Source organism: Streptomyces sp. NPDC087263, from assembly GCF_044744645.1.
In the GTDB taxonomy this organism is placed as follows: Bacteria; Actinomycetota; Actinomycetes; order Streptomycetales; family Streptomycetaceae; genus Streptomyces.
In genome coordinates this window covers 56,209-111,883 of record NZ_JBIUYT010000010.1, presented here as the reverse complement: position 1 = coordinate 111,883, position 55,675 = coordinate 56,209, and the positions used below count along the sequence as shown (strand labels likewise).

The 55,675-nt window shown below is 69.8% G+C and carries 53 protein-coding genes, 1 pseudogene and 1 riboswitch (1 of these 55 cut by a window edge); of the genes and pseudogenes, 26 read left to right on the top strand and 28 right to left on the bottom strand.

Annotated elements, in window-relative coordinates; genetic code table 11:
* Positions 1-200 carry the beginning of an FHA domain-containing protein gene (locus ACIPC1_RS30200; RefSeq protein ID WP_402522618.1) on the bottom strand. 559 nt of this gene lie to the left of the window's left edge, so the window shows 200 of its 759 coding nt (coding positions 1-200); it begins with the start codon at positions 198-200; its stop codon lies off the left edge, out of view.
* A gap of 167 nt (positions 201-367) precedes the next feature.
* Positions 368-961 carry an RDD family protein gene (locus ACIPC1_RS30195; protein ID WP_402522616.1) on the bottom strand — a complete coding sequence of 198 codons (594 nt, stop codon included), beginning with the start codon at positions 959-961 and terminating at the stop codon, positions 368-370.
* A 241-nt stretch (positions 962-1,202) separates the two neighbouring features.
* Here ACIPC1_RS30195 and ACIPC1_RS30190 point away from each other — a divergent pair, with 241 nt between their 5' ends.
* The 4 genes from ACIPC1_RS30190 to ACIPC1_RS30175 all read left to right on the top strand — a co-directional run bounded on the left by ACIPC1_RS30190 (position 1,203) and on the right by ACIPC1_RS30175 (position 6,383).
* Positions 1,203-2,057, top strand: coding sequence for a bifunctional methylenetetrahydrofolate dehydrogenase/methenyltetrahydrofolate cyclohydrolase (locus ACIPC1_RS30190; protein ID WP_402522614.1), 855 nt, complete (start codon positions 1,203-1,205; stop codon positions 2,055-2,057).
* A complete protein-coding gene (locus ACIPC1_RS30185) occupies positions 2,047-2,709 on the top strand; it encodes a DUF3017 domain-containing protein (RefSeq protein WP_402522612.1) in 663 nt (220 codons plus the stop codon). The genes ACIPC1_RS30190 and ACIPC1_RS30185 overlap by 11 nt, the downstream gene beginning before the upstream one ends.
* Before the next feature lie 781 nt (positions 2,710-3,490).
* On the top strand, positions 3,491-4,768 hold the full coding sequence (locus tag ACIPC1_RS30180) for an XRE family transcriptional regulator (RefSeq protein ID WP_402522609.1): 1,278 nt from the start codon (positions 3,491-3,493) through the stop codon (positions 4,766-4,768).
* A 625-nt stretch (positions 4,769-5,393) separates the two neighbouring features.
* Entirely contained in the window at positions 5,394-6,383 is a 990-nt protein-coding gene (locus ACIPC1_RS30175) for a malate dehydrogenase (protein WP_402522607.1), read from the top strand.
* A 117-nt stretch (positions 6,384-6,500) separates the two neighbouring features.
* Here the strand turns inward: ACIPC1_RS30175 and ACIPC1_RS30170 are convergent, their stop codons facing one another.
* Both ACIPC1_RS30170 and ACIPC1_RS30165 read right to left on the bottom strand, forming a co-directional pair.
* Positions 6,501-7,190 (bottom strand): siderophore-interacting protein, encoded by a 690-nt coding sequence (locus tag ACIPC1_RS30170; RefSeq protein ID WP_402522604.1) that lies wholly within the window; start codon positions 7,188-7,190, stop codon positions 6,501-6,503.
* Between the two features lie 42 nt (positions 7,191-7,232).
* A complete protein-coding gene (locus ACIPC1_RS30165; protein ID WP_402522976.1) occupies positions 7,233-8,606 on the bottom strand; it encodes an MFS transporter in 1,374 nt (457 codons plus the stop codon).
* Positions 8,607-8,789: 183 nt separating this feature from the next.
* On the opposite strand from ACIPC1_RS30165, the gene ACIPC1_RS30160 reads away from it, so the two are divergent.
* Positions 8,790-9,722, top strand: coding sequence for a LysR family transcriptional regulator (locus ACIPC1_RS30160; protein ID WP_402522601.1), 933 nt, complete (start codon positions 8,790-8,792; stop codon positions 9,720-9,722).
* A gap of 52 nt (positions 9,723-9,774) precedes the next feature.
* On the opposite strand, the gene ACIPC1_RS30155 is transcribed toward ACIPC1_RS30160, so the two are convergent.
* Complete coding sequence (locus ACIPC1_RS30155; protein WP_402522599.1) at positions 9,775-10,713, bottom strand: GNAT family N-acetyltransferase; 939 nt, start codon at positions 10,711-10,713, stop codon at positions 9,775-9,777.
* 236 nt (positions 10,714-10,949) lie between these two features.
* Here ACIPC1_RS30155 and ACIPC1_RS30150 point away from each other — a divergent pair, with 236 nt between their 5' ends.
* From ACIPC1_RS30150 to ACIPC1_RS30140, 3 genes are read left to right on the top strand one after another with little or no spacing between them, the layout of a single operon-like run.
* Positions 10,950-12,767, top strand: coding sequence for a hypothetical protein (locus ACIPC1_RS30150; protein WP_402522597.1), 1,818 nt, complete (start codon positions 10,950-10,952; stop codon positions 12,765-12,767).
* Positions 12,754-13,107, top strand: coding sequence for a hypothetical protein (locus tag ACIPC1_RS30145; protein WP_402522595.1), 354 nt, complete (start codon positions 12,754-12,756; stop codon positions 13,105-13,107). Before ACIPC1_RS30150 ends, ACIPC1_RS30145 begins: the two co-directional genes overlap by 14 nt.
* 22 nt (positions 13,108-13,129) lie before the next feature.
* Entirely contained in the window at positions 13,130-14,230 is a 1,101-nt protein-coding gene (locus tag ACIPC1_RS30140; RefSeq protein ID WP_402522593.1) for a hypothetical protein, read from the top strand.
* Positions 14,231-14,239: 9 nt separating this feature from the next.
* Here ACIPC1_RS30140 and ACIPC1_RS30135 read toward each other — a convergent pair whose 3' ends face one another.
* Complete coding sequence (locus ACIPC1_RS30135) at positions 14,240-14,791, bottom strand: carboxymuconolactone decarboxylase family protein (RefSeq protein ID WP_402522590.1); 552 nt, start codon at positions 14,789-14,791, stop codon at positions 14,240-14,242.
* A 48-nt stretch (positions 14,792-14,839) separates the two neighbouring features.
* Here ACIPC1_RS30135 and ACIPC1_RS30130 point away from each other — a divergent pair, with 48 nt between their 5' ends.
* A complete protein-coding gene (locus ACIPC1_RS30130; RefSeq protein WP_402522588.1) occupies positions 14,840-16,240 on the top strand; it encodes a PLP-dependent aminotransferase family protein in 1,401 nt (466 codons plus the stop codon).
* Between the two features lie 301 nt (positions 16,241-16,541).
* Here ACIPC1_RS30130 and ACIPC1_RS30125 read toward each other — a convergent pair whose 3' ends face one another.
* From ACIPC1_RS30125 to rocD, 3 genes are all read right to left on the bottom strand, one after another.
* Entirely contained in the window at positions 16,542-17,393 is an 852-nt protein-coding gene (locus ACIPC1_RS30125) for a hypothetical protein (RefSeq protein WP_402522974.1), read from the bottom strand.
* A gap of 79 nt (positions 17,394-17,472) precedes the next feature.
* Complete coding sequence (locus tag ACIPC1_RS30120; protein WP_402522586.1) at positions 17,473-17,721, bottom strand: alpha/beta hydrolase; 249 nt, start codon at positions 17,719-17,721, stop codon at positions 17,473-17,475.
* Positions 17,722-18,144: 423 nt separating this feature from the next.
* Positions 18,145-19,365 (bottom strand): ornithine--oxo-acid transaminase, encoded by a 1,221-nt coding sequence (gene rocD / locus ACIPC1_RS30115; protein ID WP_402522583.1) that lies wholly within the window; start codon positions 19,363-19,365, stop codon positions 18,145-18,147.
* 128 nt (positions 19,366-19,493) lie between these two features.
* Positions 19,494-19,580: riboswitch (ZMP/ZTP riboswitch) on the top strand.
* Positions 19,581-19,621: 41 nt separating this feature from the next.
* Between rocD and ACIPC1_RS30110 the strand changes: the two genes are divergently transcribed.
* Positions 19,622-21,070 (top strand): glycine hydroxymethyltransferase, encoded by a 1,449-nt coding sequence (locus tag ACIPC1_RS30110; protein WP_402522580.1) that lies wholly within the window; start codon positions 19,622-19,624, stop codon positions 21,068-21,070.
* 147 nt (positions 21,071-21,217) lie between these two features.
* Here the strand turns inward: ACIPC1_RS30110 and ACIPC1_RS30105 are convergent, their stop codons facing one another.
* Positions 21,218-21,931 carry a hypothetical protein gene (locus ACIPC1_RS30105; RefSeq protein ID WP_402522578.1) on the bottom strand — a complete coding sequence of 238 codons (714 nt, stop codon included), beginning with the start codon at positions 21,929-21,931 and terminating at the stop codon, positions 21,218-21,220.
* 129 nt (positions 21,932-22,060) lie between these two features.
* Here ACIPC1_RS30105 and ACIPC1_RS30100 point away from each other — a divergent pair, with 129 nt between their 5' ends.
* Positions 22,061-22,207, top strand: coding sequence for a hypothetical protein (locus ACIPC1_RS30100; RefSeq protein ID WP_402522576.1), 147 nt, complete (start codon positions 22,061-22,063; stop codon positions 22,205-22,207).
* On the opposite strand, the gene ACIPC1_RS30095 is transcribed toward ACIPC1_RS30100, so the two are convergent.
* Both ACIPC1_RS30095 and ACIPC1_RS30090 read right to left on the bottom strand, forming a co-directional pair.
* A complete protein-coding gene (locus ACIPC1_RS30095) occupies positions 22,204-23,310 on the bottom strand; it encodes a hypothetical protein (RefSeq protein ID WP_402522574.1) in 1,107 nt (368 codons plus the stop codon). The genes ACIPC1_RS30100 and ACIPC1_RS30095 overlap by 4 nt on opposite strands.
* Positions 23,303-23,926: an RNA polymerase sigma factor gene (locus ACIPC1_RS30090; protein ID WP_402522571.1), complete on the bottom strand. Its 624-nt coding sequence runs from the start codon at positions 23,924-23,926 to the stop codon at positions 23,303-23,305. The genes ACIPC1_RS30095 and ACIPC1_RS30090 overlap by 8 nt, the downstream gene beginning before the upstream one ends.
* Before the next feature lie 78 nt (positions 23,927-24,004).
* On the opposite strand from ACIPC1_RS30090, the gene trpS reads away from it, so the two are divergent.
* From trpS to ACIPC1_RS30075, 3 genes are all read left to right on the top strand, one after another.
* Positions 24,005-25,018, top strand: coding sequence for a tryptophan--tRNA ligase (gene trpS, locus ACIPC1_RS30085; RefSeq protein ID WP_402522569.1), 1,014 nt, complete (start codon positions 24,005-24,007; stop codon positions 25,016-25,018).
* A gap of 268 nt (positions 25,019-25,286) precedes the next feature.
* Positions 25,287-25,871, top strand: a complete 585-nt coding sequence (locus ACIPC1_RS30080; protein WP_402522567.1) for a 2'-5' RNA ligase family protein — start codon at positions 25,287-25,289, stop codon at positions 25,869-25,871.
* Positions 25,872-26,059: 188 nt separating this feature from the next.
* Complete coding sequence (locus ACIPC1_RS30075; RefSeq protein ID WP_402522565.1) at positions 26,060-27,040, top strand: YihY/virulence factor BrkB family protein; 981 nt, start codon at positions 26,060-26,062, stop codon at positions 27,038-27,040.
* Here ACIPC1_RS30075 and ACIPC1_RS30070 read toward each other — a convergent pair.
* A complete protein-coding gene (locus ACIPC1_RS30070) occupies positions 26,994-28,433 on the bottom strand; it encodes a D-alanyl-D-alanine carboxypeptidase (protein WP_402522563.1) in 1,440 nt (479 codons plus the stop codon). The two genes, ACIPC1_RS30075 and ACIPC1_RS30070, sit on opposite strands and share 47 nt — an antisense overlap.
* Here ACIPC1_RS30070 and ACIPC1_RS30065 point away from each other — a divergent pair.
* The 3 genes from ACIPC1_RS30065 (at position 28,372) to ACIPC1_RS30055 (ending at position 31,098) form a co-directional block, all read left to right on the top strand.
* On the top strand, positions 28,372-28,644 hold the full coding sequence (locus ACIPC1_RS30065; protein ID WP_402522560.1) for an SCO4848 family membrane protein: 273 nt from the start codon (positions 28,372-28,374) through the stop codon (positions 28,642-28,644). The genes ACIPC1_RS30070 and ACIPC1_RS30065 overlap by 62 nt on opposite strands.
* Before the next feature lie 15 nt (positions 28,645-28,659).
* Positions 28,660-30,003, top strand: coding sequence for a metallophosphoesterase (locus ACIPC1_RS30060; protein WP_402522557.1), 1,344 nt, complete (start codon positions 28,660-28,662; stop codon positions 30,001-30,003).
* Positions 30,004-30,333: 330 nt separating this feature from the next.
* On the top strand, positions 30,334-31,098 hold the full coding sequence (locus tag ACIPC1_RS30055; RefSeq protein ID WP_402522554.1) for a CDP-alcohol phosphatidyltransferase family protein: 765 nt from the start codon (positions 30,334-30,336) through the stop codon (positions 31,096-31,098).
* Positions 31,099-31,233: 135 nt separating this feature from the next.
* Here ACIPC1_RS30055 and ACIPC1_RS30050 read toward each other — a convergent pair whose 3' ends face one another.
* Positions 31,234-32,022 carry an FkbM family methyltransferase gene (locus ACIPC1_RS30050; protein WP_402522551.1) on the bottom strand — a complete coding sequence of 263 codons (789 nt, stop codon included), beginning with the start codon at positions 32,020-32,022 and terminating at the stop codon, positions 31,234-31,236.
* Between the two features lie 563 nt (positions 32,023-32,585).
* On the opposite strand from ACIPC1_RS30050, the gene ACIPC1_RS30045 reads away from it, so the two are divergent.
* The gene (locus ACIPC1_RS30045; RefSeq protein ID WP_402522549.1) at positions 32,586-32,987 is read left to right on the top strand and encodes an ATP-binding protein; all 402 of its coding nucleotides are present in this window, start codon (positions 32,586-32,588) and stop codon (positions 32,985-32,987) included.
* 127 nt (positions 32,988-33,114) lie between these two features.
* On the opposite strand, the gene ACIPC1_RS30040 is transcribed toward ACIPC1_RS30045, so the two are convergent.
* The 3 genes from ACIPC1_RS30040 to ACIPC1_RS30030 all read right to left on the bottom strand — a co-directional run bounded on the left by ACIPC1_RS30040 (position 33,115) and on the right by ACIPC1_RS30030 (position 37,794).
* Positions 33,115-34,992, bottom strand: a complete 1,878-nt coding sequence (locus ACIPC1_RS30040) for a sulfatase-like hydrolase/transferase (RefSeq protein ID WP_402522547.1) — start codon at positions 34,990-34,992, stop codon at positions 33,115-33,117.
* 637 nt (positions 34,993-35,629) lie between these two features.
* Positions 35,630-37,108 (bottom strand): ATP-binding protein, encoded by a 1,479-nt coding sequence (locus tag ACIPC1_RS30035; RefSeq protein ID WP_402522545.1) that lies wholly within the window; start codon positions 37,106-37,108, stop codon positions 35,630-35,632.
* Complete coding sequence (locus tag ACIPC1_RS30030) at positions 37,105-37,794, bottom strand: response regulator transcription factor (protein WP_402522543.1); 690 nt, start codon at positions 37,792-37,794, stop codon at positions 37,105-37,107. The genes ACIPC1_RS30035 and ACIPC1_RS30030 overlap by 4 nt, the downstream gene beginning before the upstream one ends.
* 178 nt (positions 37,795-37,972) lie before the next feature.
* Between ACIPC1_RS30030 and ACIPC1_RS30025 the strand changes: the two genes are divergently transcribed.
* Entirely contained in the window at positions 37,973-40,378 is a 2,406-nt protein-coding gene (locus tag ACIPC1_RS30025; RefSeq protein ID WP_402522971.1) for an MMPL family transporter, read from the top strand.
* A gap of 58 nt (positions 40,379-40,436) precedes the next feature.
* Here ACIPC1_RS30025 and ACIPC1_RS30020 read toward each other — a convergent pair whose 3' ends face one another.
* From ACIPC1_RS30020 to ACIPC1_RS30005, 4 genes are all read right to left on the bottom strand, one after another.
* On the bottom strand, positions 40,437-41,102 hold the full coding sequence (locus ACIPC1_RS30020; RefSeq protein ID WP_384379870.1) for a TetR/AcrR family transcriptional regulator: 666 nt from the start codon (positions 41,100-41,102) through the stop codon (positions 40,437-40,439).
* Positions 41,103-41,207: 105 nt separating this feature from the next.
* A complete protein-coding gene (locus ACIPC1_RS30015; protein ID WP_402522541.1) occupies positions 41,208-41,711 on the bottom strand; it encodes a thiol-disulfide oxidoreductase DCC family protein in 504 nt (167 codons plus the stop codon).
* Between the two features lie 5 nt (positions 41,712-41,716).
* Positions 41,717-42,124, bottom strand: coding sequence for a hypothetical protein (locus tag ACIPC1_RS30010; protein ID WP_402522539.1), 408 nt, complete (start codon positions 42,122-42,124; stop codon positions 41,717-41,719).
* Between the two features lie 108 nt (positions 42,125-42,232).
* Positions 42,233-42,643 carry a VOC family protein gene (locus ACIPC1_RS30005; protein ID WP_402522536.1) on the bottom strand — a complete coding sequence of 137 codons (411 nt, stop codon included), beginning with the start codon at positions 42,641-42,643 and terminating at the stop codon, positions 42,233-42,235.
* A 437-nt stretch (positions 42,644-43,080) separates the two neighbouring features.
* Between ACIPC1_RS30005 and ACIPC1_RS30000 the strand changes: the two genes are divergently transcribed.
* Positions 43,081-43,803 carry a hypothetical protein gene (locus ACIPC1_RS30000; RefSeq protein ID WP_402522534.1) on the top strand — a complete coding sequence of 241 codons (723 nt, stop codon included), beginning with the start codon at positions 43,081-43,083 and terminating at the stop codon, positions 43,801-43,803.
* A gap of 282 nt (positions 43,804-44,085) precedes the next feature.
* Here the strand turns inward: ACIPC1_RS30000 and ACIPC1_RS29995 are convergent, their stop codons facing one another.
* Positions 44,086-45,477 carry an FG-GAP and VCBS repeat-containing protein gene (locus ACIPC1_RS29995; protein ID WP_402522532.1) on the bottom strand — a complete coding sequence of 464 codons (1,392 nt, stop codon included), beginning with the start codon at positions 45,475-45,477 and terminating at the stop codon, positions 44,086-44,088.
* Positions 45,478-45,790: 313 nt separating this feature from the next.
* On the opposite strand from ACIPC1_RS29995, the gene ACIPC1_RS29990 reads away from it, so the two are divergent.
* The 3 genes from ACIPC1_RS29990 to ACIPC1_RS29980 all read left to right on the top strand — a co-directional run bounded on the left by ACIPC1_RS29990 (position 45,791) and on the right by ACIPC1_RS29980 (position 47,286).
* Positions 45,791-46,309, top strand: coding sequence for a TM2 domain-containing protein (locus ACIPC1_RS29990; protein ID WP_402522530.1), 519 nt, complete (start codon positions 45,791-45,793; stop codon positions 46,307-46,309).
* Complete coding sequence (locus ACIPC1_RS29985) at positions 46,302-46,721, top strand: DUF2752 domain-containing protein (RefSeq protein ID WP_402522528.1); 420 nt, start codon at positions 46,302-46,304, stop codon at positions 46,719-46,721. Before ACIPC1_RS29990 ends, ACIPC1_RS29985 begins: the two co-directional genes overlap by 8 nt.
* A gap of 301 nt (positions 46,722-47,022) precedes the next feature.
* Complete coding sequence (locus ACIPC1_RS29980; RefSeq protein WP_385736792.1) at positions 47,023-47,286, top strand: TM2 domain-containing protein; 264 nt, start codon at positions 47,023-47,025, stop codon at positions 47,284-47,286.
* 103 nt (positions 47,287-47,389) lie between these two features.
* Here the strand turns inward: ACIPC1_RS29980 and ACIPC1_RS29975 are convergent.
* The 6 genes and pseudogenes from ACIPC1_RS29975 to ACIPC1_RS29950 all read right to left on the bottom strand — a co-directional run.
* A pseudogene (locus tag ACIPC1_RS29975) lies at positions 47,390-47,617 on the bottom strand (Uma2 family endonuclease); the annotation flags it as partial.
* A 159-nt stretch (positions 47,618-47,776) separates the two neighbouring features.
* Complete coding sequence (locus ACIPC1_RS29970; protein WP_384379757.1) at positions 47,777-48,556, bottom strand: succinate dehydrogenase iron-sulfur subunit; 780 nt, start codon at positions 48,554-48,556, stop codon at positions 47,777-47,779.
* Positions 48,556-50,310, bottom strand: a complete 1,755-nt coding sequence (gene sdhA, locus ACIPC1_RS29965; protein ID WP_402522526.1) for a succinate dehydrogenase flavoprotein subunit — start codon at positions 50,308-50,310, stop codon at positions 48,556-48,558. Before sdhA ends, ACIPC1_RS29970 begins: the two co-directional genes overlap by 1 nt.
* Before the next feature lie 23 nt (positions 50,311-50,333).
* Positions 50,334-50,825: a succinate dehydrogenase hydrophobic membrane anchor subunit gene (locus ACIPC1_RS29960; protein ID WP_402522523.1), complete on the bottom strand. Its 492-nt coding sequence runs from the start codon at positions 50,823-50,825 to the stop codon at positions 50,334-50,336.
* Positions 50,826-50,830: 5 nt separating this feature from the next.
* Positions 50,831-51,211 carry a succinate dehydrogenase, cytochrome b556 subunit gene (gene sdhC, locus ACIPC1_RS29955; RefSeq protein ID WP_384379766.1) on the bottom strand — a complete coding sequence of 127 codons (381 nt, stop codon included), beginning with the start codon at positions 51,209-51,211 and terminating at the stop codon, positions 50,831-50,833.
* A gap of 167 nt (positions 51,212-51,378) precedes the next feature.
* Positions 51,379-52,008, bottom strand: a complete 630-nt coding sequence (locus ACIPC1_RS29950) for a 2-oxo-4-hydroxy-4-carboxy-5-ureidoimidazoline decarboxylase (protein WP_402522969.1) — start codon at positions 52,006-52,008, stop codon at positions 51,379-51,381.
* A 525-nt stretch (positions 52,009-52,533) separates the two neighbouring features.
* Between ACIPC1_RS29950 and ACIPC1_RS29945 the strand changes: the two genes are divergently transcribed.
* The 3 genes from ACIPC1_RS29945 to ACIPC1_RS29935 all read left to right on the top strand — a co-directional run bounded on the left by ACIPC1_RS29945 (position 52,534) and on the right by ACIPC1_RS29935 (position 55,573).
* The gene (locus ACIPC1_RS29945) at positions 52,534-54,180 is read left to right on the top strand and encodes a glycoside hydrolase family 20 protein (protein WP_402522520.1); all 1,647 of its coding nucleotides are present in this window, start codon (positions 52,534-52,536) and stop codon (positions 54,178-54,180) included.
* 134 nt (positions 54,181-54,314) lie between these two features.
* The gene (locus ACIPC1_RS29940) at positions 54,315-54,818 is read left to right on the top strand and encodes a hypothetical protein (protein ID WP_402522518.1); all 504 of its coding nucleotides are present in this window, start codon (positions 54,315-54,317) and stop codon (positions 54,816-54,818) included.
* A gap of 113 nt (positions 54,819-54,931) precedes the next feature.
* Positions 54,932-55,573 (top strand): hypothetical protein, encoded by a 642-nt coding sequence (locus ACIPC1_RS29935; protein WP_402522967.1) that lies wholly within the window; start codon positions 54,932-54,934, stop codon positions 55,571-55,573.
* Positions 55,574-55,675 lie beyond the last annotated feature (102 nt).

Sequence of the window (55,675 nt, the reverse complement as noted above, 5' to 3'; positions counted from 1 at the left end):
AGTACCCAGAAGGCACCCTGCGCGGCGATCTCGCCCGCCCGGCGTGAGACGCCCTCGTGCGGGATCGCCAGAGTGTTGTCGCGCGCGGAACGCCCGAAACTCAGCCGTTCGCCGGGCGCGAGCCGGAACTGGGCCGCGCTCCGGTCGGGTCTGTGCTCGTCCTCCGTGGTCGGCGGAGGTACCACGATGATGCTGTACAAGATGCGACTCCCCGGGCCTGGCATCTGCCGCAGACAGGGTAGGTCGACACACCAGGGCCGTGTCTCCCCCTGTGCACGGTGAGACACGGCCCTTGGAGCGATTGGCGCGAACTGTTCAGCGGTGCCGGTGTGTTCCGGAGTCGCCGGTGCCCGCGCGGACGCGTTTGTTACTGGGTGCGGATCACGATCGACGAGCAGATCTTGTCGGCGAACGTCTGCTTCTTGGCGTCCCACGCCGGCCACAGCCAGCCCAGGTAGCACGCCAGGCTGTCGAGGAAGTGGGCGAGCCGGCGGACGAACGCCATGCCGACGCCGAGCGGCTGGCCGTCGATCTCGCGCACCAGACGGATACCGAGCGCCTTCTTGCCGACGGTCTGGCCGGTGCGGCCTTCCTGGATCAGCTGCCAGATCGCGATGCCGATGAGGGCGAGGGCGCCGACAGCCGCCAGCGCCGGGGTGTCCTTGCCGACGATCACCAGGATGTAGGGGACCGCGAACACGAGCCCGTCGACCAGGGTGCCGAGGAAGCGCTGGCCCCAGTTCGCGTACGGCGGCTGGGCACCGTAGCCGGGCTGCTGCGGGTAGCCGTAGCCGGGCTGTCCGCCCTGCTGCGGGTAGCCGTAACCCTGCTGCGGCGGGACGCCGGGGGGTGTCTGCGGGGCGCCGTAGCCGGGCTGGCCCTGCTGGGGGTAGCCGTAACCGGGCTGGCCCTGCTGCGGGTCCTGCGGCTGGCCGTAGGGGTTGGGTGAGCCGTAACTCATGACGATTTTCCTCCAGGCAAAAGGCGGGGACGGCGCGGATGGCATGGAGGAACGTCACGATATGAGCGGTATGCCCCCCAACACGGACCGCGATGGTGCACCGCACATCGTTCTGTGACAGGCCAGTTCTTGTCCAGCCGATAAGCACATACGTTGTGCAGCTGCAATCTTCGTGATCTTCCCGGCCGGTCCCGCTCGGCCCGATTGGAACCAGGACACGGTCATCCGGGAAGATGGGGTCATGACCGCCCAGATTCTCGATGGCAAGGCCACCGCAGCCGCGATCAAGTCCGACCTGACCGTCCGTGTGGCGGCCCTGAAGGAGAAGGGCGTCACGCCCGGCCTGGGGACCGTCCTGGTCGGGGACGACCCCGGCAGCCAGAAGTACGTCGCCGGCAAGCACCGCGACTGCGCGCAGGTGGGCATCGCCTCCATCCAGCGCGAACTGCCCGCCACCGCCACGCAGGAGGAGATCGAGGCGGTGGTACGCGAGTTGAACGAGGACCCTGCCTGCACGGGGTACATCGTCCAGCTGCCGCTCCCCAAGGGCATCGACGAGAACCGCATCCTGGAGCTGATGGACCCGGACAAGGACGCGGACGGCCTGCACCCGATGAACCTCGGCCGCCTGGTGCTGAACGAGCCGGCCCCGCTGCCCTGCACCCCCAACGGTGTCCTCACCCTGCTGCGCCGGTACGGCGTCGAGATCAAGGGCGCCGAGGTCGTGGTCGTCGGCCGTGGCGTGACCATCGGGCGCCCGATGCCGCTGCTGCTCACCCGGCGCACCGAGAACGCGACGGTGACGCAGTGCCACACCGGCACGCGTGACCTCTCCGCGCACCTCAAGCGCGCCGACATCATCGTCGCCGCGGCGGGCTCCGCTCATCTCGTCCGCGCCGAGGACGTGAAGCCGGGTGCCGCCGTCCTCGACGTCGGTGTCTCGCGCGGCTCCGACGGCAAGATCGTCGGCGACGTCCACCCGGACGTCGCCGAGGTCGCCGCCTGGATCTCCCCGAACCCCGGCGGCGTCGGCCCGATGACCCGCGCCCAGCTGCTCGTCAACGTGGTGGAAGCGGCGGAGCGAAGTGTCGGCTGAGGGCGCCAACTCCGGGAAGACGGACGAGCAGGCCGGTGAGAAGTCCGGCGGTTCCGCCGCTGTGTCGCAGGCGCTGAGCAACGGCGCCGAACCGGCTGTACGGGCCACGCCGGGCGCCAACGGTCGGTCGGCGGCGGATACCGAGAACGCTGAGACCGGTGGGCCGGACTCACACAGCGATACCGATACCGATACCGATGGCGACGGCGGCGAGCCGGTGGGGGTCGACCCGGTGAGCGCGCCCGATGCCGAGGGGGTCCCCCGGCGCACCACACGGCGCTTTCCACTGTTCACGCGGGACACCGCGCGGCCCGAGGGCGGCGGCCGTGCAGCGCCCAGGGACGCCCCGGCGCCCGCACGCCAGTGGCCGATCCTCCTCGTGCTCTCGCTGGTCGCGCTCGGCCTGCTGCTGACGGCTTTCGACGTCTTCCGGTACGGCACGATCCTGATCGGTGTCGCACTCCTTGGCGGCGCTGCCCTGCGCTGGACCCTGCCCGATGTGGGCATGCTCGCGGTCCGCTCCCGCTTCACGGACCTGGTCACGTACGGAGTGCTCGGTGTGGCCATCGTGCTGCTCGCGCTGATGGCACAGCCCCATCCGTGGCTGGTGATCCCGTTCCTGGACGACACGCTGCACTTCACGGTCCGCTGAGGGGAGCCTGGGGTTCTCCCGCGTCGGCGGCCACGGCCCGCGTCGGCGGCCACGGCCCGCGTCGGCGGAATCGGCCCGCGTCGGCGGCCACGGCCCGCGTCGGCGGCCACGGCCCGCGTCGGCGGACGCAGCCGCGGCCCGTCCTCTCCCCCGAGCAAGGACGGGCCGCGACCGGGCGAGTGTTCCGCCCGGGGACAACACTTGTGCACGGGAACGGACCGTTCAACACCTGTCAGCCCGCTGTGGCACGGAAGTGACCATTCCGCTACGGTGTCCGCGCCCCGCAACGGAAGTCGGGTGCCCTGCAACGGAAGCCGTGTCCGGACGGCCACGGACGCGGCAACTCCCTTTGTATACAGGGCAGTTCGTGACTCTGGGGTGAGCTGATCCCTCCCGGGGCGCCTGAGGTGGCAACTGTGTTCCCGTTGTGTCGATGTCTTGACAAGTTCGAGGATTTACCCTGATCCAGCCCAACAGCCGGGATAACGTGGGCAATCGGGACGGTCCGGGACGTCCTGTGTGGAAGTTAGTGGTTCGACCGGTCGTACGACCATGCCGATGGGACACTGGACCGCAGACCAACGGGCGTGCAACGGTGCATGCCTCCGCCTGAACGCTCCCGTGCGCCCCCATCCCGGGAACTGAGATCCTTACCGAACACATCCCTGTGGGTAGTCAGAACAGGGACTCGGCGGAGGGGCGCCGTGCACGGGGGAACAGCGATCGACGTACGGGGAACAACCAGCCACGTACGGGGGGAAAGAAGTAGGGGGGAGACGCAATGCCTCGTTGGAGGGCCTTGCCGGATGAACTCGATCCGCAGGTCAGAGAGTTCGCCAGCCAGTTGCGCCGGCTCGTCGACCGGAGCGGCCTGAGCATCGCCGCCGTGGCCGACCGCACCGGTTACAGCAAGACGTCCTGGGAGCGTTACCTCAACGGCCGGCTTCTCGCGCCCAAGGGCGCGATCGTCGCCCTGGCCGAGGTGACCGAAACCAATCCCATGCACCTGACCACCATGTGGGAGCTTGCCGAGCGCGCCTGGAGCCGTTCGGAAATGCGCCACGACATGACCATGGAAGCGATCCGGATCTCCCAGGCGCGCGCCGCGCTCGGGGAGTTCGGCGCGCCCCCGGCGAACGGGAGCAACGCCAGGCAGACCCGCAAGGGCGGCAGCGCCACCGTGACACCCGGGATCGCCGGGCCCGCGGGGGTGTCCCCGACGGTGCCGCCGCAGCCGACGGCCGCGGACGTGGAGGACTCCTCCCGCGGGGGCTCCGCGCGTGGGGCTTCGTCGTACGGAGCGTCTTCGCAGGGAGCTTCCTCGCACGGTTCTTCTTCGTACGGGGGTGGCTCGTCCGGGAGTGGCTCGTCCGGTGGCTCCGGGCGGGGCGGCGGCTGGGGGGTCGTCGCCACGCCGCCGTCCGGAGGCGGCGGGCAGTTCGGGCCCGCGGGTCCGGCCGGTCCGTCCAGTGCTGTGGGGTCCACCGGTCCCGGCGGTCCTGGCGGCGGTCCGCCCAGGGACGCCCGGCCCTCCGACGGTGGCCGGGGTTCGCCCGACGGGGCGCGGCGCAAGCGGCGGCTCACCATGTTCCTCGCCGGGGTCGTCGGCGCGCTCGTCGTGGTCGCCGCGGCCGTCTTCCTGACCAGCAACGGCGACAAGAAGGACGAGAGCACGCCCGAGGCACCCACGAGTTCCACCGCCCCCGCTCCCGACCTGCCGGCCGGCGTGAAGTGCGCCGGCGCGGACTGCGCCGGCGCGGACCCGGAGAACATGGGCTGCGGCGGTGAGCTGGCGACGACCGCCACCAGCATCACCGTCGGTACGACCCTCGTCGAGGTCCGCTACAGCAAGACCTGCTCCGCCGCCTGGGCCCGCATCACCCAGGCCGTCGTGGGCGACACGGTCGAGGTGTCCGCCGGCACGGGCGCCGAGGCCAAGCAGACCGGCTCGGTCGAAGCGGACACCGACGCCTACACGCCGATGGTGGCCGTGAAGGACGCCGGCGACGCGAAGGCGTGCGCGACGCTGGCGTCGGGGAAGACGGGCTGCACGCAGTAGTCAGCTCCCGCCCGTCCGGCGTTCGAGGACGAGGCGGTGCCATCCCGATCCCCCACCCCCCGTGGGGGGCTCCACTCTTCAGCCCCGGTCAGGCAGTCCTCAGCCTGGCCGGGCTGAGGACTGCCTGACCGGGGCTGTCCTCAGCCCGGCCGGGGCTTGAGGGCGAGCACGTTCAGCGCGATAAAGGGAGGTCTGGGGGCGCAGCCCCCAGGCACGGGACGGGCAGGGGCGGAGGGGCGAAAAAACCTCTCCCAACCCGGAATGCCGGCCCCCATCCGGGGCAGGCGCACCGGTACCCCCACGGGATCCGGTGCCGCCCGGGAGGAAAGACCCTCCTGGACGCCCCCCGGTACCCCATCGGCGGTCGCCGAGCCCACTCTCCCGGGCCCGGCGGCCGCCTCCCCCCGGCGTTCTGTGGGCTGGGCCACACGGACCCGGACACTCGGGCTCCCCGATGCGCGATAGCCTGACGGCGGATCTCTCTTGACGCCAAGAGATCGATCATCGGTGCCGACGCCAAGAGGCATTCACCGGTACCCCTGATCGATCGAAGCGGCGGACGCAGGGGAGCTCCTGCACCCCGGGGCAGGGACGCCCCACCGCCAGCTGTCATACGGAGAACGCCATGACCCGCACTCCCGTGAACGTCACCGTCACCGGCGCGGCCGGCCAGATCGGTTACGCCCTGCTCTTCCGCATCGCCTCCGGCCAGCTGCTCGGCGCGGACGTGCCGGTCAAGCTGCGCCTCCTGGAGATCACCCCGGCGCTCAAGGCCGCCGAGGGCACCGCGATGGAACTCGACGACTCGGCCTTCCCGCTGCTCGCCGGGATCGACATCACGGACGACCCGAACGTCGCCTTCGCCGGCGCCAACGTCGGTCTCCTCGTCGGCGCCCGCCCCCGCACCAAGGGCATGGAGCGCGCCGACCTCCTTGAGGCCAACGGCGGCATCTTCAAGCCGCAGGGCAAGGCCATCAACGACAACGCCGCCGACGACATCAAGATCCTCGTGGTGGGCAACCCGGCGAACACCAACGCGCTCATCGCGCAGGCCGCCGCCCCGGACGTACCGGCCGAGCGCTTCACCGCGATGACCCGCCTGGACCACAACCGCGCGCTCACGCAGCTCGCGAAGAAGACGGGCTCGACGGTCAACGACATCAAGCGGCTGACCATCTGGGGCAACCACTCGGCCACCCAGTACCCCGACATCTTCCACGCCACGGTCGGCGGCAAGAACGCCGCCGAGGTCGTCAGCGACGAGAAGTGGCTCGCCGAGGACTTCATCCCGACGGTCGCCAAGCGCGGCGCCGCCATCATCGAGGCCCGCGGTTCCTCGTCGGCCGCCTCCGCCGCCAACGCCGCCATCGACCACGTGTACACGTGGGTCAACGGCACGGCGGACGGCGACTGGGCCTCCATGGGCATCCCGTCGGACGGTTCCTACGGCGTCCCCGAGGGCCTCATCTCCTCCTTCCCGGTCACCACGAAGGACGGCGTGTACGAGATCGTCCAGGGCCTGGACATCAACGAGTTCTCCCGCGCCCGCATCGACGCGTCGGTCCAGGAACTGACGGAGGAGCGCGAGGCGGTCCGCGCCCTCGGCCTCATCTGAGCCATCCGCAGGCCGTTCAGCACGGCCCTGTCACGGGCTTGCACGGGCCCCGTTCCGGTTACGGCCGGAGCGGGGCCCGTGCCACGTCACGCACGACCGCCTCCAGCGGGCGGGTGCCTACTCCAGCCCCCGCTTCCCCGGCGCCCAGAACGGCTTGGTGATGACGGAGCGTCGGTCCCAGCCCAACTCCCGTACGAGCACCTGCCGGACCTGCTGCACGGTACGGGCCTCGCCGGCCACGTAGGCGATCCCGCCCGGCTCGGGGGCGAGCCGCTGTACCGCGGCGGGGAGCGAAGTCTCGCCCCTGGTCAGCCAGTTGAGCCGGTCGGAGTGCGGCAACGGCAGCCGGTCCTCGGCCGTCTCCGTCTCCACGCAACCGGACACGCGTGCTCCCTCGGGCAGCGCGGCCAGCATCGCGCCGAAGGCGACGGAGGCCGTCTCCTCGCCGACGAAGACATGATGGCCGGCGTCGGGGCGGAGAGTGAACGACCCCTCGGGCTTGCCCAGTCGGACCTGCGCGCCGACCTCGACGTCATGACCCCATCGCGCTCCGGGCCCCGCCCCCGCGTGGTCCAGCACGCACAACTCGACGGCGCCGGAGGGGTCGTAGCGCCACACCGAGTACGTACGGCGGGTCAGTCCGGAGCCGACCAGGACGCGTACCTGCTGTCCGGGACGCACGTCGAGTCCGGTGAGGGCGTCGCCCTCGATGCGGAGCCGGCGCATGCGGGCGCTGATCGGTCCGGCCTCGGTGACGGTGCCGCGGAGCATCAGCAGGTCGAGGACGGGGTTCAGGAGGGCGGGCACGGGTGACTCCTCAACGGGGCGGTGAGTAAGGGGAGTTGATCGTCAGGGGCGGGGTGAACGCGATAGTACGCGTCCCTGGCCGGACGCGATAGTGCGTGTGCCGGTCCGGCCCCGGTATCCGGCGACCACGAGCGCCGTCGCCGTCAGCACCACCAGGGCCACCGTGCGCAGCGCCGGGCCCATGCCGTGCGCGAGGTCGGGATGGGCGGCCAGGATCGTGCCGGTGACCGCCACGCCGAGGGCCGCACCGAGTTCACGGGCCGAAGTGCCGAGGCCGGAGCCGAGGCCCGTCTGGTGCGGCGGCAGCGAGCTGACGACGCCGACCGTGAGCGCGGGCATGGAAAGACCGGTGCCCGCGGAGATGACGAGCAGCCAGCAGGCGTACGTCCAGTAGGGCGTGCCCGCGTCGGCGGTGGACGCGCCGAGCAGGCCCAGGCCGATGAGAGCGAGACCGCTGCCGATGACCGGACGCGGGCGGTGCGACCAGCGGACGGCGAGCCTCGGGACGAGGGCCATGCCGATCGTCAGCGGCACGATCGCGACGCCGGTGACGGCGGCGCCGTAACCCTTGATGCCTTGCAGGTACTGGGAGTTGACGTAGAAGAGGGAGAACAGGCCGAAGAAGCCGGTGGCCGTGCCGAGGGTGGCCGCGCGCAGGGTGGGAGAGGCGAAGACGCGCGGGTCGAAGAGGGGGGTGCGGGAGCGCAGGGCGTGGCGGGTGAACGCGGCGATCAGTACGGCGCCTGCCGCGAAGGCCGTGACGATGCGCGGGGAGGTCCAGCCGTAGGTCGGTCCCTCGATGATGCCGAAGAGGACCGCGACCAGGCCGGGGGTGAGGAGCAGGGTGCCGGTGGGGTCGAGGTTGCTGTGCGCGGCGCGTTCCGTGCGGGGTGTGGTGACGGCGACCGCGAGGGCCAGCAGGGCGGCCAGCGGGACCATCACCCCGAACAGGGCCCGCCAGGACAGGAACTGGCCGACCAGGCCGCCGCCGAGGTTGCCGGCGAGTCCGCCGAGACCGAGCGCGAGCGTCCAGGACGCCATCGCTCGCGACCGGTGTTCCGGGGCGGAGAGGCGCACCAGGATCGACATCGTCGCCGGGGTGATCAGCGCCGCGCCCGCGCCGGACAGGCCGCGGCCCGCGATCAGCGTGGCCGGGTTCTGGGCGAGCGCGCTGGTGGCGGCGCCCGCCGCGAACAGGGCGAGCCCGGCGAGCAGGGCACCCTTGCGGCCGTGCCGGTCGCCGAGCGCACCGGCCGGGATGAGGAGTGCGGCGAAGGCGATGACGTAGGCGTCGACCATCCACAGCAGCTCGGTGTGCGAGGGGTGCAGGGACGACGAACTGAGCTGCGGGATCAGGAGGTTGATGGCGGCGACCATGCTCTGGGCGACCAGGACACAGGCGCAGAGGGCCAGCAGTGTGGACCGTTTGGGGGTGGGCTTCGGGGCGGGGTCCGGGGTGGGGTCGGGGGTGGGATCCGGGGTGGGCTTCCGGGCATACGAGGGCACGGCTCCTCCAGGGAGTCCGGTGTGGTGGTGGGTGCCCTGTCACCGTAGGCTCGGTGGTGACCTGCTTTCCAGTGCAACCTTTGCAAGGGGAGAATGCGTGTGACGCAATCCAGCGCCGGGGGCCTGGACCTCAATCTGCTGGTCGCCCTCGATGTGCTCCTTGAGGAGCAGAGCGTGCAGGGCGCCGCGCACCGGCTGCATCTCTCCGAACCGGCGATGAGCCGCACCCTGGGCCGCATCCGCAAGGCCCTCGGCGATCCCGTGCTCGTCCGCGCCGGACGCCAGATGGTGCCCACTCCGCACGCGCTGGCCGTACGGGCGGAGGTGAGCGCGGTGGTGGAGCGGGCGCGGGCCCTGTTCGCGCCGGGCCGGGACATCGACCTCAGGACCGTCAGCCGTACGCTCACGATCCTGGGCCACGACGCGATCGCCGCCCTGTACGGCGCCCCCCTCTTCGCGCGCGCCGCCGAGGAGGCGCCCGGCATCCGCATCCGGTTCCTCTCCGAGAGCCATGTCGACGCGCCGTTCCTGCGGCAGGGGACCGCCGACCTGGAGGTGGGGGTCGTCGACACCACGGCGCCCGAAGTGCATGTGGAGGCCCTCCACGAGGACCGGATAGTCGGCATCGTGAGGGCCGGACATCCGCTGCTGGAGGGGGAGTTGACTCCGCGGCGGTTCGCCGAGTCGGCGTCTCACCTGATCGTGTCGCGGCGCGGCAAGCTGCACGGTCCCGTCGACGCCGCGCTCGCCGAACTCGGCCTGGAACGCCGGGTGGTGGGCGCCGTCGGCACCCTGCCCGCCTCGCTGTTCGTGCTGCGGGACACCGACCTGATCGGACTGACCAGTTCCTGGGGCCTGCCGATGGCCGCCATGTTCGGCCTGGTCACCTTCGAGGTACCTCTCGAACTCCCCCCGCTCAAGCTGGGGTTGGCCTGGCACCCGCGCCACGAGGCCGACCCGGCGCACGCGTGGCTTCGGGGCGTCGTAAGGGAGTTGATGGGGGAGAGGTCGGCCGCTGTTGCCTAGGTCCTGTCGTCACATTCCCGTCGCGAGGCAGACAGGAATGTGACGACAGGGCCTAGGACCCGCCTGGCCGGTCATGCCGCAGGGGCGGGGGTCCCAGCCGCTTCTCGAACCAGTGGTCCGCGTAGACGTGGTCGACATAGGCCGGGATCTCCGCGTAGCCGCTCGCCCGGTACATCGCCTGCGCCTCCGTGAGCACCGCGTGCGTGTCCAGTCGTACGACCGTGAAGTCGTGCTCCACGGCGGCCCGTTCCAGCTCCGTCAGGATGCGGCGGGCCAGGCCCAGGCGGCGGGCGTCGGGGTGGACCCAGACGTGCCGGATCTCGCCCGTGCCCGGCTCCAGGGTGCGCAGCGCCCCGCAGCCCGTCGGCCGCCCCTCCTCGTACGCGACGAAGAACGCGCCCGCGTCACCGGTGACCTCCTGCGGCCGTACGAGATCGGTCCTGTCGAATCCCTCCGGGAAGCGGGCGTCGAGGTCGGCCGCGTAGGCGTCGAGGCAGGCCCGGGCGTCCTCGGCGGCGCCGTCGACCAGGGTGATCGTGATGCCGGCCAGCCGGAGCAGGCGTTGGGTGGTCGCTAACGCCCCGGCCAATTCGGTGCGTTGGGGCGCGGTGAGGGAGGTGAGGAGGCCGGCGGCGAGTGTGTCGGCGCGGCGGTTCTGCTCCCTGACCTCGACGCGGCCCGCCGGGGTCAACTCGATCAGGCGCAGGCGGGTGTCATGCGCAGGCGCGGTCAGCCGGACCAGGCCCTGCGCCTCCAGGGACTTCGCCATCCGGCTCAGGTACCCCGCGTCCAGCGCGAGCCGGCCGCGCAGTTCCCGCAGCGAGACGCCGTCGCCGATCTCGAAGAGGAGGCGGGCCTCGCCGAGAGGGCGGTCCTGGCCGAGGTAGTGGTCGTCCAGTGCGCCGATGCGGCGGGTGAAGTAGCGGTTGAAGTGGCGAAAGGCGGCGACCTCGGCGGGCGACACCGGCTCCGTGCTCCTCACTGGCTTCATAGTTCTTTGACTTTAGTCAAAGAAGTTGAGGTAGTCCATGGAGTCGAGGCGTCCATGGAGCCGAGGGAGTTCGTGGAGCCGAGGAGATCCACTGTTGTGCGGCGCGAGTCACAGGGTCACCCTCTTGACATTCCGCTTTCCTGGGCAACCCTCATCCCCCTATGCTGATCCTTCGTCAATTAACTGCTGAGGCAGGGTTGTTCAGCAGGGCCAGTTCCACGCATCGGGGGAGTCGCGTGAGTACCGCCTACGTGCCGCAACAGCCACAGCCGGCCGCCGCCACCGGGGCCCCATCAGGACTGCCGCCCACCCCGCCACATGCCAGCGAAGCCACCCGGCTGCTGTGCGCGGGCACCTATCTGGACCCGGCGTACCGCGACCGGGTCATCGACGAACTCCACCTCAACGAGCAGCGGCTCGTGGCCCCTTCGCTCGGCTTCGACGCCGCCCGCGTCCTCGCGCACGCGCTGCGGGCCCGCCGCCAGGAGTTGCTGTGGGCCGGGGCGATCCTGGGCCTGTGGGCGGTGGGCTCGGTACTCAGCGGCGGTCTGCTGGCCATGTTCCTGGTGCCCAGCCTCTACCTCGCGATCGGCGGCTGGGTCAGGGGCCGGGCCGCGCACCCGCCGCTGTACCGGCTGGTGCCCGCCTTCCTGCTCCGCTGGTGGGGCCGCTTCCTGTTCGCGTTCCTGCTGGTCGTCACCGTGGTGGTGGCCTTCGGTACCGGTTCGGACGACTCGACCTCGGACGACTCGACCTACGGGTCCGACGACTTGTACGGCTCGTCGGGCTCATCCGGCTCGTCCGGTCTCTACGGCGACAGCTCCTCCTCCGACCTCCTGGTCCCCAGCACCGACGGCCTCGACAGCCTGATCAAGCCCTGGCAGGCCTGGTTCACCCTCGCCCTCTTCGCGCTGATCGCACTGTGCCTGGCCGCCCAACGAGGCCAGTTCGCGCGGGCGTTGGCCGCCGAACTGTCCCCGCAGCGCTTCCCGGACGCCGCGAGCGACCCCGCCGAGCAGGCCGAGGGGCAGCGCTTCCAGCGGCTCAAGAACCGGGTCAGGATCGAACAGCACGCGCCGCTGGTGATGTACCACGAGGCGCGTCCGTTCTGCGGCGCCGGCGTGCCGTACGAGACCTGGGTGCTCGCCGTCGAACTCCGGCCCGACACCGAGAAGGAGCAGCGGCCGATCAGCAACCGCACGGTCCTGGAGACGGTCCGCCCCCTGCTGGCCCAGCTGCGACTGCCCGCCGACTACGCCGCCCACCTGGGGCGCGACCGGCTGCGGTGGCTGGAGATCGACGAGTGCGTGTTCCTGCCCGCGGAGGGGCTGTTGCGGCGCGAGGAGGCGCCGTACCACCCGCAGGCCTTCGAGGACCACCGGGCGCGCGCGGTCGAGGAGGGCGCCGAGAAGCGGCGGCACTTCCTGCGCATCCGCGTCGGCGGCTGGGAGGAGGAGCTGGTCGTCACGGTCTTCGTACGCATCCACACCCAGGGCCGCATGCTCACCCTGGAGATCGCCCCGCACGTCCTGCTGCCGGTTCGCGAGGACTTCAAGAACGCGGACCGCACCGCCCACCGCTTCCGGCACAACAACGTGCTCGGCAAGGCCGCTTGGGCCGTCGCCCGGGTGCCCGGCTCCGTCATCGGCTCCCTGGTCGTCCTCGGCCGGGGCCTGGTCTACGGCTGGCGGCTGCTGACCGGCGGGTACGCGGGCGCGCTGCCCGACGGACCGGCCCTGTCCGTAAGGGAGTTGGGGTCGGCGCCGGCCGGATCCACCTTCCAGGAGATGGACGCCGAGCGGTATCTGCGCAATGTGCAGGACCGGGTCGCCAACGGGGTGCGCAACGCGCTCGCCGAAGCAGGCTATCTGACCGGGGAGTTCGTCCAGAAGGTCACGAACATCAGCAACCACACCACGACGAACTTCGAGAAAGTGGAGAACAGTACCTTCGCCGTCGGGAAGCATGCGTCCGCCGCGTCCACCCACAACAACACCAACGCGAACCCGAACCCGAACCCGACGAAGGGACCCTCCACCGATGGCAACGGATGAGCCGAACGTCAGTTTCGGAGACGTCTCCCACAGCACCTTCGCCGTCGGCGACCACGCGCAGGCCGTCAGCCACCACGGCACGGCACCACGGCGCGACGAGGCGGCCGAGGAACTGCTGAAGGCCGTACGCGAACTGCGCGCCGATCTGAGCCGGGTGCGCGGTACGGATCAGACGGCGGCACTGGACTCTGCGCTCGCCGACACGGAGGACGAGATCACCCGCACCGGCCAGGCGGCCCCGACGCGCCGCGAGCGCCTGCGGGAACTGCTCGCCGACTCGCAGGCGCTGCTGAGCGTGCTCGCGTCGGCGGGGGCCGTGGCCGGGCTGGTGGGACTGTGAGCGGGCCGGCGAGAGGGACACGATGAGCGGGGGCCCGCGTTACTGGAACGAGGAGACCCAGCGCTGGGAGTCTGGCGACGGTACGGGGGCCGCTCCCGTACCCTCGGTGACGCCTCCGCCACCGCCGCGGCCGGACTTCGCACCGGAGCGGACCGCTGTGGACGTGCCGGGCGACACCCCAACGCCGCCCACCCTGCCGCCGGGCCCGGTGCCCTGGCCCGCCGACTCAAGTGCCTGGCAGGTGCCGAGCGGTACGGACACGGAGCCCGCACCCGCCGAGTCGAGCACCTGGCACGTCCCGAGCGGCACCGACACGGAGCCCGCTGTCCGGCCCTCACCCGAGCCGATTACCACGGTCGGCGTGCCCGCCGCGCCGCACCGCCCCACGTTCAGTCGGCGGCTCGTCTGGTCCGTGGTCGTGGGTGCCGCCTTGGTCGGTGCGGCCGTGAGTCTGGTGCTCACCCTGGTGGCCGACCCGGGGGACGACGACGGCAAGGGCGGCAGCGCGGTCGCCGCTTCGTCGTCGGCGCCCGGCCCCTCCGAACCGACGGACGTGCCACCGCAACCGCAACCGTCAGCGTCACCGTCGATCGATTCCGACACCGCGTCCCCGTCCGCCTCCGCCCCCGGACTCCCCATCGGCTACCAGTCGTACGAGGACCCCGAAGGCTTCCGGATCGCCTACCCGGACGGCTGGACCCGCTCCACGGTGGCATCGTCGTACGGCATCGACGTAGTCAACTACCGCAGCGCGGACGAAGAACACCGCCTGCAGGTGTATCAAGTGGCGGAGGGCTCCCCGGCCGCGTCGTTCGACCTCTACCTCTCCGACGAGACGCCCAAGGCGGCCGGCTTCCGCCGGCTTGCCCTGCAGACCCTCGACGACGGCACCTTCACGGGTTCACGCCTGGAGTACACGGCCGACTCCCTCAAGGCTGAGCCCGACATCGGCACCTGGCACGTCTACGACGAGCGTTTCGTCGCCTCCGACGGCTTCATCTACGCCATCGCCGCCTACGGCCCCGACGCGGACGGCCGCGCCGACGAACTGGAGCTGCTCACCACGGCGCTGACCTGGTTCTGCCCGCAGGCCGGAACCTGTGACGCCACCTCCGTGGACTGACGCGGGGCCCTACTGCTTGTGCTGCCCCGCCCTGTAATGACCCGGAACGAGTCGGCATGCCACCCCGAACCGGTTCCACGCGTTGATCACCGTGATCGCGGCGATCAGCTGAGCCAGCGCGCTCTCCTCGAAGTGCTCGGCGGCCCGCTCGTACACGGCGTCCGGCACGAAGCCGTCCGTCAGGACGGTCACCGCTTCGGTCAGTTCGATCGCCACCAGCTCCTTCTCCGTGTAGAAGTGCGGCGACTCCTCCCACGCGCTGAGCTGCACGATGCGCTCGACGCTCTCACCGGCCGCGAGCGCGTCCTTGGTGTGCATGTCGAGACAGAACGCGCAGTGGTTGAGCTGCGAGGCGCGGATCTTCACTAGCTCCAGAAGTACGGGATCCACGCCCTGCCGGGACGCGGCGTCGAGCCTGACCATGGCCTTGTAGACGTCGGGGGCGAGCTTGGCCCAGGGGAGGCGGGGGGTGGGCTCGGGGGCGTACGCCGTGATCTCGTCGTTGTCCGTCGGCACGGTTCGCGGCGTCTGGGTCTGCGTGGTCGGGGTGTGCGTCGTCATGCTTATGGACCCTACGAGCGGAGTAGCCCAGAGGTATGGTCCATTTCTATGGCAGAAGCATGGGCCACTTTGGGGGTCGACCTGCATGTCGAGCCGACCGGGCCCGGTGTCCGCAGAGGTCTGACGGACGCCCTGCGCGAGGCGGTCCGCAGCGGCAGGCTCGCCCCCGGAATCCGCCTCCCCTCCTCCCGCTCGCTCGCCGCCGACCTGGGCATCGCCCGCAACACGGTCGCCGACGCATACGCCGCTCTCGTCGCCGAGGGCTGGCTCACCGCACGCCAGGGCTCGGGCACCCGGGTGGCGGAGAGAGCGGCTGCGCGACCGGCGCCGGAATCGGCGCCCCGCACCCGTGAGCCGGGCCACCCCACGTACGACCTGGTCCCCGGCAGCCCCGACCTCGCCTCCTTCCCGCGCGCCGAGTGGCTCAGGGCCGCCCGCCGCGCCCTGACCGCGGCGCCGCACGAGGCCCTCGGCTACGGCGACGCGCGCGGCCGCCCCGAACTGCGCACCGCCCTCGCGGGCTACCTCTCCCGCGCCCGAGGCGTACGGGCCGACGCGGACCGCATCGTCGTCTGCTCCGGGTTCGCGGACGCCCTGACGCTGCTCGGTGCGGTCCTGCACGGGCGGGGCCTGCGCTCGCTCGCCGTGGAGTCGTACGGCCTCGACGTGCACTGGAACCTGCTGCACCGCTCGGGCCTGCGCACCATCCCCCTGCCGCTCGACGAACTCGGCACCCGCACCGACGAGTTGACGGGCGTACGGGCCCTGCTGCTGACCGCCTCGCACCAGTTCCCGATGGGAGTCCCGCTGCACCCCGACCGCCGGGCAGAGACCGTGGACTGGGCCCGCCGCACCGGAGGGCTGATCCTGGAGGACGACTACGACGGCGAGTTCCGCTACGACCGCCAGCCGGTCGGCGCCCTGCAAGGCCTCGACCCCGACCACGTGGTCTACCTGGGCACCGCCAGCAAATCTCTCGCCCCCGGTCTACGCCTGGGCTGGCTCGTCCTGCCGTCGTCGCTCGCGGGAGAGGTCTCGGCATGGAAGGGCGGCGGCGGTTGGTCCACCGGCGTGCTCGACCAACTGACCCTCGCCGAGTTCATCACCTCCGGCGCCTACGACCGCCACGTCCGTGCCGCCCGCCTCCGCTACCGCCGTCGCCGCGACGCCCTGGTCTCCGCCCTGGCCACCCGCGCCCCCGCGGTCCACGCCACCGGCATCGCGGCCGGCCTGCACGCGGTCCTCCAACTCCCGCCCGGCACCGAGCAGTCGGTCCTGCGAGCGGCAGCCTGGCAGGGCCTCGCCGTGCACGGCCTGTCCCGCTACCGCCACCCGGACGCCGTCACCGATCCACTCGACGCGCTGGTGGTGGGTTACGGCACGCCGCCGGACCATGCGTGGTCGGGGGCGCTGGATGCGCTGTGCGGTGCGCTGGAGGGCCACTCCTAGGGCCCGTCTGACCATTCCCGTCGTCGCCCGGAGGGCGGCCTCGCGCCCGCTGCGGCAGCAGCCTGTGTCGCAGTAGGTGCGTGCTCTCGGTGTGCCGGGCGTGGGCCCTCGTACGGGGACGTACTTGGGCCTGCGCCCGGTGCGGCGAGAGGACGTGCAGGGCGTCGCGAGGCAGACGGGAATGGTCAGACAGGCCCTAGCCCGTCCGGCGTTTGGCGACGAGCGCGTTCAGCGCGATACGGGGTCCGGGGGCGGAGCCCCCGAGTACGGGACGGATAGCGGCGGAGGGGGCGAAAAACCCCTACGTCCCCTCATCCACCGGCGCCTCCCCGAACCGCGCCAGCGCCAACGCCCCCACCACCGCGACCGCGAACCCCAGCACGGCCAGCCACCCCAACCCCTCCCGCGTACGATCCCCCAGCCACACCAGCCCCACCAGCGCGGGCCCGACGGTCTCCCCCACGACCATCCCGGCGGTGGCCACGGTCACCGACCCCTGCTGCAAGGCCGATGTCAGAAGCAGAAACGCCGCACCTCCGCCGACGAGAAGCGCGTACGTCGCCGGGTTGCGCAGGAGGTATCCGACGGCGAGTTCGTCGATCAGCCGCACCGCCACCTCGACCACCCCGAACCCGAACCCGGCCCCCAGCCCCAGCACAAGCGCCCGCCCGCGCCCGGGCAACCGCCCGCCCACCGCCCCCAGCAGCAGCACGGCCACCGCGGTCCCCACCATCGCGTACCTCAACGTGTCGGACCCCGCCCGGTCCCCCTCCGCCCCCGACGCCAGCCCCAGCATCGCGAGCCCCGCGCACACCACTCCCACCGCACCCCACTCGACCCGGCTGAGCCGCACCCGCAGCAGCCGCGCCGCGACCACCGCCGTCACCGCCAGGCTCGCGGCGAGCGCCGCCCCGACCGTGTAGATGGGCAGGGATCGCAGCGCCGCGATCTGGAGCAGAAAACCGGCGCCGTCGAGCGCGAGCCCCACGAGATACCGCCACTGCCGCAACGCCCGCAGGAGCAGCGCGGCATCCACGCCGGACCCGCTGCCGGAGCCGCCGCCGTCGTCATCGTTGGCCGCGGCCCGCGCGGCCATCGCCTGCAACACCGTCGCTGTACCGAAGCAGACCGCCGCACCAAGGGCACAGATCATTCCAAAGAGCACGCAGTGACTGTATTGAAGCGGAGGCGCGTGGCCGTCGTCCTCCTTGGCCTCGGCCGGGTGGGACCGGTCACCCGGCCCCGGCCAGGTGAGCCCGGAAGAAGTCGGTCAGTTCTGCGACCGCGGGGCCCGCGTGCCGCTCCTTGTCGTAGAGATCGACATGACTGGCGCCGTCGATCCAGTGGAGTTCCTTGGGGCCACAGGCGCTCGGGAACGCCTCGACGCTCATCCGGGAGGTCACCGCTTCGCGTCCCACGGCCATCAGCAGGGGGCGCGGCGCGATCAGCTCGACGAAGCGGAAGGCGTCGAAGGACACCATGCGGTCGATGCTGGACCAGGTGAGGAACTTCGCCGAGCGCGGATGCCGAGTGCGGATGCCGAGCGCGGTCGGTGCAGTAGTACTCGAAGCCCTGGAAGCCTGGAAGCCCTCGAAGCCGTGTCGGCCGCCCAGAGCGCGGGCCTGCTCGGCGGTGTCGGGGAACAGCTGGAAACTCGGGACGCCCTGGCCGCGTCCTTCGGCGGTACGGGCGGCAGATGTGGCGCATGCAGCTGTAAGGCGGAGGAGGGAGTCGACGCGATGGGGGTCCCCCCGCTCGAGCGCAGCCGAGAGTGGGGGAGTCGGCGAGGGACGACAACGCGGCTGAGGGCCCCCACGCCCTTAAGGCAGTGGGGGAGTGCGTGCCACACACCCCGCGTCTGCGGCGTGATTGGCCGGACAGGTCCTAGCTAGCCCGTCCTAGCCCTACGTTTCGACCGTGAGCACCGCGCGGAGCTGCGCGAGCCCCCAGTCCAGGTCCTCCTTGCTGATGACCAGCGGCGGGGCGATCCGGATGGTGACCCCGTGGGTGTCCTTGACCAGGACACCCCGGTCCATCAGCTTCTCGGAGATCTCCCGGCCCGTTCCGTACGCCGGGGCGATGTCGACACCCGCCCACAGCCCGCGCCCGCGTACCTGCGTCACCTGGCCCGTGCCCGTCAACAGCCCCAGCTCGTGGTGCAGATGATCGCCCAGCTCGGCGGCCCGCCGCTGGTACTCGCCCGACCGCAGCATCGCGATCACCTCAAGGGCCACCGCACAGGCCAGCGGGTTTCCCCCGAACGTCGACCCGTGCTCACCCGGCCGGAACACCCCGAGCACCTCGGCCGAGGACACCACCGCCGACACCGGCACGACCCCGCCCCCGAGCGCCTTGCCCAGCACATACACGTCGGGCACGACCCCTTCGTGCTCACAGGCGAAGGTCCGGCCCGTCCGCCCCAGCCCCGACTGGATCTCGTCCGCGATGAACAGGACCTTCCGCTCACGCGTCACCTCGCGCACCCCCTGGAGGTAGCCCTCCGGCGGCACCAGCACCCCCGCCTCCCCCTGGATCGGCTCCAGCAGCACGGCGACCGTCTCCTCGGTGACCGCCGCCCGCAACGCCGGCAGATCCCCGTACGGCACGACATCGAAGCCCGGCGTGTACGGCCCGAAGTCCGCCCGCGCCTCCACGTCCGTGGAGAAGCTGATGAGCGTCGTCGTACGGCCGTGGAAGTTGTCGCTCGCCACCACGATCCTTGCCCTGCCGTCCGGGACACCCTTGATTCGGTACCCCCACTTCCGGGCCGTCTTCACCGCCGTCTCCACCGCCTCCGCTCCCGTGTTCATCGGCAGCACCATCTCCATGCCGCACAGCTCCGCCAGCTGCGCGCAGAACTCGGCGAACCGGTCGTGGTGGAACGCCCGTGACGTCAGCGTCACCCGTTCCAGCTGCGCCCTCGCCGCGTCGATCAGCCGCCGGTTGCCATGGCCGAAATTCAGGGCTGAGTATCCGGCCAGCATGTCGAGATAGCGGCGCCCCTCGACATCCGTCATCCACGCCCCGTCCGCCGTCGCCACGACAACCGGCAGGGGCTGGTAGTTGTGCGCACTGTGCGCGTCGGCCGAGGCGATGTACGCCCGCGTGGTCTCCGTAGCGCTCACGGGATCCTCCGTTTCCTACCGCAGGGGAAGGCGAGTGGGGGTCGGCTTCCGGCCCATTCCTATCGTCCCTCTGGTCGCCCGCATGATGGACTCGGAAGCCTCGCGATCCGGCGTGCCCGGTAGGGTGACCGGCGGGCCGTGACTGGCGCGCTGGGATGGGAACGACCATCGGGGAGCGGCTCGCAGACCGAGTGCCGTGCGCCTGGGCCGAACCGTGAATCGTGAATGCCCTACGCCACGCCGTCCGGAGGCCGCCATGTCACAACAGCCCCTTTCCACCGAGTCCACCGCCTTCCGCAGCGCCCTCGAAGTGATCCGGGCCGTGGAGCCCCGCGTCGCCGACGCCATCAGTCAGGAAGTCGCCGACCAGCGCGACATGCTCAAGCTGATCGCCTCTGAGAACTACGCCTCCCCGGCCACCCTCCTGGCCATGGGCAACTGGTTCAGCGACAAGTACGCCGAGGGCACCGTCGGCCGCCGCTTCTACGCCGGCTGTCGCAACGTCGACACCGTCGAGGCCCTCGCCGCCGAGCACGCCCGCGAACTCTTCGGCGCCGAGCACGCCTACGCCCAGCCGCACTCCGGCATCGACGCCAACCTCGTGGCCTTCTGGGCCGTCCTCGCCCAGCGCGTCGAAGCCCCCGCGCTCGCCAAGGCGGGCGTCCGCAACGTCAACGACCTCACCGAGGCCGACTGGGCCCAGCTCCGCCGCGACCTCGGCAACCAGCGCATGCTCGGCATGTCCCTGGACGCCGGCGGCCACCTCACCCACGGCTTCCGCCCGAACATCTCCGGCAAGATGTTCGATCAGCGCTCCTACGGCACCGACCCCGCGACCGGCCTCATCGACTACGAGGCCCTGCGCACCTCCGCCCGTGAGTTCAAGCCCCTGATCATCGTCGCCGGTTACTCCGCCTACCCCCGCCTGGTGAACTTCCGCATCATGCGGGAGATCGCGGACGAGGTCGGCGCCACGCTGATGGTCGACATGGCCCACTTCGCCGGCCTCGTAGCCGGCAAGGTCCTCACCGGTGACTTCGACCCCGTCCCGCACGCCCAGATCGTCACCACCACCACGCACAAGTCACTGCGTGGCCCGCGCGGCGGCATGGTGCTGTGCGACGAGACCCTCGCCGAGCAGGTCGACCGCGGCTGCCCGATGGTCCTCGGTGGCCCCCTTCCGCATGTCATGGCCGCCAAGGCCGTCGCGCTCGCCGAGGCCCGCCGCCCCGACTTCCGCGACTACGCCCAGGCCGTCGTCGACAACGCCCGCGCCCTCGCCGAGGGCCTGATGCGCCGTGGCGCCACCCTGGTCACGGGCGGCACCGACAACCACCTCAACCTGATCGACGTCGCCTCCTCCTACGGCCTCACCGGCCGCCAGGCCGAGACCGCCCTGCTCGACTCGGGCATCGTCACCAACCGCAACTCCATCCCCGCCGACCCGAACGGAGCCTGGTACACCTCCGGTATCCGCATCGGCACGCCCGCGCTGACCACGCGTGGTCTGGGCGCGGTCGAGATGGATGAGATCGCAGGTCTCATCGACCGCGTCCTCGCCGCCGCCGAGCCCGGCACCACCGCCAAGGGCAAGCCGTCCAAGGCCCAGCACGTCCTGGACCCGAAGATCTCCGACGAGATCTCCCACCGCGCCACCGACCTGCTCACCGGCTTCCCCCTCTATCCGGAGATCGACCTCGGCTGACTCTTCGTGGCCGGGGCCCGTGCTTTATGGGTCTCGTCGGCTTCACGGCTTCACGGCTTCAGGGCTTCACGGCTTGATCGAGTCTCGCGGCGCCCGCGAAGGTCACTTGCGTCGCGGCGTTCGTGAACATCGCGGGCGCCACGAGGCTCACAAGTCGATCAGCTCCTGTCGCGGTCCCGGCTCCTGCTTCGTCCGCCGTCGGGCCCCCGGGATCAGTGGACGTAGCACCAGCACCAGCGCAGCTCCGGCCGCGGCTCCCGGTATGACCCACCACCAGTCGGTACCGTCGCCCGGCGTTGCGGTGGCCGTCACAACGGACTGGTCGGTGGGCCCGGATGCGGGGGATGCGGCGTCCTCCGTCTGCCAGGGCGCCGGATAGATCGCCCCGAAGCCCGCACCTGACGACTCGCCCAGCACGCCGAGCGACTTGAACAGCGCCCGCACCTCGTCCGGTTGCTCGGCCTTGTGCCAGTAGCCGTTCGTGGACTGCGGCACGTCGTTGGCCGTGTGTATCCAGACGTCTCCGCCTCCTGCGGTGTCCGGATACACACGGTCGACCCGCCACGGCGACACGTCATGGACCAGCCACGTGACATTGATCTGACGGCCGTCGCCCGCACCCAGCCCGGGCGGCTCCTCGCGTGAACCGCTGGTCGGGTCGCCGAGCAGGCCCTGCAACTCGCCGTATTCCTCGTCCGAGTAGTACAGCGCGGCCGTCTCCTCGCTCTCCGGCGAGACCACCAGCACACTCGTCGGGCCGCCCGCCGCCGCAACCGGTGCGCTCAGCAACACCACGGCGACCGCCATCGCCAACGCCCCGAACGCCCCCAGCACCGTGACCAGTTCACGAATCCTGCGCATCCCAACCCCCAAGCAGCCAGTCGATCCAGGGCAACCAGTCGATCCAGGTGCGGCGCCCGCCCGCACACTGCGTGTCACTTCTGGTACACCGCTCGACGCGTCCGGGTTCCCATTCCGCCCGGACCTGTTTTGGACCAGCTCCAGGGCCAGCTCCAGGGCCAGCTCCAGGGCCAGCTCCAGGGCCAGCTCCAGGGCCAGCTCCAGGGCCGGCTCCAGGGCCACCTCCGGGACCAGCTTCGGGGCCGGCTCCAGGGCCAGTTCCGGCTCCCGGGCTAGGTCCCGGGCTCGTCGGCGGACCGGTCGGCGGACCGGTCGGTCGGCTGGTTGACGGACCTGGCGATCTCCACCGCCCGTGACCTGGACGCCACGCCCTCCAGCCGCAGGGTCATGTCACCCCCGTGCGTCCAGAGCAGAGTCGGCCCTGCGGTCCGCTGGGAGCGGGTGAACCGGTCGCCGTGCCCGTCCACCAGCCAGAGCTCCAGGAGATGAGGCTCGGGGAACCACAGCGCCTGATTCACATGGTCCGTGCTCGCGCCCAACGGCACCCACTCCGGCTGCTCCGACACCGTCTTGGTGAACGTCGGGTCCAGTTGCGCCGCGAACTCGTCCAGCCGGATCGTGTGCCCCTGCTCGCGCCAGCACAGGGTGACCAGGAAACGCCCCTTCGGCTCACGCGTCACCACCACCGCTCCCGGTGTCCCCAGAGCAGGGGGCACGAGGGGTGCGAAGCCCGCTTGCCGTCCGGCCTCGGTGAGTGTCAGTGAGGTGCCCTCGCAGCCGGGCACCTTCGCTCCGGGTGAGGGCACCGCCGACGGGTCGTACCGCACCTCGACCCCGCCGAAGCCGAACCAGTCCACCACCGCGGCCCGCACCGGCGGCGTGAGCACGAGGACCGTGAGCAGTCCGCACAGCCCCGCCGTCAGCGCACGCCAGCGCGTCCGGGCCCAGCGGCGCATCCCGCGGAGCCGCTCGCCGCGGGTGGGAGGCTCGGCTGCCGGGACCGGGACCGGGACCTGGGCAGGGGCAGGGAACGGGACGATAACGGGGACCGCGACCGTTAGCCGCTCGGCGAGTATCTGCTCCAGCACCCGCTCGACCATCGACTCGCTTCCGGCCGCCCCCGGCTGATCCAGCGAGCGCCCGAGCGCCCGCAGCTCCTCGGGCAGCCGCGAGGAGCCCTCCTGCCCGCGGTCACGGTCACGCCCGCGTTCGCCCTCACGGTCATGCCCGCGTTCGCCCTCACGGTCATGCCCGCGTTCGCCCTCACGGTCATGCCCAGGCGCACCGTCATGCCCCCGGTCACCCTCCGGCCCACGCGCACGCCGACCCCGGTCACCGGAGGACGAATCCGTGCCCCCAGGCTCGTACGGCTCACTCATGCTCATCACCTCCCTCCATGGACTTCCGGTGATTGCCAGGCTCGAAGTCCGGCAGTAGCTGCTCCAGCTTCCGCAGGGCGCGGTTGAGCCGGGACTTCACCGTGCCGCGGGGCCAGCCAAGGGCCTGGGCCGTCTCCGACTCGTCCATCTCCAGGAGATAGCGGTAGGTGACGACGAGCCGATGGTCCTCGCTCAAGCGGTCCAGGGCGGCCAAGAGTGCCGCGCGGCGCTCTATCTCCAGCGCCGCGACCGCAGGGTCCGCCGCATCCGGTATCAGCGGCTCCGCCTCCATGAGCGCGGCCTCGCGGCCGGCCAGTGTCCGCTGGCGCACCGCCGTCCGTACTGTGTTCCTCGTCTCATTGGCGACGATCGACAGCAGCCACGGCTTGAACGCCGCGCCGTCCCGAAAGCGCCCCAGCGAGCAGTACGCCTTGATGAAGGCCTGCTGCACCACGTCCTCCGCGTCCGCACCCGCCCCCAGCGCCTTGGCCGCCCTGATCGCGATGCCCGTATGGGCGCGCACCAGCTCCGCGTACGCCTCCGGCTCCCCGGCGCGTACCCGTGCGATCACCGCGGCCTCGTCGACGACGATGCGGCCCCCCTCCCGCGTCCTCACACTCTTGCTACACCGCCCGAGCCCAATCGGTTCCCACCTGTTCCCGAGCAATGAGAGTCACCTGAGAGAATGGGCCCCATGGCCTCTGATCGTCCCCGCGTGCTCTCCGGAATCCAGCCCACCGCAGGCTCGTTCCACCTCGGCAACTACCTTGGCGCCGTCCGCCAGTGGGTGGCTCTGCAGGAGTCCCATGACGCGTTCTACATGGTCGTCGACCTGCACGCGATCACCCTTCCACAGGACCCCGCGGACCTGCGCGCCAACACCCGGCTGGCCGCCGCGCAGCTGCTCGCAGCGGGGCTCGACGCGGACCGTTGCACGCTCTTCGTCCAGAGCCACGTTCCCGAGCACACCCAGCTCGCCTGGATCATGAACTGCCTCACCGGTTTCGGCGAGGCGAGCCGCATGACGCAGTTCAAGGACAAGTCCGCGAAGCAGGGTGCCGACCGGGCTTCCGTCGGCCTCTTCACGTACCCGATCCTCCAGGTCGCGGACATCCTGCTGTACCAGGCCAACGAGGTCCCCGTCGGGGAGGACCAGCGCCAGCACATCGAGCTCACCCGGGACCTCGCGGAGCGCTTCAACGGCCGCTTCGGCGCGACGTTCACCGTGCCGAGGCCGTACATCCTCAAGGAGACGGCGAAGATCTTCGATCTCCAGGACCCGTCCATCAAGATGAGCAAGTCGGCGTCCACTCCGAAGGGCCTCATCAACCTCCTCGACGACCCGAAGACGACGGCCAAGAAGGTCAGGAGCGCGGTCACCGACACGGACACCGTCGTCAGGTATGACGCGGGGCAGAAGCCGGGTATCAGCAACCTGTTGACCATCTACTCGACCCTCACGGGAACCGGTATCGCCGAACTGGAGGAGAAGTACGACGGCAAGGGCTACGGTGCGCTGAAGACGGACCTCGCCGAGGTCATGGTCGACTTCGTTACGCCCTTCCGGGAGCGCACCCAGCAGTATCTGGACGACCCGGAGACGCTCGACTCGATCCTGGCCAAGGGTGCCGAGAAGGCGCGTGCCGTCGCCGCCGAGACGCTCTCCCAGGCGTACGACAGGGTCGGCTTCCTGCCCGCCAAGCACTGACAGCCGGTACGGCGGGGGTGCGGCAGGGGCACCGGGGTTATACCGGCTGGGCCGTCATGGTCGGCAAGTCCGCCAGGGATGTCAGGGCGCCAGGGATGTCAGGGCGCCAGGGCGACAGCAAGGCCGTAAGGCAGTACGAGACGAGTACAACACCCGCACGACAGCCGGGATCAGGCCGCACCGTCGTACAGTCGATAGCCGTACCAGCCAAGCGGTCACGCCTGCCCGCGAGGAACCGAGAAGAACCGATACGACGACAGGAGACGACGTGGGGACCGTAACGATCGGTGTGTCGATCGCGGTCCCGGAGCCTCACGGCAGCCTGCTCCAGGAGCGGCGTGCTGGCTTCGGTGACCTCGCGGCTTCCGGCATCCCCACGCACGTCACCCTGCTACCGCCGACGGAGGTCGACGACTCGGCGCTGCCCGCGATCGAGGCGCACCTCCTCGAGGTCGCGGCCGCCGGGCGCCCCTTCCCGATGCGGCTCTCCGGGACCGGCACCTTCCGCCCGCTGTCGCCCGTCGTGTTCGTGCGCGTCGCCGAGGGTGCCGAGTCCTGCACCTGGCTGCAGAAGCAGGTCAGGGACGCCTCCGGGCCCGTGGCACGCGAACTGCAGTTCCCTTACCACCCGCACGTCACCGTGGCACACGGAGTCGACGACGAGGCGATGGACAGGGCGTACGGGGAGCTCGCCGGGTACGTGGCCGCGTGGCCGTGCACCGGGTTCGCGCTCTACGAGCAGGGCGCGGACGGGGTCTGGCGCCAGCTGCGGGAGTTCGTCTTCGGCGGCGCGGTGGTGCCTCCGCAGGCCTGCGCGCCCGCTGAGCGCGACACCACACTGCCCGCGCGCTGACACTGACGGAGTCCGTCGCGGGCCCGCATTCGCTGCCGCTGCCGCTGCCGCTGCCGTGGGCGTGGGCGTGGGGCTTGGGGCGTTCCTGTGTTCGGTCTGCGCGTCCCGTACCGCCGACACGGGCTCCTGCTCGTGCGCTTTTGGGGTACCCGCACATTGGGTTTCCGAGGTGAGGGCAGAGTCAGATCATGGACTGGCTGAAAAAGCTTCCCGGCGTGGGACCGTTGGTGGTTCGCCTGATGGCCACGCACGCGTGGCGGTCGTACGAGCGTCTCGACCGGGTGAAGTGGACGCGGCTAGCCGCGGCGATGACCTTCATCAGCTTCGTCGCGCTCTTCCCGCTGCTCACCGTCGCCGCCGCGATCGCCGCCGCAACGTTGAGCAGCGAGCAGCAACAGGATCTCCAGGACAAGATCGCCGAGCAGGTGCCGGGCATCTCCGACCAGCTCGACATCAGCTCGCTGGTCCAGAACGCCGGCACGGTCGGTGTCATCGCCGGCGCCATCCTGCTGTTCACCGGCATCGGCTGGGTCGGTCAGATGCGGGACTGCCTGCGGGCGGTGTGGGAGCTGCCGGACCCGGAGGAGAACCCGGTCCTGGTCAAGCTCAAGGACGCGGGCATACTCATCGGGCTCGGCGGCGCCATGCTCGTCACCATCGCCGCCTCCACCGTCGCGTCCACGGCGGTCGGCTGGACGGCCCGCCAGATCGGTATCGACGAGAACGGCTGGGGCGGTGGTCTGCTCCACGTCGCCGCGTTCGCTGTCGCCGTACTCGCCGACTTCCTGCTCCTGCTGTACCTCCTCACGCTGCTGCCCGGCGTCCAGCCGCCGCGCCGTCGGCTCCTCGTCGGCGCGCTGATCGGCGCCGGCGGGTTCGAACTGCTCAAGCTGCTGCTCAGCGGCTACATCAGCGAAGTGGCGTCGAAGAGCATGTACGGCGCGTTCGGGGTGCCGATCGCGCTGCTGCTGTGGATCAACTTCACCGCGAAGCTGCTGCTGTTCTGCGCCGCCTGGACGGCGACGCAGAGCGAGGAGGACGTGGCCGAAGACGCCGAAGACGCCGAGAACGCCGAGAACGCCGAAGACGCTGAAGACGCCGAGAAGGCCGAAGACGCCGAAGTCAGCGACGGCGGCGCATCAGGTCCGGCAGCGGCCAGCGGCGGTTGACGAGGAAGCTACCGGCCGCGATCAGTACGAGGAGGCCGCCCGCGACGGCCAGGGCGATCCCTACGCCGCTCGAACCGCCGTTTGCCCCGGCGGACGCGGCCACCGGCTTTGAGGACGCGGTGTCGGTACCTGGCGTGGTCGCGTTCGCGCTCGGCTGTGCGCTGGTGTCGACGCCCTGGGGCGGCACCAGTTCGCCCACCGGCTCGACCTTGCCCGCCGCCTGGAAACCCCAGTCCAGGAGCGCGGCCGCCTCCTTGTAGACCTCGTTGTGCTCGGCCTTCTCCGGGTTCATGACCGTGACGAGCAGCACCTTGCCGTTGCGCTCGGCGACGCCGGTGAAGGTGGCCCCCGCGTTCGTGGTGTTGCCGTTCTTCACACCTGCGATGCCTTGGTACTGCGAGATGTCGCTGTCACCCGTGAGCAGGCGGTTGGTGTTCTGGATCTCGAAGGAACCGCGGGTTGTCTTGCCCTTTTTGTCCTTCGTCGTTTCGCCCGGGAACTTCGCCGACACCGTAGAGGCATACTCGCGGAAGTCCGCCTTCTGTAGCCCGGAGCGGGCGAACAGCGTCAGGTCGTACGCCGAGGACACCTGGCCCTTCGCGTCGTAGCCGTCCGGACTGACCACCTGCGTGTCGAGGGCCTGGAGTTCCTCCGCGTGCGCCTGCATGTCGTTGACCGTCTTGTCGACGCCGTCGTTCATGGCGGACAGGACGTGTACGGCGTCGTTGCCGGAGCGAAGGAAGACGCCGAGCCACAGATCGTGGACCGTGTACGTCTCGTCCTCCTTTATCCCCACCATGCTCGATCCCGCGCCGATGCCCGCCAGGTCGGAGAGCACGACCTTGTGCTCCGTGGTCTTCGGGAACTTCGGCAGCAGTGTGTCGGCGAACAGCATCTTCAGAGTGCTCGCCGGGGGCAGCCGCCAGTGCGCGTTGTGGGCGGCCAGGACCTCGCCGGACTCGGCGTCGGAGACGATCCAGGAGCGGGCGCTGATGTCCTTCGGCAGTACGGGGGCGCCGGTGCCGAGGTTCACCTGCGTCCCGGCCTTGCCGAGCCGTTCGCCGCCCACCGTCGACATGTTCGCCGGGGGTGTGGCCGAGGGGGTTGGGGACGGGCCTGCGTCCGCGAGCGCGAACGCTGGCGCGGTGAGGGAGAGGGACAGCAGGGTCGCGGAAGTGACCAGCAAGGGCCGCAGGGCGGTCTTACTGCTGGCGGACGGGGTCGAGTTGGTGGCGGGCACGGTCGAGAAATTACATGGCTCCGGCCGGGAAGTCCCATTCCCCTCCCCACCCCGGCGCCGGAGCCCGGTCGGTGACGGCGATACTGAACCCATGAAGCTCACCCGCCCCGTCTCCTGGTTCCTGGTCGCCTTCGGGGTGTGGAGCTGGGTCATCTGGATCACTTTCATCAAGAATCTGTTCAAGGACGGCAGCGGGCTCGCGTTCGACGACGCGGGCGATCCGACGGCGTACTTCTGGGTGCACCTGACGCTCGCCGTCGTCTCCTTCGTCTTGGGGACGGTTGTCGGGGGCATCGGGTTGCGCGGGGTTCGCGCCTTGCGCCAGATGTCGTCGGACCAGGCGTCGTCACACCAGACGCCATAACGGGGGTACGACACCGTGGTCGTTGTCTTTGTGGTCATTCTGGTGGCCGTGGTGGCCGCGCTCGGAGCACTGCACTGGTACGAGTGGCGCCGCGTGGTGCACGATACGACCCGCGCGGCGGGGCCGGCCCGGCGCCTGGGCACCGTCGTGTTCGTCGCCGGGCCCGTGCTGATGGTCACGGCTCTCGTCGCCGAGCGCGGCGGTGCGCCGTTCTGGCTCCAGCAGACGCTGGCCTGGCCCGGGTTCCTGTGGCTGGCGCTGTTCATGTATCTCGCCCTGAGCCTGCTGGTGGGGGAGGTCGCACGGCCGTTGCTGCGGCGGTTCCTGTCGCGGAGGGGGACCGGCGCGCCTGCTACGACTGCTGAGGCCGCCTCGCCCGCGGTTGTCGTCGGGTCGGGGCCGCACCGGAGCATCCGTCCTCGGTCAGGCGCGGAATCGGCTGCTTCGGAAGCTGACGGTGTTGACGCGCCAGCCGCTGCGGGCGGACGTTCCGGTACGTCCCCTTCGGCCGGTTCTGCGGGTGCGGGTGGTGGGCCGTCTCGGCGGCTCTTCGTCTCCCGTGTGGTGGGGGGTGCCGCGGCTGCTGCCGCCGTGGGCACGGTCGGGTACGGGACGTACGGCGTCCTGCGTGGGCCCTCCGTCAAGCGGGTGACCGTGCCGCTGGCCAGACTGCCGCGCTCCGCGCACGGGTTCCGGATCGCGGTGGTGAGCGATATCCACCTGGGGCCGGTTCTGGGCCGGGGCTTCGCGCAGAAGGTCGTCGACACCATCAACGCGACCCAGCCCGATCTCATCGCGGTCGTCGGCGACCTGGTCGACGGCAGCGTGAAGGACCTCGGGCCCGCCGCGGCACCCCTCGCCCAGCTCAGGGCCAGGCACGGGGCGTTCTTCGTCACGGGCAACCACGAGTACTTCTCCGGTGCCGAGCAGTGGGTCGAGGAGGTACGGCGGCTCGGGCTGCGCCCGTTGGAGAACGCGCGCGTGGAGCTGCCCGCCTTCGACCTCGCCGGGGTGAACGACGTGGCGGGCGAGAGCGAGGGGCAGGGTCCCGACTTCGCCAAGGCGCTCGGCGACCGGGACACGACACGGGCCAGCGTCCTGCTCGCCCACCAGCCGGTCCAGATCCACGACGCCGTCCGGCATGGCGTCGACCTCCAGCTCTCCGGCCACACCCACGGCGGGCAGTTGTGGCCCGGCAACTTCGTCGCGGACCTGGCGAATCCGACCCTGGCGGGGCTGGAGCGGTATGGAGACACGCAGTTGTACGTCAGCCGGGGCGCGGGCGCCTGGGGGCCGCCGACGCGGGTGGGGGCCCCGTCGGACATCACGGTGGTCGAACTGGCTTCAACGCAGGCCTGACAACTTGGAGAGGGGGAGGGCGGAGGGCAGGGCAGGGCAGGGGAGGGGGAGGGCAGGGCACGGGAGGGTGTCGGCGGGAGCAGGTCGCGCCAGCTCTTCGCCTGGGCCGTGGTATCCCTTTGCTGCCGTGTGTGCCGGCATCCCGGGCGCCTGTGCCGGGGCAGTGGTCTCCGCCGGTTGGTCTGCTTCCGTCGGTGACGTCGGCCCCCGGGACATGAAATAAGTAAGTGGGCGTGCCCTGGCTTTGAATGGACTGGCGTCGGCGGACGTATTGGTCAGGGTGCGGCGCCGACACCGGGCCGCCTTGACGGGTGGGCTTTAGGAGGAACGGTGACGGATCTCGCGCAGCGAGAAGTGGCTCTGCGGATCTACCCGCCAACTCTGGGCGTCGTGGTCCAAGCGGCCGTTCTGGTTCTGCTGGGGGCGACAGTGGGACTCGGCGTAGCCGGTTGGCTCGTGGGGCTGGGGTATTCCGTTGTTACGTGGGTCTTGCTCTCGCGCGCGCTGCAACAGCCCGACGTTCACCAGTGGGGACCTGCTGACAGCGTCACCTTTGGCAGGCTGATCCTGACCGGGGGTGTGGCGGCTCTTGTCGCCGACTCCGTTGGTGGAGACGCGTATCGGCCGGTGCTGATCGGATTGGCCGCACTTTCCCTGATTCTTGATGCCGCAGACGGTCAGGTAGCCCGCCGAACAGGCACCGCGTCGAGATTCGGTGCACGGTTCGACATGGAGGCGGACTCCGTCCTGGCCATTGTCCTGAGCGTCTTTATCGCGACGTCTCTCGGTTGGTGGGCCGCTGCGATCGGGCTTTTCCGCTACACCTTCGTGTTGGCATCATGGGCGATGCCGTGGCTGTGTGCCCCGCTGCTGCCTCGAATGTCGCGGAAGGTTGTGGCCGCTTCCCAAGGTGTTGTGTTGGTTGTCGTCAGTGCGGGGCTCCTCCCTCTGGAAATGGCGCAGGTTTGCGTTGCGCTCTCAATTGGCACGCTGGTCTGGTCGTTCGGCATCGATGTGGCGTATTTGTGGAGGCAGTCGGCGCGGAAGCGGCTGACGAGACTGCGTACGGCTGACCTTGAGTTTGTGTTGCGGTAGCTGGTGGCGAAAGCCCCTCAACTTTTCTCTGTGAGGTCTGCGCGGGGGCGTGGTCCGGCCGATCAGGTCGCGGAGCTGCCGCGGTGTTTTGCCTGGTGGTGTCGGTCGGTCGGGGTGGTACGACCGTAAGAGCCGTTACGCGGCTGCGTCTTGCGACGACAGGCAGTAGATGTCGCCAGAGTTGGCCTCGTGTGGCAGCGCCAGGATGTGAGCGGCCATCGTCTCGGACGAAACCCACTCATCGAAGTTCAGCTTCATGCTCTCGCCCATGGACACGTTGAAGAGCCCGAACCCCAGTCCCGTCACGCGGTCCAGGCAGCGCTGCGCGACCGCACGTTCGATCGTCGTGAATTCGAACGACAGTGCAGGCAGTGGACGGCTGAGTCCGGACAGTACTGAGGCTTCGAAGCCCTCGACATCTATCTTGGCGAATGCCGGCGTACCGTATGTTTTGATGAGACCGTCGAATGTGACGACCGGCACGTCCATTTCCGCGTCCCATACCTGGTCCTGCCAGCCACCTGCTCCGTCGGCGGCTTTTATGAATTCTGCCGATGCCGTGGACACTGTGGGATTGAGTGAGTTTATGTAGAATTTCGTCGCTCCCTCGTGTGCGCCGCACACGGCTTCGACGGATATTACGTCCTCGTCACCTGCATAGATTTCACGGATGGCGCGGATGCACAGCGGTTGCGGCTCGACGGCTGTCACACGTGCCCCCAGTCGGCGAAAACTGCCAATGCGATCGCCGACGTGGGCGCCGATGTCGAAAACCAGGTCGCCGGGCCGCACGAACTGTGCGTAGAAAGCGTCCATTGCCGCATCCTGCCCGGCGTTCCCGTAATAGAAATTAAGCGACCGGTGGATGGGGGAAGTGGTCGGATCGGCTTTTAGGGATTCCAGTGCGTCATTGTTGAAGTCCATGTGGGATTGTACCCCGGCGCAGGCCCTGTTCGATGTTCAATAAGGTAGGTGCCGGCGTTATGTACTGTCCGGGGGGGGGAGGGGGATGGCGGACAATTCTTGAAAGGCTGAGCCTTTCTCATTCCTCATTCCTCATCTCGGTGGGGGGTGAGGGAGCTCCGCTCGTCGGCGGGAGTGGGAGTGGGAGCGGCAGTGGGAAGCGCGGGTTGGCGGTGTGGGCGTCTACCGGCTGGTTCCGGCCAGTCGGCAGGACGCGTGGCGGGGCCTCGCAGCGGCACGCGTCCGGGAGTTGCCTGACGCCGTGGCCCGCGATGTTCCGCTGATTCCCCAGTGGCGGCGCAAGGAGTATGTACTCAGCAGTGAGGACGTCGGCGGCGGCCGGTATCCGTCGGGCGGACCGGGGTCCTCCGCCTCTGGCGGCTGAGCTGGATATGACAACCGACGTGATCTCGTGGGTATGACAGCTGTCGTGATCCCATGGGTCGGCACTCATCCGAGTGACATCGCGTCCCTGCCCAACGCAGCACCATGTGTCGGAGGTGTGTGCGGGGTGAGGAGCAGATGTGCTGAGACGCAACTCATTTCGGCTGCCCAGGCATCCGGCGTCCGTCGGTCTCGCCCGGCGCCGGGTACGGGACCATCTGGTCGACTGGGGTCACGACACCGATGACCCGGCACTCGCGGACGCCGTCCTGCTCGTCTCGGAGCTGGTGACGAACGCCGTGCGCCACGGCCCCGTCCTTGAGCGGGAGTTCGAGGTCGCGGTGACCGCCCTCGCCGACGGCTCCTGTTTCATCGAGGTCTCCGACGAGGGCTTCGCCGAGCCCCGGCTGCGGACGGTCGCGGAGTGGGAGGAGGCCGGGCGCGGCCTTCACCTCGTCGAGAGCCTGGCCGAGGCGTGGGGGGTGTGGAGCCGGGGGCGCTACGGGAAGACGGTGTGGGTGCTGGTGTCGGCGTCCGACTGACCCGGGGTCCGACTGACCGGCGTCCGGCTTACAGGCGTCCGGCTTACAGGCGTCCGACTGGTCAGCGTCCGGCTTGCCGACGTCCGTATGACCGGTCACCGGTCATACGGACGTCGGTCACTGGTCATCAAGGGGTCGGCGTGGAACCGTACGCCGTCATGAACCGGTCGCGGAAGTCGCTCATCTTCCAGACCGGGGTGGTCCCATTGGGCTGAAGCCCGTCCGTCCAGCCCCAGTCGGCGATCTTGTCGAGGACCTTGGGATCCTTGGCGACGATCGAGACCGGCACGTCACGGCTGGCGTTGTTGCCGCTGACCCGGGCGATGGGCTGATGGTCGCCGAGGAAGATGAGCACGGTGTTGTCGTTGCCGTACTTCACCAGGTAGTCGATGAGGCTGGTCACCGAGTACTGGATGGACTTGCCGTACTCCTCCTTCGACCTGGTGGAGTTGGTGAGGAGCTCCGCCGGGTCCGTGCCCGCCTTCTCGATGGCGTCGTAGACCGAGCCGTCGCCGACCTGGTCCTGCGGGACCATCTTGGGGATCGGTCCCCAGGGCTGGTGGCTGGAGGTCAGGATGATCTCCGACATCAGGGGCTTGTCCTGCTGCTTGCCGTGCTCCAGGCGTTCGAACGCGGTCAGGGCGTACTGGTCGGGCATGGTCGACCAGCTGAACTTCGGGCCCTTGTAGCCGAGTTCGTGCGAGTCGTACACGTTGTCGAGGCCGAAGAACTTTGCTTCCGGCCAGGTCTTCTGGACGCCCGGCATGATGCCGACCGTGCGCCAGGCGCCCGTCTTCTGGAAGGCGCTGGTGAGGGTCATGTGGTCGCCCGTGCTGACGGTGCGGTAGCGCTGCTGGTTGTTGATCCACAGGCCCGACAGGAAGGTGGAGTGGCCCAGCCAGCTGCTTCCGCCGTACGTCGCCGAGGTGAGCCAGCCGCTCTCGGCCGCGAACCCCGCCTTCTGTAGCTTCTCGTTCTCGGCGGTGAGGGTCGCGGTCACCCCCGGCGAGATCAGCGGGTCGTCGATCGCGCTGCGGCCGTAGCTCTCGATGAAGGTGATCATCATGTCCTTGCCGCGCAGGTCGGTCAGCAGCTGGTCCGGCGGGGTGTCGGCGAAGATGTCCTTCTTGGCCACCTTGGCGAACTCCGCCTCGTCCCGCAGGGTGTCCTGCACCGACTCCGCGCGGAGACGGACGAGATCGGCCGCACGGCCGGCGGCGATCGGCAAGTCGGGCGTGAACTGTAGGCCGAGCGCCGCGCAGGTGATCCAGACGGTGCCGAAGGCCAGGGTCGTGCGCGTCGCGGCGGCGGTGTGCCGGGCCATGACGTTGCTCAGCCGGACGACCGCAAGCGTCATGACGACGAGCACGATGAAGACGAGGGCCAGAGCCGCGACGACGGTGGCGAGTGTGCCGGTCTTGCCGATCGTGTCCTGGAGGTACGTGTGCGCGTCGCCGAACAACGTCCAGTCGAGGACCAGGTTGAAGTCCCGCCCCAGGTACTCCCTGAAACCCATGTCGAGGAGGTTCAGGACCATTTGCACGCCGAGGGCCAGCCCCGCGAGCACCGCCACGATCACACGCGGCTTGCGTGGAAGGGCGATCAGAACCGCGGCGCCGAAGATCGCCTCCACCGGGATGCGCACGAAGGCGCGCGGGACCATGCCGATGATGGTGTTCGACATGAGCAGGGTGAACAGTACGAGCGCGGCGGCGAGCGCGGTGGTGGTCCACGACACCGCCGTCGCGGCAACGGGGTACCTGTCACGCCAGCCGCGCCACACGCGCCAGCCACGCCCACCGAGAGCCGGGGCCGCTTCAGGTGTGGGTTCGGGGGTCGGTTCGGTGGCGCCTTCCGCTGCGGTTTCGGAGGTGGGTTCGGTGGCGCCTTCGGCTGCGGTTTCGGAGGTGGCTTCGGCAGTGGGTTCGGGTGCGTTTTCGGGGGCGGGTTCCGCGGCAGGCTCGGGCGTTGCTTCGGGGTTGGGTTCCCCAGCTGCCTCGGGCATCGGCGCGGGAGTTGCTTCCGCAGCAGGTTCGGGAGCGCGTTCGGAAGTGGGCTCCGGTGCGGACTCGAGAGCGGCTTCCGTAGCGGTTTCCGTAGTGGGTTCGGAGGTGGGCTCCGGTGCGGACGCTGCCGTGGGCTCCGGTTCCGACTCGGCCGTGCCGCCCGCCGTCGCCTCGGAGGTGGCCTCCGGCGTCGGCCCCTCAGGCGTCGGCCCCTCCTCCGGAGGTGCCTGTGTCTCATCCGTCGTCTCGCTCGTTTTCGGCAGCTGGCGAGAGCTCGTGTTGAACGACAACCCGGCGGTCCTTCCGTGCGAAACGCTGTGCTGGTGCGGAGGATGGCGGATCAGCGTGAACAGGCCAGGCCGGTACCACCTGCATTTGTGTACGGCACGGTGTCGGCCCCCGTTCAATCATCCAGGTCCGCTTCCGGTCAAGCGGGTCACCGTATCTGGTCAAGCGGGCTCACCAGCACCAGTCAGACCCACCCAGATCATCAAACCGGCACAGGTCGTCAGACCCACCCAGATCATCGAGCCGGCACAGGTCATCAGCCCCACTCAGGGCCACCGGACCTAACCGCCTCACCACCTCCACGCGGGCCAACCGCGGGCCCGCCACGGGCTCAGACCCGCCACGGCCTCAGGCCCGCCGCCGCGCAGGCAGCACCACCGTCACCGCCAACCCCTCACCCGGCGACGTCCGCACCGCGACCTCGCCCCCGTGCGCCGTCACCACCCCCTGCACGATCGCCATGCCGAGCCCGCTGCCGGCCCCGCCGCCCGCCCGGAAGAAGCGGTCGAAGATACGTGCCGCGTCGTCCTCCGCGAGCCCGGGACCCTCGTCCGCGACGCACAGTCGTACGACGCCGTCCGCACGCTCCAGACCGAGCCGCACCGGCACCTCCGCGGGCGTATGAGTGCGTACGTTGCCCACGAGGTTGCCCAGAACCTGCCGCAGCCCCGACTCGTCGGCGTGCACGAGGAGGGTTCCCTCGGCGCCGACGGTCACCGGGCGGCAGGGCTGCTGGGCTCGCAGGTCCTCGGCCGCGTCCCGTACCAGACGGCTCAGGTCGACGTTCTTGAAGCGGAGTTCGGGTCGCTGGTCGAGGCGGGCGAGGGTGAGGAGTTCGTCCACGAGGCGGCCCATGCGGTCGGCCTCCGCGTGCATCCGGTCCCAGGCCCGTCTGCGCTCGACCGGATCGGGCAGCATTCCCTTCTCGATCAGCTGGAGATAGCCGCGGATCGCCGACAGCGGGGTGCGCAGTTCGTGCGAGGCGTCGGCGACGAACCGGCGCAGCTGGGCCGCGCTCTGCTCACGCGTCCGGTGTGCCGACTCGACCTGGTGGAGCATGGAGTTGAGGGCGATCCGCAGCTGCTCGACCTCCTGGGTCGGATGGCGGTTGGAGGGCACCCGCCGGGTGAGGTCGCCCTCGGCGATCGCCGACGAGGTCTCCACCATGTCCTCCAGCGGCCGCATCCGGCGCCGCACGCTGAACATGGTCAGGCAGCCGAGCAGTGCCAACAGCAGTGTTCCCATGGCCACATCGAGCTTGAGCGCCTTCGCGATGCCGTTGTGCAGCCCGTCGGTGGAGGTGGCGAGCAGGACGTATGTGCCGTCGGCGAGCCGTGCCCCCGTTGTCCGGTAGGCGGCGCCCTGCACGGTGATGTCGTGCGGTTCGGGGTCGTCGGTGAGTACGCGCGGGTCGTCCACGGCGGCGGCCAGAGCGAGCTGGGAACCGGTCGGTTTGAGGCCGCCGATGCTGACGGCGGTTCCGTCCCCGTCGACCGCCGTGTAGATCGAGTCAGGCGTCGGCGACCTGTCCGACTCCGGTACGAGCCGGTCGCGTATGAAGGCCAGCGCGCTCAGCGAGTCGATCTGCCGCATGGTGAGCTGCGAACTGCCCAGTGAGTCACGCGTCTTGGCCAGATCCGTGTCGATCTGGTCGAGCAGATAGTGCCGCATGCCCATCAGGCTCACCGCGGTCGCCACGATGATGCCCAGGGCCAGCAGCGCCACGTTCGCGAGCGTCAGCCCGCCGCGCAGCGAGTGGACACCGTGGTGGTGACAGCGGGATCCACCGGTCCTCACGGACGGGATCAGGGCGCCCCAGATGCTCATGCGAGCCCGTATCCGACGCCCCGCCGGGTCTCGATCACCGGCGGACCCAGTGGTTCGAGCTTGCGCCGCAGATAGCTGATGTACGTCTCCACGACGGTCGACTCGGCCGAGTGCTCGTACTGCCATACGTGGCGCAGGAGTTGCTCCTTGGGGACGATCCGCCCGCCGTTGCGGACCAGGAAGCGCAGCAGGGCGTACTCGGTGGGGGTGAGCTCCACCGTGTGGTCCCCGCGGTGCACGCGGTACGTCGTCTCGTCCAGCTCCAGGTCGCCGTACCGCAGGGGCGGCCGCTCCGGCAGGACGTCCGCCGGGCGTGTGCGGCGCAGTACGGCTGTGATCCGGGCCACGACCTCGTCGATGTTGAACGGCTTGGTGATGTAGTCGTCGCCGATGGCGAGCGCGCCCACGATCTCGGCGGGCGCGTCCCGTGCGGTGAGGAACACGACCGCCAGGTCCGGCTGGCGTACGCGCAGTTCGCGGCCGAGCGCCCGGCCGTCGCCGTCCGGCAGCATCACGTCGAGCAGCGCCGCGTCGGGGCGGGTGCGCTCGGCGAGCGTGAGTGCCTGGCGGACGGTGCCCGCCACCATCACCTCGAAGCGGTGGTAGCGCAGGGCGATGGTCAGGACGTCCGCGATGCTCGGCTCGTCCTCGACGACGAGGACGGTGGCTCCCTCGTGAGCGGTCATGCCCCCCAGTATCCGTGCCGCCACTGACAGCGGGGCCGTTCCGCCCCTTGGAGTTCCTTGAGAGTCATTGGAGTTCCTTGAGAGTCATGGGCGGGCGCTGCCGTGCACCGGGAGGTCTCGACATCCTTGGTGCTCAGGACCCGGGGGACCCGACAAAGGAGCGTTGAGCGTGGCGACATTGGCGCGGTGGTGCTTTCAGCACCGGCTGGTGGTCCTGTTGCTGTGGGTGGGGGCGCTGTTCGGACTGGGCTTCGCGGGTTCGGCCGCGGGCACGAACTATGCGGAAACTTTCTCTCTTCCCAACACGGACTCCAAGCGTGCGTACGACCTGATGGAGAAGGCCTTCCCCGAGCGGGCGGGCGACACCGACACGGTGGTGTGGAAGGTCGACAGCGGATCGGTGCGGGACGATTCCGTACGATCCCGGATCGAGCCCGCGCTGGCCGAGATCGGCAAGATGAAGGGCGTCGGCGACGTCACCGATCCGTACGCGGCCGGGGGAGCCGCGCAGATCAGCAAGGACGGGCGGATCGCTTACGCCCAGGTCACCTTCGCCGAGCAGGCGAACGCGGTACCCAAGGAACTGGTCCAGGACGTCGTCGACACCGCGCAGGGCGTCGAACAGGCGGGCCTCGACGTGGAGTTGGGCGGCCAGGCGATCCAGCGCGTGCAGGAACCGCCGAGCGGACTGGCCGAGTTGGTGGGCGTCGGAGCGGCCGCGATCGTGCTGTATCTGGCCTTCGGCTCGTTCCTCGCCATGCTGCTGCCGATCGGTATCGCCATCTTCGGCGTGGGCACCGGCATGTTCTCGACCCAGCTCCTCAGCCATGTCACGAACGTGCCCGAACTCGCCTCACTGCTTGCCACGTTGATCGGCCTCGGCGTCGGTATCGACTACGCGCTGTTCATCGTCACCCGGCACCGGCGCGGTCTGATGCGCGGCGAGAAGCCGGAGGACGCGGCCGTCACGGCCCTCAACACCTCCGGCCGGGCGGTGCTGTTCGCCGGCGGCACGGTCGTCATCGCGCTCGCCGGAATGCTGGTGATGAACCTGCGCTTCCTGGACGGTGTGGTCATCGGCACGGCGGTCACCGTCGTACTGAGCGTCCTCGCGGCGATCACGCTGCTGCCCGCGCTGCTCGGCCTGCTCGGCACCCGGGTGCTCAGCCGCCGCCAGCGGCGCAGGCTCGCTGCCGAGGGACCGCAGCCGGACCGTACGAGCGGCCTGGCGGTGCGCTGGTCGGCGACCGTCGAGCGGAACCCGCGGAAGGTCGCCGCGCTGGCCGTCGTCGTCATGGCGGTCCTCGCGCTGCCGTTGCTGTCGCTCCGGCTCGGTACGACCGACCAGGGCAACGACGACGCGTCGTCGACGACCCGGCAGGCGTACGACCTGCTGGCCGAGGGCTTCGGCCCCGGCTTCAACGGCCCCCTCCAGGTGGTCACGGAGAGCCCCGACACCGCCGCCCTGGTCACGGGCATCCGCGCGACCGAGGGCGTCGCCCAGGTGGTCGCCCTGCCGCCCGGCCAGGGCGTCACGGTGATCCAGGTGGTGCCGACCACGTCACCGCAGTCCGTCGAGACGGACGAGCTCATCGACACCCTGCGCGAGCAGGTGATCCCGGACGCGGGCGTCAGCGCCCATGTCGGTGGCGTGACAGCGGTGTCCAAGGACTTCTCGTCCGTGACCGCGGAGCGGCTGCCGTACTTCATCCTGGCCATCATCGGTCTGGGCTTCCTGCTCCTGATGATCGCCTTCCGCTCCCTCGTCGTACCGCTGACGGCGGCAGTGATGAACCTGATCGCGGCCGCCGCGTCCTTCGGCGTACTCGTCGCGGTCTTCCAGTACGGCTGGGGCCTGGACCTGCTGGGTCTCGGCAAGGAAGGCCCGATCAACTCCTTCCTGCCCGTCATCATGCTCTCGCTCCTCTTCGGCCTCTCGATGGACTACCAGGTGTTCCTGGTGAGCCGGATGCACGAGGAATGGGTGCACACGAGGGACAACGCACGGGCCGTGCGAGTCGGCCTGGCGGAGACCAGCCGGGTCATCAACTCCGCCGCCCTGATCATGGTCTGCGTCTTCCTGGCCTTCGTACTGAGCGGCGACACCGGCGCCGCGATGGCAGGCGTCGGCCTGGCGGCGGCCGTCGCACTGGACGCCTTCATCCTCCGTACGGCCCTGGTGCCGGCGGCGATGCATCTGCTCGGCAACTCCAACTGGTGGCTGCCCGCCGGACTGGAGAAGCGGCTGCCGCACCTCGCGGTGGAGCCGAAGGAGGACGCGGACGCCGCGTCTCCCACGGCCTCGGCCGGTACGACGGTGGTCCACGGCTTCGTCCGCGACGGGGAGGGCGCGCCGGTCGAGGACGCGGTCATCCTGCTGCTCTCGAAGGGCGGCCGCCAACTGGACCGAGTGAGCTCACTGGCCGACGGCTCGTACATCGTCTCGGCGCCGGCCCCGGGCACGTATCTGCTGGCGACGACGGCACCCTCGTACGCGCCCCGCGCCCGGCACGTCGTCGTGACCGACGAACCGCTGGTGCACGACGTGGAGTTGGCGGACGGGGAGGTCGACGCGGTGACCTGAGGTGAAGGGAGGGGCGGGCTTCTGGAGCCTTGGGTACAACGCTCCAGAAGCTCGCCCCTCAGTGCTTCTTCGCGGGGTCGGGCAGCGCCCTCGTCATCCCCGGCAGGAAGTCCGTGAACAGCTCGTGCACCTCGTGGACGAGGGGCCGCAGGATACGGAAGCGGGCCAGGGAGACGCCGCGCGCGGTGAGGCGGGCGCCGCGCTCGGCGAGCCGGTAGCTGCGCTCACGCCCCTCGGTCCGGTCGAAGACCCAGTACAGGACGAGCCCCATCTGGGAGAGCCACATCAACTCCGGCAGGGCGTCGCGGAGTTCCGCCGGCACCTTGGTCTTCGCCCCGGACAGCACCTCACGGTGGACGCTGATGGCCTCCTCGCGCGCGTGCTCCGACTCGGGGGAGAAGGGGCTGAGCGGGCTGTCCGGGTCGGCGGCGTTCTTGAAGAACTGCACCGCGAACTCGTGGTAGGGCGTCGCGATGTCCAGCCACGCCCTCAGCACCCCGCCCAGCCGGGCCTCCAGATCGGTCTCCCGGTCCAGGACATCGCGGGCCGCCGCCCGGTGCTCGGCCGCGATCCGGTCGTAGAAGCCCTGGATCAGGTGCTCCTTGCCGGCGAAGTAGTAATAGGCGTTGCCGACGGAGACCCCGGCCTCCTGGGCGATGGCCCGCATGGTCGTCTTGTCGTAGCCCCGTTCCACGAACAGCCGCATCGCGGTCTCCAGGATCAGGGCGCGGGTCTGCTCGCTCTTGGCGAGGCCCTTTTCAGGACCTTTCTCCGGTGGGAGCGCTTTGTCGGAGCCGGGGCTGTCTGTCGGTGCGGGCACGGTAGGAGCCTAACGAGTGGAGCAGGTGCCGCTGTCGCAGCCGGGAGGGTTGTACGTCCAGCCCGCCTGGGGGTGGTACGCCCATCCGTCGCCCCCGCCCCCGTAGTAGAGGCTCCCGCCCGTCTTGTGGCCGGCTCGCCACTTGGCGGCGGCGAGCATCGCGCCCTTCGCGAGACGCGCACCCGCCGGGGTGCTCAGCCGATGGGCGAGCGCCCGCTGCTCACGCAGCGCCCAGAGGCAGACGACCCAGGCGGCGGACCCCCGGTAGACCTGCCCGCTGTCCCCCACGACGGTGATCTCTTCGAGGGTGGCCCGGTGGTCGAGCGAGGGGAACGCGCCCCGGGCCTCCTCGGACCCGGCCGGCACGAACCGGAGCGGCACCAGTTGCGGCTGCTTCCCGAGCCAGTCGCGCACGAAGGAGCAGAGCGAGCACTGGGCGTCGTACAGGACGGTGAGCCCGAGGACCGGGACGCGCGCGGCGTCCCGGTCCCGGGTGGCTGGAATGCCGGCCATCGGGCTCACGCCCCGGCCGGCGGAGCGATCCAGTCCGTCGGCGTGACGGGCGGCAGCTGCTCCCGCTCCATGACTCCCCGGCGCCGGATCTTGTTGAGCACGTACACGTTGCCGAGGTGCATGACCCCGAGCACGAGCAGCACCACACCGAGCTTGGTCGACAGGGCCTCGAAGATCCCGCGGGCGTCGGCGATCTCGTCGTTCCCGTTCAGATAGAGCGCGACGAAGCCCAGGTTGATCAGGTAGAAGCCCACCACCAGCAGGTGGTTGACGGCATCGGCGAGCTTCTCGTTCCCGTGCAGTACGTCGGCCAGGAAGATCCGCCCGTTCTTGCTCAGCGTGCGCGCCACCCAGATGGTCAGCGCGATGCTGACCAGCAGGTAGATGACGTACGAGACGACCGTGAGGTCCATGTCCCCACCCCTCCATGCTTTCTTGAACGCGTTCAAAAACGCTGTCGAGGAAGAATGTAGACCTGCTTTTGAACATGTTCAAGTCGGGGTGGGGCGGGCTGGGGAGGGTCAGGCCTGTCGGCTGAGCTCGGGGCGCTTGCTGTAGTCCGTGAGGCCGACGACGTTGCCCCAGGGGTCGGCGATCTCGACGGTCCACCCGGTCGCGCCGGGGAAGGGGGCGTCGAGGGTCTCGACGCCCGCCGCGGCCAGCATCCCGGCCACGGCCCGCGCGTCCCGTACCTCCAGCCACACCCGCACCGAGGCCCAGACCGGCGCCCGCCGACTCAGCTCCTCGTCCAGCCGCAGCAACAGCCCTGGCGTCTCTTTCCCCACCTTCAGCAGGGCGATCCCGGCCTCGTCGAGCCGGAACGCGACCGGGAACCCGGCCCGCTCGTAGAAACCCACGGCCTCGTCGAGGTTCCCGACGGGCAGAAGCACGTTGTCGAACCCGAGCAGCTCGTATGACTCATCATCTGACATGTCGTCAGATTAGGTGGGTACGCCTCGGGGGCCTCGGGGGCTGACCGTGGGGGTCACCCGATGGGGGGAGGCGGGCGACATTCCCCTGGGTACGCTGAATCGACAGGCGAGACTCCGTCGTACGGGAGCAACCATGAGCGCCGCATCCGGGGACGGGCTCGACGACGAGCCGCCGTACCGCTGGCCGAGCCCGCCCCCGACTGGGAGGGACCCGCGGCGACCCATCCGCGCCGCGCTCGGTGCCCACGGGCAGTGCGGGAGGGGAATTCCTCAACGGGGCTGGGTTCTTGGGCGAGTTGTTCACCCTTTACCCGTTGGCCAAGGACTGGAATACGATCGGCAACGGTGGGTGCGTGCCGTTCGCGGTCGGTGACTGCGGGTCCCCGTATGAGAGGTAGCCGTAGCAACCTGACGAAGGGTGATGAAGGGGAATTCGCATGGCCAGAGAAGTGCTGACCGTGTGTCTGCAGCCCCTCGCACCTGGGGCGGTGCGGCAGGCGATCGCCGAGGCCATCGCTCCCTTCGACCGCAACGGCGAGGGGAAGGATCTGCCGCCGGGTGAGTGGGACGCGTGGTGGATGGGAGCCGCAGGCCGGGAATTCTGGATCAAGCCCGGGTTCGAAGACGACCCCCGTCTGATCCGCGAATACGAACCGGCGCGCGTGAGTAACGCCCACGTCATTCCGCCGGCCCGATGTTCCGGCGGTCCCGTGGGGCTGCTGGACATCGACGGGCAGAGGTCCCAGGCTGCCGCGGAGGCGAACACCTTGTGGCGTGAATGGGAGGAGTTCTCCTCGGGATTTCCACCCGCCCGCAGTCTCGATGACCTCATCGCCGAGGAGCCGGAAGCAACGTACCTACACGCAGGACCCGCCTGGCACCGGTACGTGGCCCAGCCCGTGATGCGCGCGGTGCTGGACGACCACGCCCTGCAGGCCCGCTTCGGGCAGCGGGCGGTGGGAGACTTCAGTGTCGGACGCGAGCGTTTTGTGCACCGCAAGGCATACGCAAGCCTCGCCCATGACGGCTTTCTGACCCTTGATGGAAAGTGGAGCGCCCCGAATTCGCATCCGGATCATGAGTATGCCGAGGCCTTCAATCGGTATATTGACGCTCTGCCTCCGGGCATCGTGTTGGTGAACATCAAATATCACACGTGACCACCCAAGTGACTGGTGGACCGACGTACACCGGACGCGGTGAGCTTTTCTCCAGGCGGGTCGCAGCCAGCAGCGAGTGGAGAATCGGGGCCCGAAGGGCGAGGGGGCAGGTACTCACCCGGTACCGCGTACGCGACCTCGTCCTCGACTGCGTCGAGCTCGTGGGCTCCGCACTGGTCACCGACTCTCTTGCCTGTACGAGGGATCCCGTTGCCGTCAGGCTCGCACGCGCCGCGACCGGTGGTCGGCGACCACCATCGCCGCGGCGCGCGTACGAGACCGCTACTGCGGGAAGTCCGCCCGCAGCTCCGGCTCCGTGGCGGACCCGGTCGTGATGCCGGTCGGGCCGGCCGGCAGCAGGACGCTCGGGGTGTCGCTGTCCGAGATGAGGAGGTCCGCGTCGCCGTCGCGGTCGAGGTCGCGGAGGCGGACGTACAGGCCGAACATGGAGTACTGGCCGGCACTGCCCGGGACGCCCGCGGACGTGCGGGTGAACCACTGGGAAGCCGTGCCGGTCAGGCCCGTCTTGCCGCCGCGCAGGACATGCACACCACCCGCGTACGTGACGGAGCCGACCTTCTCCTCCGGGACGCCGACCGCGAGGTCCGGGTAGCCGTCGCGGTTGGTGTCGCCCGCGGAGAGCGCGTAGCCGAAGCCGTCGTTCTTGGTAGCGGCGGTGGCGATGCCCGAAGTGGACTGGGTGAGGCGGTAGTTGGTGGTGGGGCCGCTCGCACCGCCGCGTAGGACCACGACGGAGCCCGCACCCTTGTTGTACGGGGTGTCGCTGACGGCCAGGTCGCCGTAGCCGTTCTTGTCGAAGTCCGCGATGACGCCGGTGGGGCTGTAGTCCGGTGAAGAGGCGTTGTACGTCGTGAACTTGCCCGACTTGACCGTGGTGCCGCCGCGCAGGAACCAGGCGGCCTGCGTCATCTTGTCGTTCTTGTCGATGTAGCCCTGGCCGAGGACGTACAGGTCCGTGGCCTTGTCCTTGGTGACCTTTCCGGCGACGAGCGCGGTCGGTTCGAGGATGTCGGCCACGCTCGGGCTCGGGACGTGCTTGGTCACCTTGCCCGTCGTACCGGACTTGGCGAAGCCGCCGCGGTAGATGTACGTCGTAGTCGTGCTGTCGGCGACCGCCAGGTCCGCCTTGCCGTCGCCGTTGAAGTCGCCGGTGGCGAGGGAGTCGCCGAATCCGTAGTACGAGTGGGCCGTGACGGAGAGACGGGTCGCCGACGAACCCAGGCCGGACGGCGATCCCCACACGATGGTGACCGCGCCCGCCGCGACCTTGCCGCTCACCTTCTCGCTGTGGTCGCCGACGGCGAGGTCGGCGTATCCGTCGCGGTTGAAGTCGGCGTTCGCGAGGGAATGGCCGAAGCCGTCGCCGTACCCTCCTGCGTCACCGGCTGTACCGGGAATGCCCGCGCTGTTCTGGTTGAACGTCTTCACCTTCGTGCCGGGGCCCGTCGCGGTCCCGTACGTCACGGTGACCGATCCGCTGTCACCGACCGCGTAGTCGCGGTAGCCGTCGCCGTTGAAGTCGTCCGCGTACTTGGCGGGGGTGGCGGCGGTCGCGGTGCCCGTCGTGACAGTGAGCAGGCCGGCGGTCAGCGAGGCGGCCACGGCCGTCGCGAGGACGAAATGACGGGTCCTGCGTGGGGCGTTTCTTGTCAACTGTGTGCGTCTCCTGCGGTGCGCGGGGCCTTTCGGCGGTCCGCAGCGAACGGGGACACCCGTCCGGCCGGGTCATGACAGGCACGGCTGGGGCGGGCGTACACGGAAGACGTGTGGAGGGACGCAAGGGTTGTATGCAGATCCCCAGGTTTTCCGGAGTACGCCGGCCGGGCCCGGTACTCCGGACGCTCGTCGGGGGAGCCGACTTCTCTCCCGGCCACCCACTCCTGCAATATGACCGGCAGTCCTGTTCGGTCATTTGGCCTTCAGGCCTGTCCAGCGGCCCGCGCACCGAGATGCAGGAGTGAACACCTTGACCGAGCAGCCCCAGCCACCCCAGCAGCCGCAGCAGCCCCCGGACCAGCCGCCCGGCTACGGCTACCCGAACCCCGGCCCCGGCTCCGTCCCGCCCGGCGGGCCGAACCCGTACGGGGCTGGCCCGGCGGGTGCCTATCCGCCGCCCGGTGACTATCAGCAGCCGGGCAGCTACCAGCAGCCGGGCCCGTACGGCTACCCGCAACAGGGCTATCCGCAGCAGGGCTACCCGATGGGTGCCGTGCCGCCCGGCATGTACACGGGCGACCCCAACGCCCCGTACGGCTACGACCCTTACGGCCGCCCGTACTCCGACAAGTCGAAGATCGTCGCGGGGATTCTCCAGCTCACCCTCGGAACCCTCGGCATCGGGCGCTTCTACATCGGCAACGTCGGCATCGGGATCGCCCAGCTCTTCACCTGCGGTGGTCTGGGCATCTGGGCCCTGATCGACGGGATCCTCCTGCTCACAAGCAACACCGGCACGGACTCGCAGGGGCGGATCCTGCGTGGCTGAGCCCGCCGCCGGGCGAGGTGCCGGGCCGGCGACCGTCCTGCGGCACCCGGCGACGGCACCCCTCGCGGTGTTCGTCGCCGGGGTCGCGGGCGCCGACTATCTCTACGGCACCAATCCGCACGAGCCGGGTCACCTGCTGCCCCAGTGCCCGTTCCGCTACCTCACCGGGCTGCTCTGCCCGGCCTGCGGCGGCACCCGCATGGTGTACGACCTGATGCACGGCCAGTTCTCGGCGGCCTGGCACGACAACAGGGTGCTCCTGCTGGCCTCCCCGTTCGCCCTCGCGCTGTTGGGGCGCTGGTTCCTGGAAGGGATACGCGGGCGCCGTTGGCGGCCCACCCTCAGTCCCCGGGCCCAGGCGATGGTGCTGGTGGTGGCCGTCGCGTGGACCGTGGTCCGCAACGTCGCCTGAGTCGGGCAACGCGCGGCGGGACAGCCGTGTTGAGGCCGTAACCCTCGCAACTGCCCGTCAGCCACGGCCTTACGCGCAATTTTAGCCAGATTTTGATCACGGATATGGAACGATCCAGGGTGATCGACCGTTCTTCGTCCCACTGTCCCTCTTGATCTCTCTATGCTTCCCGGGTCACAGGGGGGATGGCGCAGCACGTTGTACGCCATCGCAGTAGGCGTCATTTGTCATGGGTTCCCTCCTGGATTCCCCCGGAGCATTCCGCTTCGGTCTTTCGTCAGTCATCCCAGGAGCAACTTCCATGTCTGTCCCCACCCCTGAAGCACCGTTCGGCGTCGACCACCAGGGCCGCCCGCTCTCCGACAAGTCCAAGATCACCGCGGGCCTTCTCCAGCTCTTCCTCGGTGGCTTCGGTATCGGCCGCTTCTACGTCGGTTCCACGGGCGTGGCCATCGCCCAGCTCTTCACCTGCGGTGGCCTGGGCATATGGGCGCTGATCGACGCGATCCTCTTCTTCACGAGCAACGACCGCACGGACAAGCAGGGTCGCGTCCTGCGCGGCTGATGCCGACCGGACGTACGACGAGAGCCCTGTCTCCAGCTCGGGAGGCGGGGCTCCGTACGTCTGGCGCTCGGGGCTCGGATCGCCGCCTCGACGACGCGTTGCATCCGACTCCTTCGAGTACTTCGGTCTCGCCGCCGTCCAAGCCAGCCGCGGTGAAGGGGCGTCTGAGCCTGGACAGAGCGCGGGCGTGAGCACCGTTTGGGGGCGGGGACACGATGATCAAGTGTCCGATGATCTCGACGCGGCACCCCGGGTTGCGGTCCATGAGCCGGTTGGCCTCCGCGATCAGCGGACGGTCGCCATGGGGCCGCTCGACGGATGCTGCGGACATCACGTGCCTCCTGTGGGCTGGTGTCGAGAACATCATCGTGGGCCGGGCGAGGCGTAGGCGGCCCGTGCCCGCCGCTTCACCCGGTAGTGGCCCACAGCATGCGTGAGGGCCCCGCCTCCTCACGGAAACGGGGCCCTCACGCACGTACTGCCAAGAACGTCAGAACCGCCGAGTGATCAGCGCCCGCTTGACCTCCTGGATCGCCTTGGTGACCTCGATACCCCGAGGGCAGGCGTCCGTGCAGTTGAACGTGGTGCGGCAGCGCCACACACCGTCCTTGTCGTTGAGGATCTCGAGGCGCTGCTCGCCCGCCTCGTCACGCGAGTCGAAGATGAAGCGGTGGGCGTTGACGATGGCGGCGGGGCCGAAGTACTGGCCGTCGTTCCAGAAGACCGGGCAGGACGACGTGCACGCCGCGCAGAGGATGCACTTCGTGGTGTCGTCGAAACGCTCGCGGTCCTCCGCCGACTGGAGACGCTCCCGCGTCGGCTCGTTGGTGTCCTTCGTGATCAGGAAGGGCATCACGTCGCGGTACGCCTGGAAGAACGGGTCCATGTCGACGATCAGGTCCTTGAGGACCGTGAGGCCCTTGATGGGCTCGACCGTGATCGGCTTGGCGGGGTTGAGGTCCTTGATCAGCGTCTTGCAGGCAAGGCGGTTCTTGCCGTTGATCCGCATGGCGTCCGAGCCGCAGATGCCGTGCGCGCAGGAGCGACGGAAGGTGAGCGTTCCGTCCTGGTCCCACTTGATCTTGTGGAGGGCGTCGAGGACGCGCTCCTTCGGGTCGATCTCCAGCTGGAAGTCTTCCCAGACCGCCTCGGCAGAGACCTCGGAGTTGAAGCGGCGGATGCGGAACGTGGCGGTGATGTACGGGGAGTCGGCGAAGCCTGCTTCAGGCTTGTCGGCCGCGTCCGCCTTGTCCAGGGTCGGGGTTGCCATCAGTACTTACGCTCCATCGGCTGGTAGCGGGTCTGGACGACCGGCTTGTAGTCGAGACGGATGGACTCGGTGCCGTCGTCGCCGACCTCGCGGTACGCCATGGTGTGGCGCATGAAGTTGACGTCGTCGCGGTTCGGGTAGTCCTCGCGGTAGTGACCGCCGCGGGACTCCTTGCGCGCCAGCGCGGACGTCGCCATGACCTCGGCCAGGTCGAGCAGGTTGCCCAGCTCGATGGCCTCCAGGAGGTCCGTGTTGAAGCGGCGGCCCTTGTCCTGGATCGAGACGTTCAGGTAGCGCTCGCGCAGCTCCGCGATCTTCTCGACCGCCGTCTTGATCGTCTGCTCGGTGCGGAACACCATCACGTTGGCGTCCATGCACTCCTGCAACTCGTTGCGCAGGACCGCGACCCGCTCCGTGCCCGTGGAGTTGCGCAGGTGCTCGACCTGCGACACCACCTTGGAGGCCGGGTCCTCGGGCAGCTCGACGTAGTCGGCCTTCACCGAGTACTCGGCGGCGGCGATACCCGCGCGCTTCCCGAACACGTTGATGTCGAGGAGCGAGTTCGTGCCCAGGCGGTTCGCGCCGTGGACCGACACGCACGCGACCTCGCCGGCCGCGTACAGGCCCGGGACGACCGTGGTGTTGTCGCTCAGCACCTCACCCTGGACGTTCGTCGGGATGCCGCCCATCGCGTAGTGCGCGGTGGGCTGGATCGGGATCGGGTCCGTGTACGGCTCGATGCCCAGGTAGGTACGCGCGAACTCCGTGATGTCGGGCAGCTTGGCGTCCAGCTGCTCCGGCGGGAGGTGGGTGAGGTCCAGGTAGACGTGGTCACCCTCGGGACCGCAGCCACGGCCCTCACGGATCTCCGTGTAGATGGACCGGGACACGACGTCGCGCGACGCCAGGTCCTTCATCACCGGCGCGTACTTCTCCATGAAGCGCTCGCCGTCCTTGTTGCGGAGGATGCCGCCCTCACCACGGGCGCCCTCCGTCAGCAGGATGCCCATGCGCCAGATGCCGGTCGGGTGGAACTGGAAGAACTCCATGTCCTCCAGCGGCAGCCCGCGACGGTAGACCGCGGCCTGGCCGTCACCGGTCAGCGTGTGCGCGTTGGACGTCACCTTGAAGAACTTGCCGGTGCCGCCGGACGCGTAGATCACGGCCTTCGCCTGGAAGACGTGGATCTCGCCGGTCGCGAGTTCGTACGCGACGACGCCCGCGGACCGCTTCACACCGTCGATCTCGACGAGTAGCTGGTCCAGGACGTAGAACTCGTTGTAGAACTCCACGCCCTCCTTGACGCAGTTCTGGTACAGCGTCTGGAGGATCATGTGACCGGTGCGGTCGGCCGCGTAGCAGGAGCGGCGCACCGGCGCCTCACCGTGGTTACGGCTGTGACCGCCGAAGCGGCGCTGGTCGATCGTCCCGTCGGGCGTCCGGTTGAAGGGAAGGCCCATCTTCTCCAGGTCGAGGACCGAGTCGATGGCCTCCTTCGCCAGGATCTCGGCGGCGTCCTGGTCGACCAGGTAGTCACCGCCCTTGATCGTGTCGAAGGTGTGCCACTCCCAGTTGTCCTCTTCCACGTTGGCGAGCGCGGCGGCCATACCGCCCTGCGCGGCGCCCGTGTGGGAGCGGGTGGGGTAGAGCTTGGTCAGCACGGCGGTGCGGCTGCGCTTCGTCGACTCGATGGCGGCGCGCATACCGGCGCCGCCGGCGCCGACGATGACGGTGTCGTACTTGTGGATCTTCATGAGTGGTTGCCTCAGCCCCGTGCCTAGCGGATGTTCGGGTCGAAGGTGAAGATCACCAGCGTGCCCAGCAGAATCGTGAACACCGTGGCGGTGTACAGCAGGCCCTTCAGCCACAGGCGCGTGTTCGCGCGCTCCGCGTAGTCGTTGATGACCGTACGCAGGCCGTTGGAGCCGTGCAGCATCGCGAGCCACAGCATCGCGAGGTCCCAGGCCTGCCACCACGGGGACGCCCAGCGGCCGGCCACGAAGGCGAAGCCGATCTTGGAGACGCCGCCGTCGAGGACGAGCTGGATGAGCAGGTGGCCGAGGACCAGGACGACCAGGACGATGCCGGACAGGCGCATGAAGAGCCAGCCGTACATCTCGAAGTTGCCACGGGTCGACTTCGGGGTCTTCCTGGTCCGCTGGCGTGGGGCCTCGATGAGCGGCGCCGGGTTGTCGACGCTGTACGCCGAGAACTCGTCCGCGCCTTCGACGGGGCCGATGCCGGATGCGGCGGTTTCGGTGGTGGACATCTGTGTCAGCTCCCGAAGACTTCGCGGAATGCGTGACCGAGGACGGGGTAAAGGGCCCCCGCCATCAGCACGACCCAGATACCGACGACGGACCAGAGCATCTGCTTCTGGTAGCGCGGGCCCTTCGACCAGAAGTCGACGGCGATGACACGCAGACCGTTGAGCGCGTGGAAGAGGATGGCGGCGACGAGGCCGTACTCCAGCAGCGCGACGAGCGGCGTCTTGTACGTGGCTACGACCTTGTCGTAGTCCTCGGGGGATACACGGACGAGAGCGGTGTCCAGCACGTGTACGAACAGGAAGAAGAAGATGAGGACGCCGGTGACTCGATGAGCCACCCAGGACCACATTCCTTCCCGGCCGCGGTACAGCGTTCCAGCCGGCACGGAAAAACCCTCCGGGAGCGGGGATTGGGGCCGCGCCGGCTTGGGTGTCGGACGGGCCCGGCCGGGTACGGTCCACCGGCCCCGGCCATCGTAGCGACGACTTGTCGGAACGCTTACAGCGGCCCCGCTGGTGTGATCAAACAGGCAGCCAAACAGGCTCGTACGGGCTACAGGGATGCCTGGAATCCACTTATTTCGACAGTTCCACCCACACTGTCTCCTTCGCTCCTGCCTTCGTCCGTTGCGAACGTATGCGCAAGGCGGGCGAGCCGACCCCGGGCGAGGCGTCTCAGCTCCTCGGCCGCCAGGACGCGCTCCTCCTCGGGGTCGTGGGCGAGGCGGGAGCGGATTCCGGCGAGCACCTCGTCGAGTGCCTCCGCCGGGGCGAGGTCGTCGAGGCAGATGACGAACACATGCCCGAACCGGCTCTCGTACGCGGCGTGCGCGGCGCTCAGTGCGGTGTGGGCGGCGGAGTACGCGCCGTCCGGGAGCAGTGTGAGCGACTCCCCGGCCAGCGCCTCGGCGAGGTCGGCGGGCGTCAGGTCGTACGCCGCCTCGTCGGCCGCGGCGAGCAGCGAGTCCAGGTCCGGGTAGGGCCGGTGCTCGGTGAGGCGGTGGGCCCAGCGCAGGCTGCGGCAGCACAGGAGAAGGGCGCGCTCGAGGGTCTCGGCGGGCGCGGAGTTGAACCCCTCCAGGCGGGCCGGGGACGGCGCCGCGCTCTTCTGCTCGGGGAGGCGGGGGAGACGGTGCGGCGGCAGCGGGGGTCCTCGGCGGTGGTGTTTCGCGTGACGTCCGATGGGGATCACGCGTGATTCGGCAGGGGAAGGAGTGGGAGTTGTGATGCTCACGCTATCGAGGAGTGTCAGGAGCTGTCCGACGGATGCCCGAATTTCACCCGGACGGGAGTGTTTCGGAACGTGTGATGGACGGTGTGGAGGGGGATGGGGGCCTAGGTTCACTGAGGGATGGATGTACGACCTGGATGTACGACCTGGATGTACGACCTGGATGTGCGACCTCGGCGGCGAAGTGAGCGGCGTGATGCGGATCGTGATGGGGATCGTGGCGGGGAACGGGTGTGCGGGTGCGGGTGGGAATGTTCTTTCGCCCCCTCCGCCCCTACCCGTCCCTTGTTCCTGGGGCTCCGCCCCAGACCCCGCTCCTCAAACGCCGGAGAGGCTGGATTTTGGGCCCGTCCGGCGTTTGAGGACGAGCGCGTCCAGCGCGACACGGGGGTCTGGGGGCAGCGCCCCCAGGTACGGGACGGGTAGGGGCGGAGGGGGCGAGAAACTCCCGGCCGTCACCGCGCGGAGCGTGGCGCCATGAGCGCCGGCCGGCGCCGCGCGCCGGGGCGGCGGATGCAGTGGGCCGTTGTCGCGGGCGGCGGAGTGGTCGTCGCCGGGGCCGCCGCGCTCACCGTCGCGTTCTGGCCCGCCGGCGACAGCGGCGAACCGGCGGGAGCGCGGGTTCCGTCGACCGGTACGCCGGTGACCGCGTCGAGCACCGCACCGACGCCCACCAGCGCCGCCCCCTCGCCGACCCGGACGTACCCCCTGTCCCAGACCCCCCTTACCATCCCCGCCGTACGCGAACACACCCCCGCCAGGGGCCCCGGCTGGCGCCCCGCCACCGGCGCCCGGGTGGTCGTCGCCGACAGTGAACTCGCCGACGAGGGGCGGCTGCTCGCCGGCGAGCTCAAGCTGTCGTACGCGGGGGAGACCGAATCCCGTTCCGGGGACGTCGAGTTGGGCCTCGACGACACGACCTCGGGCGTCGAGTCGTACACCCTGACCGTCAAGAGCGGCCGGGTCACGATCACCGCTCCCGGCGACGCGGGGGTCTTCTACGGCACGCGCACGCTCAAGCAGGCGGTGCACGGCGGCGGCACGGCGCCCGAGGGCGTCGTACGGGACCGGCCCGCGAAGCCGCAGCGCGGGTTCATGCTGGACATCGCGCGCAAGCACTTCACGGCGGACTGGATCGAGGACCGGGTCCGGGAGCTGGGCGACCTGAAGTTCAACCAGCTCGGCCTGCACTTCTCCGACGACCAGGGCTTCCGCATCGAGTCCGACACGCACCCGGAGATCGTGTCGAAGCAGCACCTCAGCAAGGCGCAGGTCCGCGGGATCCTCGACCTGGCCGCGAGCCGGCACATCACCGTCGTCCCCGAGATCGACTCGCCCGGCCACCTGGGCGCCGTGCTCGCCGCACACCCCGAACTCCAGTTGCGCAACGCGCAGGGCGTCGCCTCGCAGGGCTCGATCGACATCTCCCAGCAGGCGTCCGCGGACCTGGTCGACGAGCTGCTGAACGAGTTCGCCGATCTCTTCCCCGGCGCCTACTGGCACCTCGGCGGCGACGAGTACCGGGCGCTGATGGTCGCCAACCCCGCCGCCTCCTACCCGCAGTTGGTCACCGCCGCCGTGAACACCTACGGCTCGGGCGCGGGCATCGCCGACCTCGCGACCGGCTGGCTCAACGACCGTGCCGAGGTGATGCACGGCCACGACCGGACGCTGCGGGCCTGGAACGACGGGTTCTTTCCCGGGGGGCAGGTGCAGGCCGACAGCGATCTGCAGGTGGCGTACTGGACGGGCAAGGAGATCGGTGCGCGCAAGCCCGTCGAATACCTCGACGCGGGGCGCGAGTTGATCAACTACAACGACGAGTACCTCTATTACGTCCTCGGCCAGCCGCAGACCTTCGTCTACCCGACCGGGCAGCGCATCTACGAGCAGTGGACCCCGCTCGTGGTACGCGGCACGACCGCGGTCCCCGCGAAGTACGACGGGCAGATCCTCGGCGGCACCTTCGCGGTGTGGTGCGACCTCGCGGCCTCGCAGACCCAGGACCAGGTGGCGGCGGGGATCAGGATGCCGTTGCGCGCGACGGTCCAGAAGTTGTGGGCTCCCGGTAGGCCCGCGCTGTCCTGGACGGCCTTCAGGGAACTGGCGGACCGGCTGGGCTGAAGGACCCGAACTGAGCCCCGGGCCCCTACCGGCCGGCGTACGGCCTCGGGGTGTATTGCCCGATTGGGTAGCCAACTCCCGTATGTCTGTGGTGTATTCGGCCCGAGCCGAACCGAGAGACCGGGGGGACCGGAATGGGCTACTGGGGGTACTACGTCGTCGGTAGAAGCGAGCGGCCGCTCGCGGAGCTGGACGCGCTGGCAGGGGCGCCGGGCGTGGTCCTGCGGGCCACGGCGCCCGACGGCTGGCAGGTGTGGGAGTACCCGAGCGGCGACGGGGACGTCGGCAGCATGAACACGCTCGCCCGGGAGACCGGGGCGCCCGCGCTGTTCGGGTACGTCATGGACAGCGACTGTGTGGTCGTCGAGGCGGCCGCGCCGGAGAGCGGTGCGTGGACGACGTGTCTCGCGCGGCCCGCTATGGCCCGGTACCTGGGGGACAGCGAGGAGGGGCTCGGCGTCGACGACTACTTCCTGGAGCCGGCCGACGCCGCCGAACGCGCCGTCGCCTGGGCCGCGGAGGCCGGTCACACGGTGGTCGCGCAACCGCTTCTCGAGGTATTGACCGCGGACCCTGACCCGTTGGCCGAAAACCTGCTATTCCGGTTCCTGGACCGACTTGGCGTCGTGCCTTTGTGAGCTCCTGTGACACTCCCGGCCTGTCGCACGCAGTAAGGGGAAGTGCGGGCTCCGTGAGAAACAGGCGCCCTGCTGCGGTGTTCGCGGAGTTCGAGGAGTTCGAGGGAGTCACGATGAGCCTGGTGGAACTGATCGCTCAGGCCGATGAGCGTGGGCTGGCGGCGAGCGGGCTGGCTTGTTTGGATCGGTGCGTTCCCCTGCTGGGTGGCGACGATGACGATGTTCTGCGGCCCCTGTGGACGAGCCTGGTGGACGGGGACGCGTGGGGGGAGCGGCTCGCCAAGGCGCGGGCGGATCTGGGGGAGTTGGGCGATCTGGAGGGTTCGGAGCACCTCGACCTCGACCTCGGCTTCGGGGCGCGGGCCGGCTCCGGCACCAGCTCCAACCCCGGCACCTCGCCCGACCACCAAGCCGCCCTCCTCGCCCGTCACATGCTCGCCACCGTTCCGGTCGAGCACTCCGCCGCTGCCCTGCGGACATGGGCGGACGACTGTTCCGTGGCGGCCCTGCGGATCCACGGACTCCTCGATATCGCCGCCGCCGACACGTCCTCGTCCTCGGTCGCGGCCCGGCGAGAGGGCCGTACGGACGGCATGTCCCCGCTCGTCGCCGCCGAACTGCGGCGCCAGATCGCCATCCTGGAACTGCTCGCGGTCCGCGGCGAGGGCGGCCTGCGGCTGGTCCTGCGGCAGTCGACGGAGGGGCGGCGGGTGCTCCGGGCGGTGGTGTCGCGGCGGGCGCGGGGGCGGACGTAGGCCGTACTGCGCCGGTGCCTGGTCCGGTACGGCGCCGCCCGCGTCGTACGGCCGCCAAATGCTCCGTCGGTACCTCGCCCTCGTAGCGCCAAGACCCCCCGA

Excerpts from the sequence above, each read along its gene's own strand:
- ACIPC1_RS30195 (WP_402522616.1), bottom strand. The coding sequence starts at position 961 with ATGAGTTACGGCTCACCCAACCCCTACGGCCAGCCGCAGGACCCGCAG.
- ACIPC1_RS30190 (WP_402522614.1), top strand. The coding sequence starts at position 1,203 with ATGACCGCCCAGATTCTCGATGGCAAGGCCACCGCAGCCGCGATCAAG.
- ACIPC1_RS30180 (WP_402522609.1), top strand. The coding sequence starts at position 3,491 with ATGCCTCGTTGGAGGGCCTTGCCGGATGAACTCGATCCGCAGGTCAGA.
- ACIPC1_RS30175 (WP_402522607.1), top strand. The coding sequence starts at position 5,394 with ATGACCCGCACTCCCGTGAACGTCACCGTCACCGGCGCGGCCGGCCAG.
- ACIPC1_RS30160 (WP_402522601.1), top strand. The coding sequence starts at position 8,790 with ATGCGTGTGACGCAATCCAGCGCCGGGGGCCTGGACCTCAATCTGCTG.
- ACIPC1_RS30155 (WP_402522599.1), bottom strand. The coding sequence starts at position 10,713 with ATGAAGCCAGTGAGGAGCACGGAGCCGGTGTCGCCCGCCGAGGTCGCC.
- ACIPC1_RS30145 (WP_402522595.1), top strand. The coding sequence starts at position 12,754 with ATGGCAACGGATGAGCCGAACGTCAGTTTCGGAGACGTCTCCCACAGC.
- ACIPC1_RS30140 (WP_402522593.1), top strand. The coding sequence starts at position 13,130 with ATGAGCGGGGGCCCGCGTTACTGGAACGAGGAGACCCAGCGCTGGGAG.
- ACIPC1_RS30135 (WP_402522590.1), bottom strand. The coding sequence starts at position 14,791 with ATGACGACGCACACCCCGACCACGCAGACCCAGACGCCGCGAACCGTG.
- ACIPC1_RS30130 (WP_402522588.1), top strand. The coding sequence starts at position 14,840 with ATGGCAGAAGCATGGGCCACTTTGGGGGTCGACCTGCATGTCGAGCCG.
- ACIPC1_RS30125 (WP_402522974.1), bottom strand. The coding sequence starts at position 17,393 with ATGATCTGTGCCCTTGGTGCGGCGGTCTGCTTCGGTACAGCGACGGTG.
- ACIPC1_RS30120 (WP_402522586.1), bottom strand. The coding sequence starts at position 17,721 with ATGGTGTCCTTCGACGCCTTCCGCTTCGTCGAGCTGATCGCGCCGCGC.
- ACIPC1_RS30110 (WP_402522580.1), top strand. The coding sequence starts at position 19,622 with ATGTCACAACAGCCCCTTTCCACCGAGTCCACCGCCTTCCGCAGCGCC.
- ACIPC1_RS30105 (WP_402522578.1), bottom strand. The coding sequence starts at position 21,931 with ATGCGCAGGATTCGTGAACTGGTCACGGTGCTGGGGGCGTTCGGGGCG.
- ACIPC1_RS30095 (WP_402522574.1), bottom strand. The coding sequence starts at position 23,310 with ATGAGTGAGCCGTACGAGCCTGGGGGCACGGATTCGTCCTCCGGTGAC.
- trpS (WP_402522569.1), top strand. The coding sequence starts at position 24,005 with ATGGCCTCTGATCGTCCCCGCGTGCTCTCCGGAATCCAGCCCACCGCA.
- ACIPC1_RS30075 (WP_402522565.1), top strand. The coding sequence starts at position 26,060 with ATGGACTGGCTGAAAAAGCTTCCCGGCGTGGGACCGTTGGTGGTTCGC.
- ACIPC1_RS30065 (WP_402522560.1), top strand. The coding sequence starts at position 28,372 with ATGAAGCTCACCCGCCCCGTCTCCTGGTTCCTGGTCGCCTTCGGGGTG.
- ACIPC1_RS30070 (WP_402522563.1), bottom strand. The coding sequence starts at position 28,433 with ATGACCCAGCTCCACACCCCGAAGGCGACCAGGAACCAGGAGACGGGG.
- ACIPC1_RS30050 (WP_402522551.1), bottom strand. The coding sequence starts at position 32,022 with ATGGACTTCAACAATGACGCACTGGAATCCCTAAAAGCCGATCCGACC.
- ACIPC1_RS30040 (WP_402522547.1), bottom strand. The coding sequence starts at position 34,992 with ATGCCCGAGGCAGCTGGGGAACCCAACCCCGAAGCAACGCCCGAGCCT.
- ACIPC1_RS30035 (WP_402522545.1), bottom strand. The coding sequence starts at position 37,108 with ATGAGCATCTGGGGCGCCCTGATCCCGTCCGTGAGGACCGGTGGATCC.
- ACIPC1_RS30030 (WP_402522543.1), bottom strand. The coding sequence starts at position 37,794 with ATGACCGCTCACGAGGGAGCCACCGTCCTCGTCGTCGAGGACGAGCCG.
- ACIPC1_RS30015 (WP_402522541.1), bottom strand. The coding sequence starts at position 41,711 with ATGGCCGGCATTCCAGCCACCCGGGACCGGGACGCCGCGCGCGTCCCG.
- ACIPC1_RS30010 (WP_402522539.1), bottom strand. The coding sequence starts at position 42,124 with ATGGACCTCACGGTCGTCTCGTACGTCATCTACCTGCTGGTCAGCATC.
- ACIPC1_RS30005 (WP_402522536.1), bottom strand. The coding sequence starts at position 42,643 with ATGTCAGATGATGAGTCATACGAGCTGCTCGGGTTCGACAACGTGCTT.
- ACIPC1_RS30000 (WP_402522534.1), top strand. The coding sequence starts at position 43,081 with ATGGCCAGAGAAGTGCTGACCGTGTGTCTGCAGCCCCTCGCACCTGGG.
- ACIPC1_RS29980 (WP_385736792.1), top strand. The coding sequence starts at position 47,023 with ATGTCTGTCCCCACCCCTGAAGCACCGTTCGGCGTCGACCACCAGGGC.
- ACIPC1_RS29970 (WP_384379757.1), bottom strand. The coding sequence starts at position 48,556 with ATGGCAACCCCGACCCTGGACAAGGCGGACGCGGCCGACAAGCCTGAA.
- sdhA (WP_402522526.1), bottom strand. The coding sequence starts at position 50,310 with ATGAAGATCCACAAGTACGACACCGTCATCGTCGGCGCCGGCGGCGCC.
- ACIPC1_RS29960 (WP_402522523.1), bottom strand. The coding sequence starts at position 50,825 with ATGTCCACCACCGAAACCGCCGCATCCGGCATCGGCCCCGTCGAAGGC.
- ACIPC1_RS29945 (WP_402522520.1), top strand. The coding sequence starts at position 52,534 with ATGAGCGCCGGCCGGCGCCGCGCGCCGGGGCGGCGGATGCAGTGGGCC.
- ACIPC1_RS29940 (WP_402522518.1), top strand. The coding sequence starts at position 54,315 with ATGGGCTACTGGGGGTACTACGTCGTCGGTAGAAGCGAGCGGCCGCTC.
- ACIPC1_RS29935 (WP_402522967.1), top strand. The coding sequence starts at position 54,932 with ATGAGCCTGGTGGAACTGATCGCTCAGGCCGATGAGCGTGGGCTGGCG.